Consider the following 57,450-nt stretch of genomic DNA (forward strand, 5'->3'; position numbering starts at 1 on the left):
GTGGGCCCGCGCCGAACGGGCATCCATGCCCTGACGGCGCTCTCGCGGCATCCCTGCCGCTCGACCCACTACGCGTCGTCTGCGTTTGGCCTGCACCCAAGTCGCGATTTGTGGTGTCTGGACTGTCGCGCATATAAACAGCGCGGGCTGGAGCTAACGCTCGTCGCTTTCTTGATGCATGCATCAATCGTCCGCGCTGCATTCTTAACTGTAGGAGCGTGGCTTGTCCCGCGATCTGGCGCGCAGCGGCAGCAAAATCAGGCAACCAGGTTATGCCTGACACTCCGCATGCACCGGGTTTGCTGCCGGTTCCCGGCAGATCGTCCGAGTGCGGCCCAGAGCAAGCGCGCTCCGGCCTCCAGCCAGAATCAAGAGCAACGGCATACCGTCGGATCGCGATCCTGGGTTTATCGAGACACTGCTTCTGCCTGTAGGGCAGGTTCGGTCAGGCACGGTCTTGCTTCTGCCCACCGGGCGTAGGAGCGCGCTTGCCCGCGATCTGGCGCGCAGCGGCAGCAAAACCAAACGACCCGGTTGTGCCTGACACTCCGCATGCACCGGATTTGCTGCCGGTTCCCGGCAGATCGTCTGAGTGCGGCCCAGAGCAAGCGCGCTCCTACAGGTTCGGTGCCTGGGTCGTCGAACGAGGCGTTTGCGATATCGCCCCGCTGGACGTCACTGCACCGGGGTCGCCGCCTCGGGCGTTGGCTCGCTGGCAGGCGCCAGATCCTGTGCAGGGGCAGGTGTCGATGTCGGCGCAGGCGCAGGTGTCGACGCAGGCACAGGTGTTTCAACGGGAGCGGTGGTTTCGGCCTTCAGCGGTTCAGGCTCAGCGGGGGCCGGCATGGGTTCACTGCTCTGCTCGGTAGCCGCCGCTGGCGTGGTAGACGGAGTGGCCAGCGGTGCAGGCACGGCGGCCGGCGCTGCAGAAGGTGTTACAGCAGGCGCCGCGGCAGGCTTCTGCTCGGTCAACGCCGCCGCTTTCGCGGCAGGCGCAGGTTCCGGCATGCCCATATCGGCCTTGGGTTTTTCTTCAATGTGTGCGGCTTTCTTCACTTCAGGTGGCAGGAAGTTTTCCACCAGCGCGAAGAAACGGTCATAGAACTTGGGGGACGCAACGGTTTCGCTGGCGACCTTGACCATCGAGTCGTCCGTCGAGCCAATCGGCATCGACACCGAACCCAGTACACCGACGCCCAGGCTCGCCGAGTTGTTCACCTTCTTCAGGGCATAACGGTCCTGAAGGGCGTTGGCGAACATGGTGGCCTTGGTGTCCGAGCTGCCATCCGCCGCGCAGACCACATTGAAGCTGATCTCCATGTGGGTCTCGCCAGTCTGCTGGAAGCTCTTGTGGCCGCTGATGATCTTCGGATCGCTGCTGGTGATGATGTAGCCCTGACTCAGCAGCGCACGACGGCCCGCCTCGCAACTGGCGGCATCGGATACCGGGTAACTGCGAGAAAACGTTCCGGCGTCATCGAAGTTTTCATGCTCGTAGATAGCCTGCTTCTTTGACGAGCAGCCTGCGGCGGCCAGCAGGGCAACCACCCAGCACGCGGTACGAAAGCTCAGTAATTTAGACATCAAACATCCCGGGGAAAAAGGTCGACAGAACAGTGGACCGGAGAAATCGCCGGTTAGTCTGCAACAAGCCTTGCATCGGATCAACGCAGAGTTTGCAACCAGGTGGATACATCCAGACTTGCATAAGCACGCGACAGAGCCTGCAACGGGCTTCGTGGAGGTTTTCCCAGCCGTCCGGCTCACCTGTCAGCACAAACGGAAAAACGTCCGGCGGGCATGAGAATCGACTGACGGTCGTCGTTCTCAGGCCCGCCCCGAGGCAACCGCCTTCAGATTTCGCCGTGCTCCATCCGCACGCCGAGGAATTCAAGGGCTCGCCAGTACCCCGGATAGGTCTTGCCCACGCAGTCAGGGTCCTGAATGCGCACGCCCGAGACTTTGAGCCCGGCCAGAGCAAAACACATGGCGATGCGGTGGTCTGAGTGCGTGTCGATCAACGCGTTGCTGGCGGTTCCGGCCAACCCCGGATCCGACGCTACCAGCAAGTCATCGCCTTCGACTGTCGCCAGGCCCGGGCGCACCTGATTCAGACCGTCGTGCAGGGCCTGAACCCGGTCGCACTCCTTCACCCGCAAGTTAGCCAGATCGACGAAACGCACCGGCGTTTCATTGAACGCGGCCAGCACCGCCAACGTCGGGATCGCATCCTGCATCTGCGAGCCGTTGATGACCGCCGGCATGTTCGGGAACTGTGCGATCACGTCCATTGCCTTGGCGTCGGGCTGGGTGAATGCCTCGGCAGCGACCCCCAGATCGATCTTGCCTGCGGTCAGTGCTTCGGCCGCCCACAGATAGGTTGCGGCTGAAGCATCCGGCTCGACCTGATAATCGCAAGCGGTGTAACCGGTTGGCGATACACGCCATAGCGCGTCGTCGACAACCTCCACCTCGGCACCGAACGCGCGCATGCAGGCAATGGTCAGGTCGATGTATCCGCGAGCGCCAATCTCCTTGCCAGTCAGCGCCACTTCAATGGGCGCATCGCCACAGGCGGCCACCATCAACAATGCCGAGACATACTGACTCGACAGACCGCCATCAATTTCAAAGCGCGAGGCCTTGATCGACCCGCTGCCGTGGATGATCACCGGCGGACACCCCGTGGCGCTCTCGGCGTTCAGACCGCCCTTGCGCAAAGACTCCAGCAGCGGACCGACAGGACGCTTCTGCATGTAATGGTCGCCATCCAGCGTCACGCTGCCGTTGACGGTACACACCGCGGCGGTGAGAAAGCGCACGGCCGTGCCGGCGTTACCCAGGAACAGCGTCCCTTCAGGCACCTGCAAACGGCCACTGCCGGTCACCACGAAACTGGTGTCGTCCGGTTCTTCGATGGTGACGCCCATCTGCCGCAGGGCATTGGACATGTGGCGGGTATCGTCGCTTTTCAGGGCGCCGCGCAGGTGGCTGGTGCCCTTGGCCAGCGCAGCCAGCAGCAACGCACGGTTAGTGATCGACTTGGAGCCAGGTGGCGCGACATGCCCCGTCAACGGAACACCCGGTGGAATCACAGTGATGGTTTGGTTCATGCCCATGGGTCCAGCTCTCCAAATTCGAAGTCAGTGCCGCTTTAGCGAGCCGGCAATGATGTCATTTATCCGTGCACTCTGCAGTATCGAGTGAGTGCTCACCGATAAAAGCTCGACCGACGCTATACCGTTTTTCTGGAATTCGCCCGGTATTGCCGACCAACTTCTCTCAGGGATCGCAGCGTATCGGGGTCAGGCTGATAGCCCAGCATCTCTCTGGCCTTGGAGCCGTCAATGATCAGCGAGCCGCACAACTGCGTAGACATATCCTGCTTGCCGACCCGTTTGAGCAACCAGGCCAACAGTCCGGGTGGAACCGGTATCGACCATTGTCGCTGCTGCATGCCTTGGGCAAGCGCACTGAGTATCTGCGGGGTAGAAACGTCAGTGCCGTCGCTGGCGAGGAAGAGATGCCCGGCGGCGTCAGGGTGTTGTGAAGCCAATGAGATCAGGCGTGCCAGGTTATCGACGGACACGATGCTCCGGGCATTGCGTACCGCGCCAAACGGGCTGGGAATGCCCTTGTCCACCACGTTCAGCAAGGTGCTGAAGTTGCCGGGCGCTTGCGCGCCATAGACCAGGGGCGGGCGAATAACCACCAGTTCCATGTCCCCTGACTGGACCAGCGCGTGCAGCCCCTGTTCGGCTTCCAGTTTTGAGCGGGCGTAAGGCGCGACCGGTCGCGGCACAGAGGTCTCGGTGAAACGCTCGTCCCCGGACTCGTTGCCGTTGACCCCGATCGAACTGATAAACACGAAGCGACGGACACCCGCGGCCATCGCCATGCGCGCCAACTGCAAGGTCGCATCGCAATTCACTGCCCGATATAGATCGGCAGCGTCACCCTGCTTGTTCAGCACATGCGCCCTGCCCGCGAGGTGCACGATGCAATCGACGGAAGCGAGACAATCCTCGACCGCGCTCGCGTCAGTAAAGTCGGCAGCACGGTAGTCGACACCCGGGACGCTTCCTTTTCCGGACCTGGACAGACCGATCACGGAATGCCTCTCGCCGACTAGCAACTCACACAACCGGGTGCCAATGAATCCGGTTGCGCCCGTAACAAGAATCCGCATGGTTCGAAACTCGATATCCCTAAATGGTGCGCATGATAAACGCAGAACGCGTTGCGATACGGCTGCCCGTTTTTCGCAGGCACAAAAAAGCGACCTGACACATGAAAGTCGTTCCGACGTGCAGGCCGCTCCTACAGCTCCGATGTTTGATGCGCAACGGGCCGGTGCCTCAAAGATGCCTCCGCCTGAACGTCAGCGGCGAGCGATGCCGATGCCGATGCCGCCAGTTCGGCGATCCACGTCAGGCACTGTTGCAGCAGCGCCGACTCATCCCCAGCCCGATAACTGACGATGATCGGCGAGGTCGCCAAAGGGTCCAGCAAGGGCGAGTAGCCAATATCGTCACGGTGCAAACGCTGCACCGAAGCCGGCACCAGGGTAATGCCGATACCCGCGGCCACCAGTCCGATGGCGGTCTGCAGTTCGTTGGTCATTTGCGCCACGCGGACCTTCAAGTCATGCCGGGCGAATAGTTGCAGCACATGGTCGGCATAGCTGGGGCGGATATTGCCGGGATAGAGCACAAAGGGTTCGAGGGCCAACTGCTCCATGCTTACCGCCGCGCCCAACAAGTGGTGCCCGGCGGGCAGCGCCACCACCAGCGGATCCTGATGTATCACTTTTTGCACCACGGCGGCGTCGTCGATGTGAATGCGCCCGAAACCGATATCGATACGCCCGCTTTTCAGGGCTTCGACCTGCTGCAACGTGACCATTTCCGAAAGACCCAGCTCGATACCGCCATCGCTGCGCAGGCGTCGGATAACTTCAGGCAGCGCACCGTACAGCGTTGACGGGGCAAACCCGATCCCCAACCAGCGTCGTTGACCCTGAGCAATACGCCGGGTGTCATCGCAGACCCGCTCCAACTGCTCCAGCAACTGCACCGAGTGCTCATAGAAAAACCGGCCCGCGTCGGTCAGGCGCAACGGCCGGCTGCGCTCAAGCAGCGCAACGCCCAGTTCTTCTTCCAACTGTTGAATCTGCCGACTCAATGGCGGCTGGGCCACGTGCAACTGCATCGCCGCACGCGTGAAATTGAGGGTCTGCGCGACCGCGCGAAAATAACGCAAATGACGCAGTTCCACGATACCTCCCAGGTATAAAACCAGACTCATTCAATATTGGACCCCAAGCCTGTCGCGATGCAATCTCTCAGCACTATAAATACAAACCCAAGGGATATTGGCTTGCGCAGCCTTTCCCGATCAGGATCCGCCTATGATCAGCATCATCAGCCTCGATACCTACATCGTTGACTTGCCCACCATCCGCCCTCACAAGCTGGCGATGCACACCATGCAAAACCAGACGCTGGTGATTTTGCGCCTGCGCTGCAGCGATGGCATCGAAGGGCTCGGTGAGGCCACAACCATTGGCGGCCTGTCCTACGGCAATGAAAGTCCGGAAAGCATCAAAACCAATATTGACAGCCACATTGCACCGCTGCTGATCGGCCAGGATGCGAGCAACCTCAACGCGGCCATGTTGCGCATCGAGAAAGCGGTACGTGGCAACACCTTTGCCAAATCGGCAGTGGAGACGGCCTTGCTGGACGCGCAAGGCAAACGTCTGGGCTTACCGATTGCCGAATTGCTCGGCGGTCGAGTTCGCGATGGCCTGGAGGTCGCCTGGACTCTGGCCAGCGGCCACACCGAAAAAGACATCGAGGAAGCCGAGCGGATGCTTGATATACGCCGCCACCGGATTTTCAAGCTGAAAATCGGGGCTGGCGAACCGGCCAAGGATATTGCCCATGTGGCGGCGATCAAGCGCGCCCTGGGTGACCGGGCCAGCGTGCGGGTCGATCTGAATCAGGCCTGGAGCGAAGCCACGGCGATTCGCGGCTGTCAGATGCTCGGCGACGCTGGCGTTGACCTGATTGAACAACCGATTCCACGCCAGGATCGCGAGGCCCAAGCGCGGGTCAGCGCACGCAGCCCGGTCCCCATCATGGCTGACGAAGCGATTGAAAGCGTGGAAGACAGCTTCGCTTTGGCCAAGGCAGGTGCCGCACCTGTGTTTGCCCTTAAAATCGCCAAAAATGGCGGGCCGCGTGCCGTGTTGCGCACCGCCGCCATCGCCGAGGCCGCCGGGATCGCACTGTACGGCGGGACCATGCTCGAAGGCGGTGTCGGCACGCTGGCATCGGCCCATGCCTTCGCCACACTGGGCCGCATTGAATGGCACACAGAGTTGTTCGGTCCTTTGCTACTGACCCACGACATTCTGGTCGAGCCGCTGATCTATCGAGATTTCCAGCTGATGATTCCCACTGCGCCCGGCCTTGGGATTGCGCTGGATGAAGAGCGCCTGAAACGCTTCCAGCGCGGCTGAACATCTGCTAGCCGCACCCGCCCACGGATCAAAAAAGAGAGCGTTGAACCATGCTGTTTCAAGTACGCATGACCGTAAAACTGCCCCATGACATGCCCGCCGATCAGGCGGCGCGACTCAAGGCTGACGAAAAAGAGCTGGCCCAACGCCTTCAACGCGAAGGCACCTGGCGGCATCTCTGGCGCATCGCCGGACTGTACGCCAACGTCAGCATCTTCGATGTGGCCGACAATCAGGCGCTGCACGACACCCTGATGCAACTGCCGCTTTACCCGTACATGGACATCGAAGTCACGGCGCTGTGCCGTCACCCGTCTTCGATACACAAAGACGACCGCTGAGGCTACGCGGTACAACTGCCATAAAAACAAGACGATGAGGAAACAATCATGAGCGTACGTATTGCGCAAACGGCCCCGGTGCAGCAGTTCTTTGAACAAGCCAGTGGTATCGATAACGACCGGGGCAACCAGCGGGTAAAAGCCGTGGTGCATCGGGTGTTGACCGACTCGATCAAGATCATCGAAGACCTGCAGATCAGCCCTGAAGAATTCTGGAAGGCGGTCAACTACTTCAATGAGCTGGGCAGCCGTCAGGAAGCCGGTCTGCTGGTGGCCGGCCTGGGTCTGGAACACTATCTGGACCTGCTGATGGACGCCGAAGATCAGGCAACAGGCCTGGTCGGCGGCACACCCCGGACCATCGAAGGCCCGCTGTATGTGGCCGGCGCACCGTTGAGCAAGCATGAGGCGCGCCTGGATGATGGTACGGACAACGGCACGGTGTTGTTCATGCAAGGACGGGTGCTGGACACCGATGGCCAGCCGCTGAGTGGCGCCATTGTCGATGTCTGGCATGCCAATACAGGCGGCACCTATTCGTACTTCGACGCCTCGCAATCTGAGTTCAACCTGCGTCGTCGCATCGAGACCGATGCCGAAGGCCGTTACCGTTTCCGCAGTATCGTGCCGTCAGGCTACGGCTGCCCACCGGACGGTCCGACCCAGCAGTTGCTCGATCAACTGGGCCGCCATGGCCAACGTCCCGCTCACGTGCATTTCTTCATCTCTGCGCCTGGATATCGGCACCTGACGACCCAGATCAACCTCGCGGGGGACAAGTACCTGCACGATGACTTCGCCTATGCAACGCGCGACGAACTGATTGCCAACATCAACTTCTTCGACGATCCGGCCAAAGCCCAGGCGAAGGGTATCAGCGGCCGCTTCGCTGAAATCGAATTCGACTTCACCCTGCAAACCGCCACAGATCCGAAGGCGCAACATCGCCACGAACGGGTCCGCGCGCTGGAAGACTGAGCTGCCCCAGGCACTGGATCTAACCCGCATCACAGCAGACCGCATCCACGTGGGCGCTGCCGAAAGCTGCGAAAAGCGCAGACCATCCTGCGCTTTCGCAGCAGTCGTATCCTCCATCTGTTGTGTGATGCCATTGGCCATGTTCAAGACATCGCCAAGTGCGTAGCACAACAGCGCATCCTGATCGGTGTTACTGATATTCCCGCTGATCTGCACGCTATCGCTCAGGTGCATTTCGGGGAGGCTGGAGCGATACACTTTTTCCACGCTCGCGGCCCCGTCACAACGATCTTGACCTGATTGCCTGTGCATTTCATAAGGCGGGAACGCCGTGCATTCGCGACACGTTCAGATTTCTGAACCTGTATCCCAACACCTTTAGCTGTCATTCCGATCCCGCCGACAGTACACGCGCGATGGTCATCTCGTCGTGAGGAAGCGGCGCGTAAATTGCTTGAATCCAGCCATACCGAGAGTTCGCCCCATGAGTCGTACTCCTTTTTTCGCCTGATGTGCCGTTCGTAGGTTTCCCACTATGGAATTGTCTAAATTTTCGACGTCCCTGGACTTTCAGGATCAACGCTTGAAATACCTCTTTCTCAGCTATCAGCTAGGATCGATGCGCGCCGCCGCAGACCAGCTTGGGATTGCCGCTTCTTCGGTCAGCCGGCAAATCAGTTTGTTGCAGTCAGAATTGAGCATCGATCTGATCGAGACCGGCACCCACCGTATCCGTCTCACAGAAGCTGGCATGGCCACGGTGGATTACTATCGTGCACGGGCGGGTCAACATGAGGCACTTATCAACCGCCTGAACGAATTGCGCGGGCAGCATCTCGGCAAAACCACCGTGGCCGTTGGTGAGGGATTGTTCGGCGCGCAGTTGATCGGCAAGCTACAGAGCTTTTTCAACGCCTACCCTGGCCTGCACACCGAGATCCTGATTGCGCCGACCCTGGAGGTCCAGCATCGGGTGATGGAGGATCAGGCGCAGATCGGCGTGCTGTTCGCGCCGCACCCCAACCCCGGCTTGCGCCGCCAATTCGGCATCAAACAGCCGCTAAGGGCTATCGTCCATCCCGATCATCCACTGGCCGGCCAGAAATCGATCACACTGGAACAACTGTCGAGCATGGAACTGGTGTTGCCCAGCCGAGGCTATCGGGTGCGTGAGCTCGTCACCTTATCCTGCAAAGGCAAGCCGTTTGTCATCGAGCCAACGATCACCGCAAACTCGCTGCAGGTGATCATCGACTTCGTCAAGGCGAACATGGCCAGCACCTTACTGGCCGAGGTCATGATCCAACCGGAACTCAAGGCCGGGACGCTTGTGGCACTGGAAGTGGAATGCCCGGAGATGAACAGCACTGAACTTCAAATCATTCGCCGCCAGTCACGCAAACTTCCGCCGGTGACCCAGGAACTGATTCGCCATCTGGCGCGATCGATCAGCAAGTTGAGCATGACTGACTGAGACCTGCCCATACAAAAAAGGCGGAGGGCATCTAGCCGTCCGCCTTCGTGGGCAGGTGACCTTAACGCGGTAGATCAGGTTGGCGGCGGATGCTGAATAGCGTGCCGGTGGTGATCAGGCCGAACACAATCAACATCACCGAAACCGGCCATGCCGAGTGGAAGGCGCCGAACAACGCTGTCGCCGCCAACGGTGCGAGCCCGCCGGAAAAGATAGACGCAATCTCATGCCCCAGCGCCATGCCGGAGTAGCGCACGTGGGCCGGAAACAGCTCGCCCATCAGCGCCGGCTGGGTGCCGATCATCGCGCCGTGGCAGAACGCGAGACCCACCAGCAGTGCCACGTAAACAAAGCCACTGACGTGGGTGTCGATCAGCCAGAAGAACGGAAACGCAAACAATACAAGGCTGATCGAGCCAATGGCGTAGACCGTGCGTCGACCGATGATGTCCGACAGCCAGCCCCAAAAAAGAATGGTAAAGGCCTCGACGATCATCGCGACCATCACCCCGCCCAGGACTGTCTGGGTGTTCAAGCCGGTGAGTTTCGCGTAAGCCATTACAAAGGCAAGGAAGATATAGGCGCAGCTGTTCTCCGCCATGCGCAGGCCCATGGCCTGGAACACCTCCTTGGGATGTTTGCGCAGCACTTCCATCGCCGGTGGGTGTTTGACCGTCGCCCGTTGCGCGGCGGCATCTTCGAAATCCCGGCTCTCCGGCAGGTTACGGCGAATATAGATACCGACGCCGAAGACCAGGACACTGGCCAGGAACGGCAGGCGCCAGCCCCAGCTCATGAAGTCTTCATGCGGCAACATCTGCACCAGGTAGAACGCTGCCGCAGAGAGTACGAAACCGCCGGAAACACCCAGTTGACTCCAGGCCGCGTAGAACCCGACGCGATTGGCCGGCGCATTTTCGCTGATCATCAGCACGCCACCGCCCCACTCTCCGCCAGAGGCAATCCCCTGGGCAATGCGTAACAACACCAGTGTGACGGGCGCCAGATAACCCGCTTGTTCGAAGGTTGGCAATAACCCCATCAGGAAGGTCGAGACGCCCATGATGCTCAGGGTCATGACCAGTGCTTTCTTGCGCCCGTTTCTATCGCCGATATGGCCGAAGATGATCCCGCCCAGCGGCCTGGCGAAAAACCCTACCGCAAAACCTGCGAACGCTCCCATGGTGCCGAGTACCGGGTCCGTGCCGGCCGGGAAGAACAAAGGGCCAAAGATCAGCGCCGCGGCCGTGCCGTACAGAAAGAAGTCATACCATTCCAGCGCGTTGCCGAATACTGAGGCGATAACGATTCGGCGCATGGTAGAAGAGCTGGGTGTATGGGTAACGCCTGTCTTGAAATTACTCATTTACTTCTCCAGACCGAGCCCGGCGGCTCACCAGATTTTCCAGGTGTATGAAGTGACGAAACGGTATTCGTCATAGTTGTTCCCGTACTTCTGCTTGATGTTGAAATTCTTCAAATCAAAGCTCAGGTTTTTCAGTGGGCCGTCCTGCACCACATAGGAAAGGAAAATATTGCGCTCGCTTTCCTGGTCGTGACTCAATCCTTCACCCCGATCGATATCGGTGCCCTTGATGTAACGCGTGAACAGCCGCAGGCCGGGTAACCCAAGGGGCGCGAAGTCATAGCCGTAGCGCACCGACCAGGAACGCTCGTCCGGACGGATAAACGGCAGTCCGGCCCAGTTCGGCAGGTACGGTTGCGGCACGTAGCCATTGAGCGTGGGGAACACCGTTTCACCCAGCATGCGTTGATAGCTGACACCCACCATGTGTGCGCCTTTATGCAGGGTCAGCAGGCCGCTGTAAGATCGGTTGTCGACATTGCCCGCCAGGGCGCTGCCATTTTCGCTATTGTTGAAATAACCCAGGTCGGTCTTCAGAACGTAGCCATCACCCAGGTCAAGCGAATGCTTCAGGCCGGCATAATGCTGTTGGTAAATATCGTTGAGCACTCCGTAAAAGTAAGTGACCCGAAGCGCTGGCGTGAGGGAATAAGTGGCGCCACCGAAGTCCAGCCCCTTACTGTCCAGATCATCGGTGGAGCCGTACTTGTACAACTGCTCATGATTGGACGATTGCCGGGTGACACTTGACCAGAAGCGCCCACCCGTCAATTCCAACCGGTCGATTTCACGACTGTTGACCACTGCACCTTGATAGATGGTATCGAGCTGACGACTGGGGTCATTGGAAGCGACCGGCAGATCAGGTTTCTGATCGCCGATCTTCAGTTCGGTTTTCGAGTAGCGTAACTTGAGCGTTCCCCCGGCTCGGCTGTAATCATTGGCCGTCTTCTGGTCTTGCACGCTGAAGGGTAATGACCCGTCATTGCCGGTGGCGTCCAGTCGCACTGCATATTGGGCGTTGGCATCAAAACCGATGGCCAGCGGGCTGTCGGTATAACCGGACCGGAATTGCAAATCGAATCCTTGAGACCAGTTCCCGACCTGGGAGGTGGGTGCATCGCTGTTTGTGAAGTTACGGTTTAAATAAAGGTTTCTGAAGTTCAGGGACAGTTGGCTCTCATCCAGCAGATCGGCATGTGCCGCCCACGGAAGCATGAACCCCAACAAACCCGCGTACTGAATTGCATGCACAGGCAAAGCCAGCTTTGACATGGTTACATCCGTTCTGAATAGCCACGATTGGGAGCAGAATTCCAAAGACATGGCAGTGAATGAACAGCGCGGATCTGACGCCCGCTGCTGTCAGCTTTTTTGTATTTATTATTTTTCAGATATCCAGAACCAGGCGCTTTGAGCGCGACCTGGAACAGCACAACAACATCTGGTCGTTAGCCGAACGTTCCTCCTCGGTCAGGTAGACATCGCGATGGTCAGGCTGCCCTTCAAGCACATCACACAGGCAGGTTCCGCACACGCCCTGTTCGCAGGACACTTCGATTTCGATACCTGTTTCGGCAAGGGCCTGTACGATGCTCTGCCCCGCCTGCACCTGGACGGTCTTGCCACTGCGGGCAGCGTGTACTTCAAAGGCTTCGCCCGAGTTGTCGACCTCGACTTGAAAGTATTCGCGATGTATCTGCTCATCCGGGTAGCCCGCCGCACGGGCGCCACCGATCACCCAATCCATGAAGCCGGACGGGCCGCAGGTATAGACATGAATGTCATTGACTGTGGTGCCGAGCACACTGATCAGGTCCAGCTTGCTGGCCGGCTCATCGTCGAAGTGAGTGGTCACTCGATGGGCAAAGGGCGCCGCAGCCAGCTCCTCCAGAAAGGCTGCGTGGCTGAGTGAGCGGCCGCAATAATGGAGTTCAAACTCAGCGTTTCGAGCATGAAGGGCATAGGCCATGGCGATCATCGGCGTGATGCCGATCCCACCCCCGATCAATAGCGAGTGCCGCGCGTTACGGGCGAGTGGAAACAAGTTGCGGGGTGCGCTGATCGTCAGGGTTGTGCCTTCACGCAGCGTCGCATGCACCGCTTGCGAACCGCCACGCGAAGCCGGGTCTTTGAGCACTCCCAAGCGATAGCGGCCGGTATCGGCCGGATCGCCACACAGCGAATACTGACGGATCAATCCACCGGGCAAATGCACGTCGACGTGCGCTCCGGCCTCGAACACCGGTAACCGCTCACCGCCGGATGAACATAAATCGAACACCAGCACTCCAGCCCCCTGCTGGTGAACGTTGCGCACCACGACATTCAATAGGACATCTTTCATCGGTTCATTCCCGACCATGATCAAAGGATGTAACCGATACCCGCGAGGGTATCGTCGGCGTTGATCAGACGGATCAGCTTGCGCTGAATCTTGAAGCCGTCACCGTCACGCTCCAGTTCGTAAACAATGTCAGCGCTGTAGTGCTTGAGTGACTCCTTGCGAAACTCGCGCACGTTTTGCGCGCAGCGCACGGTCACGTTTGCTCCACGCTCGGACAGCACGCGAAAGCGCGACAGTGTTCGCACCGTACGTGGCTGAGGGCTGGTGGAAATCGACTCACCACCGGTCAGGCGCTGGACGCGCAGTTCCCGCATGTGATGATCGTCATAGGCGTAATTCAGGCTGTTTTCGAAATCCTGTTCTTTTGGGTCGATAGGGATGACGTACGTGCCCTTGCCAGACCAGAGGCTCAACCAGTTTTCGAATTCGCCATGGTCAAGCATGTCGCCTTCCTGCCAGATGAAAGCGGTGACTTCGTTCAGCAATTTCAGATTCATCAGAGTCCTCCGCCGGTTATGCCGACATCATTTTTTGCCATTGTTTGTAGGCCGCGCGCATTCCGGTCTCGGCACTCACATCGCTGCGCAAGCCGTCTTGCGTAGGGGTTTCGCCTGGCAAACCACGGTTGAGCATGATCCACAGGTCCTCTCCGGCGCTGGCCCCCTTCTGTACGCGCTCCCAGGCCTCGGAATCGTCCGGCGTACCGAAACCCATGGGGCCCTGGAAGTGCTCATGCAGGCGCAGGCGATAGCGATTGGCGACTGCCGGGCCACCGTCCATGGTGATCACCGAGTGATGGATTTCGGTTTCGGTGACCGAGATCGGTTGCAGTACCCGAAAGAACGCCATGGAGCAGGCAACATTGGGAAACAGGTTGAGGTTGAAACCCGAACCGCCCACCGCACGCACGATGCGACGCACCTGTTGCTCTTCGATACCCTCGTCACGAAGCTCTGCGGCCAGTCCTTCGAAGCGTTCCGGGATGGGTTTGTCCAGATCGGCTTCAAGATCCACAAGGTCAGGGATCATCACCATCACGCTGTGACCATTGCCGAGGTCTTCCACATAGCCAGGCCCGGTGACAAAGTCGAAGAGCTTCAGGGTCTCTTCGTCCACCGATGACAGAAACGATTTGTGTACCAGCGGAAAGTGATAGGCGTCGGTGGTGTTTTCCAGCTGGATTTTCCAGTTGCCAGGGAAACGAAAACGATGCTCGCCCGGAACCTTGATCGGGTAACCCGCGCCCTGCTTCATGAACAGGTCCATCCACTTTTTCGCCGGGCCAAGGAAGTCCACCAACGGCTCGATATCGGCCTTGAACGTGGCGAATAACATGCCGGCATACTCTTCGACACGCAGGCTCACGAGGGGCAATTCAGCCTTGTCGAGGCAATCACCATAGCTTTCCGGATGTGGCACACCCCGCAACGAGCCATCCAGGGCGTAACTCCAGCCGTGGTAGGGACACACGAAACTGTTGGTCTTGCCCTTCTTGTGTTCACACACCGTGGCGCCGCGATGGCGGCAGCGGTTGAGGTGCACATGAACCTGTTTCTTGCGGTCGCGCACCACGATCACCGGCTGTTTGCCAATAAAGGTGCTTTTGTAACTGCCCGGTTCGGGGATCTCGCTGACATGCGCGACCCAGACCCACGTGCTGTAGAAAATCTTGTCCAGTTCTGCGTCGAACAACTTGGCGTCGGTGTACAGCGAGGTGTGAACACGGTCGGACTGGACCAGCCCGGCAGGGCTGACGTCCAGGTTCACAGCGTCAATACGGTTAGTCACGGTAATGTCCTGTTATTGATTTCAAGCGTCGGCGTTGTGATTCAGGGAGACCGCCGCAATGGCGCAGAGCCGTGCGTCGTCGCCCTTGCGCCCGATCAGTTGCAAGCTGGTTTTGATGGAAGAATCCGGATAAGCAATTGGCACGCTGAGGGCCGGATGGCCGCTCAAGTTGAATGGCCGCAGATAACGGGTCAGATCGATCACCGACTCGCCTTGTCGCACATCAGCCAAAAGCGGAGGCAGGCGCGGCAAACCTGGCAGGACAAGCGCGTCGAAATGTTCCAGCAACTGGTCGACTTGCTGGCTGAACGCCAGGCGTATTGAATCTGCTGCAAGCAGTGCTTCTGTGTCGGTTGTCGCTGCTTTCAGCAGACGCGCTTCAACGTCCGCACCCAACAGGCCCTGGCCGGTGTATTGGCCGAAAGCCGCCCAGGTTTCGGCATTGATGACCGTCAGTGCAGCGTCGAATGCCGGGTCAAGAAGCGGCATCGAGACGGGTTCCCACGTCCAGCCTCGATGCGTCATCGCATCACGTATGGCTGTATCAATGGCTGGATCACAGGCCACGCCGACCAGACCAACGCGCACGTGCTCAGGCGGGCTCTGCGCAACGAACGTGCCGTCCATTGCAGACATGGCAGCCACAAGCGTGTCCAGGTCCCGAGCCATGGGGCCAACGCAATCGAGAGAACTGGATGCCGGATACACGCCTGCACGGCTCAAACGGTTGAAGGTCGGCTTGAGTCCAAACACACCGCAACAGGCCGCGGGCATCCGCACAGAGCCGCCTGTGTCAGTACCCACCGCCACATCCACAGCACCCTGAGCGACAATTACCGCCGAGCCGCTGGAAGAACCACCCGGTATCCGTTCGGGTGCCTGCGGATTGATCGGCGTCCCTGCCCACTCGTTGATGCCGGATACGCCGAAGGCCAACTCATGCAGAACAGTCTTGCCAATGACCTGCCAACCACTGTCGAGCAGTGCCTGCACGACCGTTGCGTGTTTCTGCGCCGGCGCCGCCGTTTCAAAGGCGCGACTGCCACAGCGGGTTGGCCAGCCTGCAACATCCAGCGTGTCCTTGATGGCGACGGTCAGTCCCTGACCTCCCAGGCAGCCTTCGATGATCAGCGGGCTCATGCTTGCGCCCCCTGAACATTCTCGAGACTGCATGCCTCAAGGCGTTCGGTGGTAAAAGACGAGATGAGCCAGGCGCCTGCCTCCCGGATAAACTCCAGGTTGAGTGCGGCAACGATTAATTCGGCCTGGCCCGAGTCATAGCGGCTGATTTGCTGCATCAACCAGCGGCCCTTGGCCTGATGACCGTCAACCGTGATCTGTTCGCCGGAAAGAAAATGCGCATTGAACTGAAAATGACGATTGGGCGGTAGGTACCCCATCAGCATCGCAACGATTGCCTCACGCCCTACCCTTCGCCCGAACTTGGCGGCATATCCCGATCCAAGTCCCTGCCATACCGCGTCGTCACAGAACAGCTGAGCCAGTGCATCGGCGCGCTCGTCGGGGCCAGGAACGTCGCACAACGCCATATACCGATTCAGTAAAAGACGAATCGCCGACTCAGCCTCAAGCACCCGAATGCGCTCGACTAACACCGTGATGTCGGAAGTGGGAGGGTTCATGGGTGGGCTCCTGTCAACGTTTCAAAGCGATGACAGGAAATTAGCGTCAGGCAGACAGGGCAACAATCACAGGGATTGACGGACATGTTGCGTTTTACGCAACAACTTTATCTCCACTTGCCCCGCGTGAAGCGCCGCAGCAGGCTCAACAGGCCTTCGACGCTTGTCCCAGACGATGGTAGGCCCGGTTGAAATACACCAACCCCTCATCAGCACCGCTCTGGCGAATAGTCTGGATCTCACAGTAGAAAATACTGTGGGATCCCACTTCGTGGACCTGCGCGATACGGCAATCGAAATTCACCAGCGCATCGAGCATCACCGGCGCACCGCTTTCCAGCGTGGTCCACTCGGTCACGGCGAAGCGTTCATCCATCGTCAACGTACGGTCGGCGAAGGCGCCGGACAGTTGTTGATGATCACCACACAAGGTGTTCACGCAAATCGAGCCATTGCGCTTGAAATGCGCGTTGGAGTGGGAGGAACGGTTCATACACACCAACAGCGTGGGCGGTGAGTCGGTCACGCTGCACACCGCCGAGGCGGTAAAGCCGAACCGTCCCGCCACGCCATCAGTGGTGATGACCGACACGGCACCGCCCAGCATGGCCATTGCATTGCGAAAGCTGCTTACGTCTACCATGGTCGTTCCCCTTAGATATCCAGTACGAGTTTTTTAGATTTGGCTCGTGAACAGCACACTAGAATTTGATCGTTGCCGGCCTTCTCATCGTCCGTCAGGTACACGTCACGATGATCCGGCTCACCTTCGAGCACATCGCACAGGCAGGTGCCGCACACACCCTGTTCGCAGGAAATCTCGATCTTGATTCCGACCTGTGCCAGCGCGGCGAGAATGCTCTGCCCTTCTGCCACTTCAACGGTCTTGCCACTGCGTGCGGCAACCACTTCGAAGCTGCCACCCGAGCTGTCCACTTCCGCCTGGAAATATTCCTTGTGGATGTGCGCCTCGCTGTAGCCCTGGTCGCGGGCGCCCTGAATGACCCAATCCATGAAACCCGCGGGACCGCAGGTATACATGTGTACACCGGCCATGCCCTTGCCCAGCACCTTGGGCAGGTCGAGCTTCTGTTCGGTCCCCTCATCATCGAAGTGAGTGAACACGTGCGCGGCGAACGGTGCGCTTGCCAGCTCCGCCAGAAACGCACTGCGACCGCGCTCACGTCCGCAGTAGTGCAGTTCGAAAGTCTGGCCGGCCGCGTGCAACGCATAGGCCATGGCGATCATCGGCGTGACACCGATGCCGCCACCCAGCAACACGGAACGCGTCGCCCCGGCGGCCAGTGGAAACAGGTTGCGCGGCACGCTGATCTGCAACTCGCGGCCTTCGAGCAGGGTTTCATGCACGCCCACCGAACCTCCCCGCGAGGCCGGGTCCCTGAGGACACCCAGGCGATACAGGCTCGGGTCGGCAGGATCGCTGCACAGTGAGTACTGGCGCACCAACCCCGGAGCGATATGAATATCGACGTGCGCACCGGCATCGAACATCGGCAGGGGCGCGCCGTCACGACGGCTCAGGTCCAGGACGACAACGCCGTCCCCTTGCAGTTGGCGCTTGCGCACAACTACATCCAGCAGTTCTTCAGTCATGGTCGTTATTCCATGGAATTTGCAAAGGCCGCCGTAACAGCCGCTATCCGTCAGCGCATCAACAGGCCGCCATTCACGTCCCAGGTCGCCCCAGTGGTGAAATAAGCTTCGGGCCGTGCCAATTGCACAATCAGGTCACCCAGAAAATCCGCATCGCCCAGACGATGCACCGGGATATTGGCCAACAGGCCTGGCAGGCGTTCGGCCGGAATCGCCGCTCGCACGGCCGCCGACTCGATAGGGCCTGGCGCAATGGCGTTAACCGTCACCCCGCGTGCGGCAAATTCCTTGGCGAATATCTTGGTCAGCGTCACGATGCCGCCCTTGCTCGCCGCGTAATGTGCGCCGGTCGCGGTGCCGCCGTTCTGCCCCGCCAGGGACGCCATGTTGATGATGCGCCCGTATCCCGCTTCAGCCATGTACGCGCCCAGCACCTGACAGCCGAGAAACACGCTACGCAGGTTCAGGCCCACCACGGCGTCGAACTCCTCGGGACTGATCTCCATCAGCGGCGTGGTCCTGGTCACGGCCGCGTTATTGACCACCACGTGCAGCGCGCCGAAACGCGCCAGCACCTGTTCCAGCCCCGCTTCGAAATCGGCCTTGCTGCCGACGTCCAGTTGCAGCGCAAGCGTTTGCTCCCCGGACGGGTCCAACTGTCTGGCGCAGGCTTTTGCGGCTTCAAGGTTGACGTCGGTGACGACCACCACGTACCCGGCCCGCAGCAGGCTGGCGCAGAAATGCTGCCCAAGGCCCTGCCCCGCGCCCGTTACCAATGCGATCTGGCTCATGTCAGCGCGCCTTAAAGGATGTAGCCGATACCGGCAAGGGCATCGTCACTGTTGATCAGGCTGACCACTTTGCGCTGGATCTTGAAGCTCCCCTCGCTGCGGATCAGTTGGTAGGTAAGGTCGGCGCTGTAGAACTTCAGGCTTTCCTTGCGGAACTCACGGATGTTCTGCGCGCAGCGCACCGTCACCTGCACGCCGTCATCGGCCAACACGCGGAACCGCGACTGCGTACGCACCGTGCGCGGTTGCGGGCTGGTGGAGATCGATTCGCCGCCGGTCAGGCGCTGCACCCGCAGTTCACGCATATGATGGTCGTCGTAGGCGTAGTTCAGGGTGTTCTCGAAATCGGTTTCCTCGGGGTTGATGGGAATGATGTAGGTGCCCTTCCCGGTCCACATCTTCAACCAGCCGTCGTACTCTCCGTGGTCGAGCATGTCGCCTTCCTGCCAGATGAAAGCGGTCACTTCTTGCAGTAATTGCAGGTTCATAAGGTTCTCCAGGGATCAGGCCGACATCATCTTTTTCCACTGCTGGTAGGCGGCGCGCATACCGGTTTCGGCACTCACGTCGGATACCAGCCCGTCTGCACTGGCTTGCTCACCGGGCAAGCCGCGGTTGAGCATGATCCACAGATCCTCACCGGCGCTGGCGCCCTTCTGTACCCGTTCCCAGGCTTCGGAATCGTCCGGCGTGCCGAAACCCATCGGCCCCTGGAAGTGTTCATGCAGACGCAGGCGATAACGGTTGGCCACGGCCGGACCGCCGTCCATGGTGATCACCGAATGGTGGATTTCGGTCTCGGTCACCGAGATCGGTTGCAGCACCCGGAAGAACGCCATCGAGCAGGCGACGTTGGGGAACAGGTTGAGATTGAAGCCAGTGCCGCCGACCGCACGCACGATCCGGCGCACCTGCTGCTCTTCGATGCCTTCGTCACGCAGCTCGGCCGCCAGCCCTTCGAAGCGCTCGGGGATGGGCTTGTCCAGGTCGGCTTCAAGGTCGATCAGGTCGGGAATCATCACCATCACGCTGTGGCCGTTGCCCAAGTCCTCGACGTAACCGGGCCCCTTGACGAAGTCGAACAGCTCAAGGGTCTGCTCATCCACCGATGACAGAAAGCTCTTGTGTACCAGCGGGAAGTGGTAGGCGTCGGTGGTGTTTTCCAGCTGGATCTTCCAGTTGCCGGGGAAGCGGAAACGGTGCTCGCCCGGCACCTTGATGCCATAACCGGCGCCCTGCTTCATGAACAGGTCCATCCATTTCTTCGCCGGGCCGAGGTAATCCTCCAGCGGTTCGATGTCGTCCTTGAAGGTGGCGAAAATCATGCCGGCATAGCTTTCGGTGCGCAGGCTGACCAGCGGCAGCTCGGCCTTGTCGATGCAGTCGCCGTAGCTTTCCGGGTGCGGAATGCCGCGCAGCGAGCCATCGAGCGCATAGCCCCAGCCGTGATAGGGGCAGACGAAGCTGTTGGTCTTGCCTTTCTTGTGTTCGCACACGGTGGCGCCACGGTGGCGACAGCGGTTGAGCAGCACATGCACGTCTTTCTTGCGGTCACGCACCACGATCACCGGCTGCTTGCCGATATAGGTGGTCTTGTAGCTGCCGTTGTCGGGGATCTCGCTTGCGTGGGCGACCCAGATCCAGGTGCTGTAGAAAATCTTTTCCAGCTCGGCGTCGAACAATTGCGGGTCGGTGTACATCGAGGTGTGGACGCGGTCGGCCTGCACCAGGTCGGCGGGGTCGACGTCAAGGTTTACAGCGGGAATCAGCTTGCTCATGGAAGTGTCCTCGTCGGCATCAAGTACGCTGAATAATCAGTTCGCGCCCAACCCGGGCTTCAACCTTGGTGTAGCGCCACAGCTTGTACGGGCCATCGCCCACCTGCGTTGTGCGAAACAGGTTGCAGGCGGCATGCACCGTCTCGACATCCGGCACATCGGCCAGCAGGTAGGTGGTCCAGGGGAAGCCATCGGACGGCCCGACCATGCTCTGGTCGTCATCCATATTGCCCAGCACCTTGACCCCGGCCAGGTCGTGGATGCCGTTCCACATTGCGCTGAACGCTGCCCACACCTGCAATTGTTCGTCGCGCGGGGCATCGAAAAAATTCTGGTTGATGCCCATGCAAAACAGCACGCGCAAGATCTTCTTATCGCTCATTCGGGTTTTCTCGACGGTTAGAGGTAGCCAGGCAAAGGCTGTTTGCCGAAGAACATGGCTCCGGCATTTTGATAGGTGATGTCGCCCATGAAAGCGTGCTGGGTCACCACCTGGGCGTCGTTGACGCAACGGGCCAGCGGGCTGTCGTTGTACACGCCGCTCATGCCCGAGAGCATCTGCGCGGTGCGCGCCACATCGGCAGCGACGCGGGTGGCATGGGTCGACGACAGGCGCAGCAGGTTGGTGGCGTCCACTGGCACCGCATCGCCGGCCAGTACGTAGTTCCAGGCGCGGTCGATGGATTCGTAGAAAAACGCCCGCGCGGCGCGCAGCTCCGCTTCCGCCCGGGCAATGTCGACCTGGGCCAGTGGCCGGTCGGCAATCGCCGGGGCGCCGGTAACCGAGACGCGCCCGCTGGCCATGTCCGACAGGACATCCAGTGCCGCGCGGGCGACCCCAAGGCCTACGACCGAAAGCACTTGGGTGGCGAATGACAGCGACGGGTAACGAAAGAACGGCTCGTCCAGGTTCGGCAGGCCGCCGCGCACGAAGGTCCACTCCTCGCCCACGCGCACGTTTTCCACCACCAGGTCATGGCTGCCGGTGCCGAGCAGGCCGACGGTGTCCCAGGTTTCGTCGACGCGTATCTCACTGCGCGGCATCACCGCAATGCGTGGCAGGCCGAAGGTGTCGCCACTCTTCGGGGCGATGCCGACGCCGACGATATCGGCGCCCAGGGAGCCGCTGGAGTATTTCCAACGACCATTGACCACAAAGCCGCCTTCGACCACTTGCGCCGGTTGCGGCGGAAAGATGCCACCGGCGAATACCCGGTCAGGGCCATCGGCATACACCTTGGCGATGCTGTCCAGCGGCAGCGCAGCAAGGTACACCGGGCTCATGCCGAAGCTGGCAACCCAGCCGGCGGAGCCATCGGCCTGGGCAATACGCTCAATCAATTGGCAGAACTCGGCTGGCGAGCACTCCAGGCCACCGAAGCGCCTGGGCACCAGCGCCCGGTAAACGCCGTGCTGTTTGAAGGACTCGATCACATCCGGCGAGATGTGGCGCTGGCGGTCGAATTCACCGGCCCTGGCACGCTCACGCACATCGACAAGCAAGGCGTCGAAGGCCGGGCCGCTGGCCAGCGAGCTCACGGTATCAACCGCTGGTTTTTTTAGCGAATGCATACATTTACTCCGTTGTCAGGAACGGTATGGGGCAGAGCGGGAAAGTCGTGCCGAGCCGGGACGGAACGGGAGACGGAACGAGGGCGATGGATCGGCATGGGGTTACCTTTGTTTTTGTGGGTGCCGTTGAGGGAAATTTGAGCGTCAATACGTGAATTGTCAATTGATTTATCACGATTAAAAACAACACTAATCACGTAATTTAGCAGGGTAAAACTCAGGAAAAACAACGACAACACCTTGTATTTACTGGAATAAATACATTAATCGAGGGAAGCTTCCCTCAGGATTTATTAAAAAATATTCGTCCGATTATCGAACAATAAAAATAGTTTTTATCAGCGAGGTTTCAGCGCAAAGGCGAAAACGGCGCCGGCGGGTAAACCGTGGAATGCATCTGTTTGCGCTGCGGCGCCGAATCTTCAGGTGGTCAGGTGCGGTCGACCACGGGGCGGGGATGTGCTTCGAGGCGCTACTCCATCGAGCGGCAGGGGCAGACAGGCGGATAACGCGGAATCGGCCCGCTGGTGGCACAGAAGGCGGCGGTCTCCAGGAGCTACGCGCACGGCGCGACCGCCCTTGTCGGGCAGTCGCTAAAGCATGCAAAACGGGTGGGGGGAGTGAGTGCTATTGCCGAGGCACCGGTAACTCGGCGTCGCTGTTCCAGGCCTGTACCGGGCGGCTGAAGAGGTTTTCGGTCTGAAAATGCGCCATGCGCCACTGCCCGTCTTCCTCGGCAAAGCGCACGCTCAGGCGCGCGGCGTTGAGGTGGGAGGCGCCGCTGGCGAAGGTGGACGTCTGCAACATCACCCAACTGCCGAGCACGGCATCGTCCTGCACCTCGATCAGCTCACTGGTGAGGAAGTGTACGTTGAGGGCAAAGTGCGCCGGGGTTTTCATGTATCCGGCGAACATGGCGGCAATCGCTTCGCGGCCACGATAACCACCGAAGCTCTGGGCGTACTTCGCGCCTTTGCCTTCCCACACCGCATCAAGGGTGAACAGACCGGCCAGTTCGTGGAGTGGCGTGTGTTCATCGAGCGCATCACACAGCACCATGTAGCGGTTCATGCAGGCACGGGCGCTGGCTTCGATTTCAAAACGGCGCAGGCGTTGCTCCAGGTCTGCTCGCGGAAGGGTTGTGTTCATTTCAGGCCTCTCCTCCGGCATACAGACGTTCGAGCACGCGGCCGGCAATGGCCAGCACTTGCTCATCGGCACCCTTGGCCCCCACCAGTTGCAGGCCGACCGGAAGTCCTTCGGCGCTGGCCAGCGGAATGCTCAGCGCCGGATGCCCCGACAGGTTGAAGGGGCGCACGAAGGCAGTCATTCCGAGCACGGCCTGGGTGTCAGTTGCCTCGGCCAGGGTCAAGGGGAAGTGCGGCATGGTCGGCAGTACCAGCACATCGACGTGCTGCAAGGCGGCGTCGACTTCGGCGGTGAACTGTCTGCGCACCCGCTCGGCTTCGGCCAGCGCGGCCGCCGTGGTATTACCGGCGGCGGACAGGCGCGCAGCGATGTCGGCGCCCACCTTGCCGGTTTCCAGCAAGTGGCCGCAGGCATCGAAGGTTTCGCGGTTGATGACCACCATGCCGGCGTCATACGCCGCTTCAAGGCTGGGCAGCGTAAGGGGCTCGCTGGGCAACCGGCTGCCGGCGATGGCCGCGTCGATCACACGCTGTACCGCTGCGCTCGCCTGCACCATGACGATGCCCAGGCGTGGCGAATCCGGCGCCGACACCGGTTTGAAGGTGGCGTCGATCGCCTGCATGGCCGTGACCAGCATCGGCAGGCTCGCGGCAAACGGGCCGACGCAATCGAGGCTGCTGTGCGCCGGCATGACGCCACGGCGGCTGACTCGCCCGAAGGTCGGCTTGAAGCCGAACACCCCACAGCAACACGCCGGGATGCGCACAGAGCCGCCGGTGTCGGTGCCCAGGGAAAAATCCGCCAGCCCGGCCGCCACGGCCGCTGCCGAACCGCTGGAGGAACCGCCCGGAATACGCCCGGGGAAACGCGGGTTGGGCGCGGTGCCGGTCCAGCGATTGATGCCCGTGGTGCCGAACGCCAGTTCGTGCAGGCTGGTCTTCGCCACCAGGCGGCAGCCTCTGTCCAGCAGGGCCTGTACCACATCGGCGTGGGCCGTGGCCGGCGCGGCATCGGCCAGGGCCTGACTGGAAGCACGGGTCGGCAGGCCAGCGACATCGATGGTGTCCTTGACCATCACGGTCGGCCCATCGCCGCCAAGGGAAAGCTGTTCAATCACCAGGGTCATGTCACGTCTCCTTCAGTGCGAATGCGGAATCGGGACGCCCGATGCGCCCTTGTCTTTTTTTCACACTCACCGAATATTACGTGAATTGTCAACTATATTTCAGCGCACAACCCTGCCTGTGACGCGGTCAAAAACCGTGCCGAATTCACGAGAAAAGTCTATGATTGCTCGCCTCCTTCGACACGAGCACACCATGAGCGCACCCAAAAAACACGCAGGCCGCTACGACCCCGGCAGCGAAGACTTTCACAAAGAGGATTTTCCGTTTTACTGGTTGGCCATGGTGCATGGTCGCTACAGCCAGTACATGGAAAAGGCGCTGAAGAAAATCGGCCTGGATATCCCGCGCTGGCGGGTGCTGTTCATTCTCAAGGAGAACGGCCAATCGAGCATTTCCGAAATTTCCACCCACGCCATCGCCAAGCTCTCGACCATCACCAAGACGGTGTATCGCATGAAGGAAGACGGTCTGGTGGACACCGCGCCCTGCGAGGACGACGGCCGCGTGACGCAGGTGCGCATCACCGAACAAGGGCGCGAGGCGATCGAACGTATCCAGGTTGCCACGGGCGACGTGTTCAAGCGCAGTTTCACCGGCATGACCGAAGCGCAGATCCAGCGCCTGAACCGCATGCTCGAAACGGTGTTCGATAACCTCGGCGAACCCTAGGTCAGCGGCGACCCGATCTGTCAGGCATATCCAACTTCCTGGCAGGCTCGAACAAGCCGCCATGCGTGCGTCGGTTTCTAATGCAAAGGTCTTTCGAGCCCCCCCGGGGCGCGACGAATCCTTCATTGGAGCGCCACCATGCACATTGCCCTGCTGCCCTCGGTCGTTGCCTTCCTGGCTCGCGACCACTCCAACTTCATCGATGGCGCCGCGCACACCAGCGCCTCCACCCGGCGCATCGGCGTGGTCGATCCCGGAACCGGCGAGACCGTCGCCCAGTTGCGTGACGCTCAAGCCGAGGATGTGAACCTGGCCGTCGACAGCGCCAGAACTGCCTTCAAGGGCGCCTGGGCGCAAGTCACCCCCTACCAGCGCGGCGTTCTGCTTAACCGCCTGGCCGATCTGATAGAGGCCAACGGCGAAGAACTGGCGCAACTGGAAACCCTGAGTTCCGGCAAATCGATCAACCTGTCACGGCATATCGAAGTGGGCCAGAGCGCCGTATTCCTGCGGTACTTCGCCGGCTGGGCGACCAAGATCGGCGGCCAGACGATGACCCCGTCGTTCCCTTCCACGGCCGGTGAGCAGTACAGCGCCTACACCCTGCGCGAGCCGGTGGGCGTGGTGGCGGCCATCGTGCCGTGGAATTTCTCGCTGATGATCGGCGTGTGGAAGCTCGGCGCCGCGCTGACCACCGGCTGCACCGTCGTGCTCAAACCCAGCGAATACACGCCGCTGTCCCTGCTGCGCCTGGCGGAGCTGGCGATCGAGGCCGGAATTCCGCCAGGCGTGGTCAACGTGGTCAACGGGCGCGGCCAGGTGGGCCAGCAGTTGATCGAACACGAGGCCGTGCGCAAGGTGTCATTCACGGGTTCGGTGCCCACCGGCATCGCAGTGGGCAAGGCGGCCATGGCCGCCGACCTGACACGCGTCACCCTGGAGCTGGGCGGCAAGAATGCTGCCGCGCTGATGGCCGATGCCAATATCGATGACGCCGTCGCGCGCTTCGTGCAATCGGCCTATGTTCACCAGGGCCAGGTGTGTGCGGCACCCGAGCGTTTGTTCGTGCACCGCTCCATCGTCGAGCAGGTGACGCAGAAGATGGCGGCGATGTTGTCGCAGATGGTCATCGGCTCGCCTCTGGATGAACGAGCTCAGCTAGGCCCGCTGTCGAACAAGCCACACTTCGACAAAATCCTCGGTTTTTTCGACCGCGCCCTGCAGAGCAACCAGGTGGTATGCGGTGCGCGCGCCGTGGACCGTGCCGGTTACTACGTGGAGCCGACGCTGATCATCGCCAACGGCAAGGATGATCCGCTGCTGCACGAGGAAACCTTCGGCCCGGTGGTATGCGTGCTGGCGTTCGACGATGAAGCAGAACTGCTCACCTTGATGAACGACAGCCCGTTTGGCCTCACGGCCAGTATCTGGACCAACGACTTGTCCAAGGCCTTGCGCCTGATCCCACGAATCGAGGCGGGTACGGTATGGGTCAACATGCACACGTTTGTCGACCCGAGCGTGCCGTTTGGGGGAATGAAGGCGTCGGGCATGGGGCGTGAATTCGGCAGTGCGTTTATCGATGGCTACACCGAGCTGAAGTCGGTGATTCTCCGCTATTGACTACCCCGTACTTGTGGCGAGAGAGCGGGTTCCCGCGCCGCGACCAGACTCAGTGGCCGCGGCTGCGATAATGGCTCGGAGTCAGCCCCGTCTGCGCCTTGAACGTCTTGGAAAAATGCGCCGAATCGGCAAAACCCCAATAGCTGGCGATGTCGGTGATCGAGCGATGCGCGTAAACCGGATCGCGAAGGTCCTGCGCAGCCTTCAACAGCCGCTCACGCAGAATATAGCGGCAGACACTGTCGCCGCTGGCTTCAAACAGCCTGTAGAGCTGGCGGCTGGAAATGCCCAGCTCTTCGGCCAGCGATGCCGGTGAAAGCCTCGCTGAGCCGAGCCGCTGCCGGATGATGGATTGCACTTCATGCAGCTGCCACCCGGGGCAATGGTCGTTCGCGCGATACTCCAGTACCGAGGCCAGCAAGGCAACCAACGCCCTTTGCACACCATCACCATCCTGCGGGCAAGACCACTGGGCCAGCTCGCCCGCAGCCACCTGCCGTACCAGCATGCCAAGCAGTTGGCCACACACACCGGTGGTGGACAGCTTGCCGAAGCGGCTACGGTCCAGGCCCTTGAGCAATTCACCCGGCAACGGGATCGACACATGGGTGAACAATCCACCGGGAGTCATTTTCACCGCGCCGGAAAAGTCCAGCAAAGCCAGGTCGCCTGCGTGCAGCTCAAGCGCCTCGTCGCCCAGTTCAATGACCATCGAGCCCTGCTGCTGTAACACAAGAAAACACCGACCCGATGAGTCACGCCCGCTTGCGCGAGCGGCCTTGGCAATCACACTGGCATTGCTGCGAATGTGGGCGACCGCCGTGGTGCCCACCAGCGTCTGGTGCATATCCCCGATGAAAAGGCTCTGGCAATGGTCGTAGTGCGTGTCGAAGCGACCGCAAGCCGCATGTACACGTTCGTTCCAGGCTGTCAACGCTAGACCGCGCATGGGTATGTCCCCTCGTCACTCGCTCACAAACCGGACATAACGACCGTGCCTGAAACGCGGATGCGCTGGAACGTCAGTTGGGCTCGCATCACCGCCGCACCGTAGATGGCCAGCACCGCCACCGAACAAACGCCCGAGAACCACAGCACCGACGAATAGCCGAACGCCTCGATCAGGACGCCACCGATGGCCGGCCCGAACGCCGCACCCAGGGACAGGCACAGCGCGCCCAGCGCGACAAGCTCGCCCGACAGGTCGAACTCAGCCATGACGCCGAAGGTATACGCCAGCACGAAGCCGATCGAGAAGAGAAAGCAGATGACGCCTGCGACGTAGGTCACCAGGGAAGAAAATTGCGCCAGTGCCACCAGGCCCAGCAACTCTGCGAGGATAATCACCGCCACCGGCATGAAGCGCCCCACCTTCAGGCCGATTGCCGACGCGATGAAGCCGCCGCCGGCATTGATCAAAAAACCCAGCGCCAGCACCATGCCGATGGTGTCGGAGGCCAGGCCGGTCTTTTTCCCCATCAGTTCAAGGAACGCCCACACCGACATGATGCCGGTCAGGAAGACCAGGCTGGCCACCAGGCTCAACCACACGATGATGCGACTCTCGGTGCTGGCAATCCGCACGGCGGTACCGGACACCTCCAGACGCCGCTCGCTGCGGCGCGGCACCCAGGGCAGCGGCAGGATTCCCATCACCACCATGGCAATCGCAATGGTGATCAGCATGCCGTCAAAGCCCCACACCGGTGCTACCGCCACGGGTAACACGATGAGCAGGAAGGCGCCCGGCACTGTCTCGATACCCAGCTTGAAACCAAACGCACGTTCAGGCTGCGAACTGTCACCGAAGATCGTCATCGCCAGGGCATACAAGGCACCTGTACCGGCGCCCGCCAGGGCCATGATCGCCAGCAGTGCTTCATAGGAAGGATCGCGCAGCACAAACATGATCGCACCCGCCACCAGCGCCGACGACAGTGCCGAAATGACCCGCCAACTGAGCCGGTGAATCCACAGCAGCGACGCTAGCCCGAATGCGCCAAAGCCCAGGTTCATGGCCATGGCGAGGTTGCCCAATTGTTGCTCACCGAGCCCGAAACGCTCGGCAAACGCACCAAACAGCACGGGCAGCACGTTCAATAACAAGGCACCTGCGCCCGAAACCAGGCCTGCACACACATAAACGGAGGGTGTATCGATCGGATTTGTTTTTGGAGTTTTCATTCGAATTTCCTGGTTTTTACACTGCGGCTCACGCTTGCTTGACGACGGCCGTCACGGCACCAGGCCGGGCAGGCGTGCGAAGGGCCACGCCATAAGCGACCAACGAGCCCAGCCCGCAACACCCCACCACCACGCACATCGGCCAGGCGCTGCCATCCGCCAGATGACTGACCCACATGCTGGCCAACGCCCCGGTGGCAAACTGCACCGAAACCCCCAGCGCCACGCTCGCGCCGGCCTGGCGGGGAAACAGCATCATCAGGCTGGCCATGCAGTTGGCGCCAATCAAACCGGTCACCCCCATGTACAGCACCATGCAGCACACGATGCTCGCCAGCCCACCCCATTCGGTATACCCGACCAGCATCAGCGCCAGCCCTGCCCCGCTCACCAGCACCGCCCCCACGCCGAGCATGCGCTGCGGCCCGTAACGGCCCACCCAGCGCGCGTTGATGAAGGTCACCAGGATGATGCCGAGGATGTTCAGGGCGAACAGTGCGCTGAACACCCGTGGCGAGACACCGAAATACACGACGTACACAAACGGCGAAGCGGTGATAAAGGCGAACATGCCGCCAAACCCCAGGGACATGCACAGAATCAACGCCACTGCCCTGGGTTGCCGGGCGATGCTCAGGTAGGCCGCGAAGGCGGCCCCAACGGACGCGCCGCGATCCTGCACCGGCAAGCTTTCCTTCAGGGTCAGGGCCACCAGCAACAGGCACAGACTGGACAGGATGAACAAGGTGGCAAAGATCGTGCGCCACCCGTCGATCAGCACCAGCCAGGTGCCGATCATCGGCGCGACCAGTGTCGCCATCATCGTCAGCACGTGCATCCACGACAGCACTTTGGCGGCCTCCACCAGGCCCACCCTGTCCCTGGCGACGGCGCGCGCCAGCACCAGCGCGCCCGCGCCACCCAGCGCCTGGAAAAAGCGCCAGGCAATCAGTTGTTCGACGCTGGCGGCAAACAGGCACCCCAGGGTCGCTGCCGCGTACAGCACCAGGCTGCCCAGCAGCAACGGGCGACGGCCGTAGCGGTCAGACAACGGGCCGTAGCACAACATGCCCACGCAGAGTCCCGCGAGAAACGCGCTGATGGTGTGTTGCACCTGCGCGGTAGTGGTCGACAGGTCCTCGGCGATCTGCGGAAAACTGGGCAGGTAGGTATCAATCGAAAACGGCCCGAAGGCCGTCAGCGACGAAAGCAATACAATCAGGCGTGCCCGCGCTTTCATCGGCCGGGGATCGCGAGGCTGTCGAGAAACGCGATGACGAGCCGGTTGAACGTCTCGCCCTGGTCGTCATGCACATAGTGGCTGGCGTCCGCGACTTCAGCGGTGCGCACGTACGCATTGCTGTCGCGCATGGCTTGCAGCGTCGCCGCCGGCAGGAAGTCCGAGCGCATACCGCGAATGAACAACGTCGGACAATCCAGGGCGCGTACCGCCGGCCACAGATCGGTCGGCTCAATGCTCAGCCGTGCCTCGGCGATGCCTTGTTGATCGTGGCGCCAGGTGATCGCGCCCGCGCTTTCCTGCATCGAGTGCGCCAGCCGCGACGCCAGGCCCTGGGGCGACAAGCCTGGACGCGATGCCTGCCAGAACGCGCGGGCGGCGTCCCAATTGTCGAACCGCAGCGGCGTCTGGTTCATCTCGCGACGAATGCGCGCCGCACCGTCGCCCTGGCTGGAGGAACCAGGCCCGATGTCTTCGATGATCAGGCCGATCAAGCGCCCCGGTTGCTGCCGTGCGTACTCCAGCGCATTGGCGCCACCCAGCGAGTGTCCCAGCAACACGAACCGCTGCACGCCGACACAGGCGACAAAGTCCTGCAAATCTTCCACATACGACTGCGTGTGGTAGCTGGCGGCCGGTGCCCAGTCACTCAGCCCGCGTCCGCGCTGGTCCAGGGCATAGATGCAATAACCATCGCCCAACGCCTCGACCAGCGACTCCCAGGTCTGGGCATAAGCGCGCAAGCCATGCAGCAGCACCAGCGGTACACCGCTCGGCTTGCCCCAGCGTAGAAAATGCAGACGCAACCCTGCGCGATTGGTAAAAAAAAGGCTGTCTGGGGTCATTGTCTGGCTCCGCCGCTCAGTAAAGGAGAAACACCGCTTTTCTGGGACCGTTGCGGTGCATGCGACCTAGAAACGATCAAATCGATAAGGGCTCGGGTCGATGATCGGGGTATGCCCGCTGACCATATCGGCGGCCAGGTGGCCCGCCGCCGGCGAGGTGCCAAAGCCGTGTCCGGAGAAACCGGTGGCCACGGTCAGACCGGGGATTTGCGCGACCGGCCCGATCACCGGGTTCGAATCCGGCGTCACATCGATCGTGCCTGCCCAGGCCTGGGCAATCCTGGCTTGTTCGAACACGGGCCAGGCCGCCTTGAGGTTGTTCATCGCGTCGTTATTGAGCCGAGGGTTGGCCGCCGGGTCCTGTACGCGCACGCGTTCGAACGGGCTGACACTGTCGGCCGACCAGCGTCGCGAAAGCGCCAGGTCCTTGAAGAAATACTTGCCCAGTGACACGTTCAACACGCTGCGCTGCGCACGAAATTGCGGCATGTACTGCTTGGCCAGCAACAGGTGATCAAGGGTCAGGAAAGCGTCCAGTTTGCCGCGCTGGGTAATGATGAAACCGCCGTCCTTGTGCTTGCGAAACGAAAAGTCCGGCGCACCGACGGCTATTTCGGTGGGGCCTTCCATCGGATGGGTGCGCATCACCGAACAGGTCAAGGCCAGCGTCGGCAACGACACACCGAGGTTGCCCAGAAAACGCCGCGACCACATGCCGCCAGCCAGTAACACCTGGTCGCAACGAATCTCGCCATTTTCGGTGACCACACCACTGACCTTGCCGGCGGACATCTGCAGCGTACGCACCGCGCACTGCTCGATGATCACCACGCCCAGGGCCATGGCGGCCTTGGCGATCGCGCTGCTGGCCAGGGTCGGCTCCGCACGCGCATCTGACGGCGTATAGATGCCGCCGGCCCAGTCACCCTTGCCGCCCGGCACCAGCGCCTCGATCTCGCGCTTGCTCAGCAATCGCGAGTCAAGCGACAACCGCTCGACCGATCTGAGCCAGCCTTCATGCATCGCCATTTGCGCCTCGTTGCGGGCGACGAACATGATGCCTTCCTGGCGGTAACCCACATCCGCACCGACGCGCTCGGGCATTTGCGCCCACAAGCGGTCAGCGGCGAGCGCCAGCGGAATATCGTGGGCGTGGCGACTGGTCTTGCGTACCCAGCCCAGGTTGCGTGATGACTGCTCGCCGGCAATACGGCCTTTTTCCAGGACCACCACCGGGATATTGCGTTCGGCCAGTGTCAGCGCAGCGGTCAAGCCGATGATGCCGCCGCCGATGATGACGACGGCGGTCGAGGAGGGAAATTCGGTGGACGTATTCACGGGCGCAATAGTCGGGGCCATGATCAAGACTCGCAAAACAATGGAGATCGGCCGCGCGAGCGCGCGGCCGCATAACGGGTCACTGCGACAGACGAATCACTTCGACCTGAGCCTTGGAGGCGTTGCGATACGCCGTCACTTCCAGCTCCACCTTGTACACCGTCGAACCCAGCGGCGGGCAGGTGACGGTACTGGCCGGGTCGACACCCCGGAATTTCTCGCCGATCAGGCCCATCACCGCTGGCACGTCCTTGGGGTCCTGAATGAACACCCGCGAGCACACCACATCGGCCAGGCTTGCATCCACGGCCGCCAGTGCGCTTTCAATGTTGGCGAACACCTGGTGCGTCTGCTCGAGGATGTCCTCCGGGATCAGTTTGGTCTGCGGGTTGCGCCCGGCGGTATTGGACACATAGATCCAGTTGTCCACCACCACCAGGCGCGAATAGCTGGCCTGATCTTCAAAGGGTGAGCCGGTCTTGAGCTTGATGATTCTGGTCATGTCGTGAGTCTCGTCAGTGGGTTAAAGGATGGCTTAGCGCAGGACGGGGGTTTCCCACAGGTTGAGCTTCACGCCGATGCCCTTTTCCACGGCATTGCGATACACCACGGTGCCCCAGGCCACGTCTTCCACAGGCATGCCGCCCACCGACATGATGATGATCTCTTCATCGTTGCGGCGGCCCTGGGCATCACCGGCGACGATCTTGCCGATGTCTTCCAGCTCTTCGGGCTGCATCGTGCCTTCGGCGATCATGTCCATGAATCGCACGCCGATCACCGGCACGCAGTGGTGCGCGGGCTTGGGCAATTCTTCGAACCAGGCTTCGTAGAGACCGGTGTTGTCCAGCACCTTGCGCACGTCGGCGCGCTCCATCCCCGCGTCCAGCGAGCAGGATGCCGGCATGGCCATGAAGCAACCCGGCTTGACCCACTCACGCTTCACAATTGGGTAGTTCGAGGGGTCGCCTGTCTCACCGGAGCTACAATAAGTAACAAGGTCGGAATCACGGACCACCTCTTCGAGGCTGTCGACCACCTTGATCGTGGTCACCTGTGGGTAGGTTTCCTTCACCCAGCCAATAAAATCATTCAGGCTTTTCTCGCCACGGCCCTTGATCTTCAAGGTATCGATATGCGGACAAACGGCGATGAAGGCGGCAAGCGTGGTCTTGCCCATCACGCCTGGGCCGAGCAGGCCGACGACTTTGGAGTCCTTGCGCGCCAGGTGGCGTGCGCCCACGCCGGGGATCGCACCGGTGCGATACGCCGACAGCAGGTTGGCGGACATATGCGCCAGCGGGGCGCCGGTGTCGGGGTCGTTGAGGGTGAACATCAGGATCGAACGTGGCAGGCCTTTTTCGCGGTTGGCGATATTGGAGCCGTACCATTTGACGCCTGCGGTGCAGAAGCTGCCCCCCAGGTAGGCCGGCATCGCCATCATGCGGCGGTCAGCGGTGGGCTTGGGCATGTTCGGGAACGGCGAATCCTTCGGAAACACCACCATCGCGCCGTGGGAATCGTTGTTTGGCCCCGCCATGCGGTAGTCGCCGCTATAGAGCAGGCCGAACATCTCCTCCATGGTATTCACACAGGCAAGCATGTCGGTTACGCCCGCGCGGATCATGTCCTGCTCGGAGAGATAGATGAAGTCAATTTTTGTGCTAGTGGACATTATTGTTCTCGACTGAAAATGAAGTCGCTGCGGTAGGCGCTGCTCCCACGCTATCGAGGTCGAGTATCAGTGAGTGTTTGAAGGCGGTATTGTAAATTTCGGACATCAAGGTTCGTCCCCACCCGCGGAGTTGGCGCGAGAAATGCTTGAATATTCCCGCATATTCCACTCCAAGGTCCGGCCATGCCCAACCTGTGTTCATCGCCGTTGCGGCAGACTGCTTACGAACAACCCTGGTTCGTACTCAACTCCTCACAGTATTCGGTCATGCCTTCCGAGCACCCGGCGATTTCGCATTTCTACGCCTTCGATGTCGCTCACTCGGCTGATCTGCTGGCGGTGCCGGATGGCTGCGTGGATATCGTGTTCGACTGTGACGCAACGCGCCCAAGCGTGAGGATTTGTGGTACGCCGCTGGAGGCGCAGCAGGTCGAACTGCTGGAGGGTCACCACTACTTCGGCGTGCGCTTTGCGCCGGGGGTCATTCCAGGTTTCATCAACGTCGTGGCCGAGGACCTGACCGAACAGGAATGGAACCTGCTGGAAGTATCGACCTTTGCCCAGCGCATTTTCGAGAGCATCGTCCAGGCCCCGCTGCTGCAGGAGCAGATCAAGCTGTTCAGCGATTACCTGGCCCCGCGCCTCATCGGCCGAAGCTCGAAGCTCACGACCATGGTCATCCAGCACGCGCTTGCGCATCGCGGGGACCTGCGTATTCAGCAGCTCGAAGAACTCAGCGGGTACACCAGCCGCACCATTCATCGCCAGTTCAGCCAGGACACCGGCCTGTCGCCCAAGACGTTCTGCCGGATCATTCGCTGCCAGGCGGCGCTGGAAACCCTGAACACCCGGCAGGACGTATCGTTCTCAGACCTGGCCCTGGACCTGGGCTTTTCCGATCAATCGCATTTCCTGCGCGACTTCAAGAAGCTAGTCAGTACGACGCCCTGCGATTACCAGCGAAAAATGCTGCAGAGCGCCTACGCCGAGCGCATCCGCTTCGCTTGAATGCTTCGACCGGCCGTTGATGCGGCGACCTACGAAAGCGCATGGCGCGCTTCGCTTTTGATCTTGATCTTCATACCGCAGCAGGCCAGACACCACAAAGCGCGACTTGGGTGCAGGCCAAACGCAGACGACGCGCAGTGGGCCGAGCGGCATGGATGCCGCGAGAGCGCCGTCAGGACATGGATGTCCGTTCGACGCGGGTCCACGGAGCGTCGTCGGAGTGCGGGTACCCGACGAAGTCGGGCCTAACCAGGAGCCGGACCCTTGGCTGCCTCTTGAAACAAAGAGGGGGTCTTTTCAAGTAACCCGCCGAAGGCGGAACGCTTCTGCCGTTAGGCAGAACCAAAAATAAGCGTCACCCCAAATAGTGGAAATACGCACCTACAAGCCTGGCCAGTTCCCGCTTTGGCGCGCTTCGTCGTATCAGGACGACGCCCGGCGCGTTTCGGACGGCGACTCACCGAACAGCTCGCGGTAATGCGTGGCGAAATGGCTCAGGTGAAAAAAGCCCATCGCCACGGCGATCTCACCGATGTTCTTCTCGCTCGCAGGGGTTGCGATCAACTGTCGCCTGACGGCGTTGAGGCGCAAGTTGCGCAAGTACTCGACCGGTCGCATATCGGTGACGGCCTGAAAACTGTTCTGCAGGGTCCTGCGGCTGACGCGTAGCTGTTCACACAGATCGAGAATGCTCAACGGCGTATCGCCACTGGCAATGATCAACTCCTGGCTGCGCCGGACCAGGTAGGCGCTGACGGCGAAATTGCCACGCCGGCAACGCACCTCGTCGCCGGCATGGCTGAACAGATCGAGAAACGCACCCAGCAATTCGTCTTCCAGCATCTTTTCCGAGACTGGGGTTATAGCACCCGCATGTTCCAGAAAGTGACGAAACAGCGGGTGGATGCGCTGGCGAATGCGCAACAGTAACGTTTCATCCACGCTGAGCGCAGACACGCTGGTCAAGCGTTTGAGCTGGTCGCCAGAGAGTTCGAAGGCGGCCAGTTTGGCAAAGCGCAAGGCGTCGACGTTGAGTGCAAAAAAATGCGTGCCTTGCGGCGCATGCAACACGAACTCTTCGCCGTCACGCAACAACACCACGCTTTGCGCGCTCACCTGCTGGCCTTGAACCACCGGCGGGCTGCCCAATGACATGGCCGCACACAAGCGGCCTTTGGGCGAGCGGCCATGCTGCACAACACGTTTATCCAGCACCTCCTGGAAGATCTGGAAACGATCGCCGGACAACTGCCACAGTTCGCTGTTCAGGCAACCACGACCGAGTTGGTCATACACCTGCTGCCAGCCCTGGATCGAGCCGGCGTGCTGTTGAGAGTCATTGAAGGTACGGACTTCGGCGAGCATATACGTCATTCCTCGGCGGCCAGCTTATTGTTCTTGGCCTGCAGGCGGGCTCAGTCATCCATAACAGTCGCGGGTGATTGCGCAGGCCCGAGGCCTGCGTGGAAATCCAAAGCCAGTTCCGTGCCAAGCATGCGCAAGCGATAGGCGCCCGGTTGTATGTCCAGCGGTGCCAGCAATGCACCGGTCAGCACCACCTGCCCGGCGTCCACGCAATGACCGTCTGCCAACAGGCGCCGCACCAGCCAGCACAGGTTGAACAGAGGGCTGTCTTCGCGCGCCAGGGTATCACCGCCACCGAGCAGCGCGCCCTCATGCTCCAGGCGATAGTCCACGCAGGCATGCCGCACCGCATCGAACGGCACACGCGGCCCGACGCAGTAAAGCCCTGCGGCGGCGTTATCGGCCAGGAACGCGCCAAGCCCGAAAGCCCAGCCCTGCCAGCGGCAGTCTGCGATTTCGAAGGCCGGGGCCACCTCGGCAATGGCCGCCAGAATCTCCATGTCAGGGTAATCGCCCGGCGCCAGGGTCCGCCCGAACACCAGCGCCAGTTCAACCTCAAGCTTGGGCTGTATCAGCCGCTCGAACGGCACCGCGCTGCCCGGCTCGACCGCCATGGCAGACGTGAGCGCGCCATACACCGGTTCGTCGAGGCCAAAACGCGCCTGCGCCGCCCGGCCGGCGAACGCCACCTTCCAGCCGCTCAGGCGTTCGCCATCCGCCAGGCGCTGAGCCAGGCCCTGGCGCAACAGCGCATACCCTTGCTGTTTGTCCAGCGCCTCGGGCGGCAACGGTGCAATGGCCCGGGCCCCGTGCCGGGCCTCGTGCAGTCGGTCGAGCAACGCGTCAGCGCCACTCATGACAGTTGCTCCGCCAGCTTGCGCAGCACGCCGTCAAGCCGCTCAGGCGTGGTGATGGCGGCAACGAAGCGGTCCGGACGCACTACAACGATGCAGTCACGCACCTTGGAGAACCATTCGCCCAGGCGGTTATCCACGTCTTCCACACTCCGGGCACCATTGGCGGTCAACGGCTGGTTACGCCCCACGCCGCTGCGCGAGCGATTGACCTGGATGAAACGTGTATCCCACCGCGTCCAGTACTCGGCCATCGGTTCGCTGAGGTGCTCGCGTGGGTTCACGCGATAACCCAGCACGGCATACCCCTTGCCGAGCACCTCGTCCAGGCGCCGACGCTGACCCTGGTCGTCTTCGATATTCGGCTGGATGAACAACTGCCCGACCAGGTCATCCTCACGCAACTCGGCACGCTCGTGATGCACCAGCCCCTTGGTGATGGTGGCCTTGGGTTTGAACTTGAATTCCAGCAAGTGGGAGCGCAGGTTATCCACGCTGTTGACCGCCTGGAACAGCCAGTCGCGCACGCCGGCCATCAGCGGGTTGGTCAAGCCCAGTACCGCACCCATGTTGTCGGCCAGCGCCACCAGTTCGGTCGCGTGGCCACGCCGCTCCTGATCGTAGGTCGCGAGGATCGACGGCGCCGCGCGGCCCTGAATGATCGCTGCCAGTTTCCAGGCCACGTTGGCCACGTCGCGCAGGCCCGAGTTGAGACCCTGCCCGGCCCACGGCGGGGAGATATGCGCGGCGTCGCCCACCAGTGCCACACGCCCCTCGACAAAGCGCGCCGCGACCCGCGAGTGGTGGGTATAGGCTCGGATACGGATGATGTTGAGGTTGTCCACGGCATCGCCGATATGCCCGTGGATCAGTTTGCGAATCGTCGCCTCTTCGCACATCTTCGATTCGTCTTCGCCCTCCATCAGCATGAACTCCCAACGTCGCTGCTGGTAAGGGAGGTAGATGCACACGAAGGGCCGCTGCGGGTCGGCATGCAGCGCCGTGTAGGGCGCATCCAGTGTGTCGTTGGCGGTGTCGACCACCACCCATTTGCGCGGGTGGGTCAGCCCGAGCAGTTCGATGCCGAGCTTTTTGCGCACGGTGGAGCGTCCGCCGTCGGCCCCGATCACATAGTCGGCCTGCAGCTGGTAGATTTCACCGTCGGCATCGCGCACCCGCAGGGTCACGCAGTGCTCGTCCTGCTCCAGTTCGAGCAGTTCATGGCCTTGGCGCAACGCCACGCTGGCATGCTGCCCGAGGTGTTCACGCAGCGTACCTTCAAGCAACTGCTGCATGAAGATGTTGCGCATCGGCCAGCCGTAATGCGCGGTGCTTGGCTTGACCTCGGCGAAGCACACCCCACGCGCGTTGTAATAGCGCAGCGGTACGTCGCAGATCATGTCGCGCACTGCCAGCTCGGCGATGCCGATGCCCTGCAGCACACGCAACGCCTCATCGTCCATGCCCACTGCACGGGGATAAGGCAGGATGCCGTCGGCCAGCTCAAGGACGACGCAGTCGACACCGTACATTCCCATGTAGTGCGCGGCCGTAATGCCGTTGGGGCCACCGCCCACGATGACAACCTGGGTCTTCTCCTGCTTCATCACTGTCCACCGCTTTTTTGTTGTGATTTGAGTCCGGCACCGCTTGAGCCTGCGCGTTTGTCAGTGCAGACCGTCCAGGCCTTTTACGTCTTCGGCTTTCAGCCCGCCCAACCGCGCATGCAGGCGTCCGCGTGTGGCGAAGGCCCAGATCACGACGATCTCGTCCGGCGAAGGGCCGTCGCCGAAGGTCAACGAGAAACTGTCGTAATGCGAGCGCACGTACAAGGCGTCCTTGTGTGCCAGCGGCACGTCGATGGTCGAGCCTGGACCGCCCCGCTTGCCGGTGGACGGCACCCACGATTTGCCACCGCCCAGGGCGACGCGGATCGGGTCGGCGGCCGGGTTGGTCAGCAACGCATTACCGTGCTCGTACTCGCCTGCGCTGCCCACCAGGATGGCCTTGCCGTAGCTTTGAATCTGGCGCGAACCGGCCAGGGCCTGGATGCGCCGGCCGAACTCTTCGCCCAACAGCGGCGAAGGCTCGATCAATTGCGAAAGGTCTTCGCTGTAGCCGCCGGCATACGGGTTGGCGATCACCGCGGCGACGGCGTATTTGAACACCGGTTCACCATCGGCCAACCGGCCGGTTTCATTGGCCAGGGTCTCTTCAACGAAGGTGTACCATTTGCGGATGTGATAGCTGGCGAAATTTGCGGTTTTCATCAGGTCTGCCTCTGTTCAAAGGGGGTCGAGCGGGTCGAGCGTGATGTTGCGACTCGGCGCACCGGCGGCCTTGAAGCGGGCCTTGCCGCACGCGTCGTCATGCTCGGTTTCGAGAAAAAACTCCATGCGATTGCAATCGGGATCGTTGAAATACAGGCCGTTGCCGATTTCATGATCGGTAATTTTCACCACCTCGACGCCCTTCTTCAGCAACATGCCGTAGAGCTGGCGCAAGGTGTTCATGTCACCGGCGATTTCCAATCCGTAGTGCTGCAGGCCCAGCCCGCCCTGATGGGCGCCGGGCTCTGCGCGAATCAACGCGATGTCGTGATGCTTGGTGCCAAACGCCATCATCACCCAGCTCTCGCCGCGGGCACTTTCGTGCATGCCCAGAATGTCGGCGTACCAGCGCGCCGACACATCAGGATCACTCACCCAGAGCGATAAGTGAGTTCGAAGGATTTCGACTTTCATCACCGTTTACCTCAGTTTTTCTTGACGATGGATTGATGCCCGGCCTTGATTTGCGCCACGGCGGGCGTCCACAGCACATCGGCGATCTCGCTGAATTCGCGCCAGTGCTTCTGCCAGCCATCACCGCCGTTGTCGGACGTAAACAGGTGCCCATACTTGGTGCCCGCCACAATCTGGCGCGGGTTGGCCGGGTTGAAGGCAATCGCCCATACACAGGAATTAGGCTGCTGTGGCAGCGGCAACACGTTCCAGCTGAGCGCGGCATCACGGGAGACGAGGATCTTGCTGGTGGTGCCCGGCGTACCATCGGAAATGCTCAGGTACAGCTCGTTTTGCGTACCCAGCGGCGCATTCATGGCGCGCACGTAGTACAGGCCGAAGGCTTCGCGACCGATAATGCCGGTCCAGGTCAGTCCTTCGTCCAGGCTGCGGTAGACCGCATTGACGCAGACCACCACGATGACTTTATCACCGTGATTGGGCAGTACCAGGATGTTGTGGATGTCCGAGTTGTAGTCCCACAGCAGCCGGTCGTCGATGCGGGTCCAACTGTCGCCGCCGTCACGGGAGTGGAACAACCCGCCCTCCTCCAGGCCGAACCAGAGCTGGTTGCGGTCGGTGGGGTCATACGCGAAGGCCAGCAGGCGAGGACGACTGACACCGTCGCAGAACTCGGGGATCTCCACCGGCGCGCGGTCCCAATTCAGACCGCCGTCCAGGGTGCGCCACAACACGGCACGCGAAGGCGCGCCGGTGCCGACGAAAATCCGCTGTGCATCCTGCGGGTCAACCGCCACTTTCCACACGGTCTGCCCGTTGAAAGGCGAATCGATGCGCTGCCAACGCCCGCCGGTGTCGTGGCTCACACACAAGCCCACATCGGTACCGGCGTAGATCCGCTCGGGCGTGTCGGGGTGCAGGCTCAGGGATCGGGTGATGGCATCGAACTCAAGGTCCTGCCCCAGGCCCAGGCGATGCCAGGTACGGCCATCGTCGGCACTGCGGATCACCGCTTGCCCGACGGTGGCGACCAAAAGGGTTCCGTTACTCATCTGTGACACTCCTCAGATATAGATGCCACGGGTCAAACCGCCGTCGATGCCGATCGACTCACCCGTCACCGCCGCCGCTTTGGGCGACGCCAGGAAACCGATCAGCCAGCCCATCTCAATCGGTGCGAGGGTGCGGCGAATCGGCGTCGCATCGATGTAGGCCTGCTCGACCTGTTCCGCGGACTTGCCTTGCTTGACCGCTTCACGGTCGTACAGCTCCTGGATGTGCGGGGTGTCGACGACGCCGGGGTGAATCAGGTTGACCGTGATACCCGACGGGCCAAGCTGGTCGGACAGGGTCTTGGTCATGTGCGCAATCGCCAGGTTGCGCATACCCGAGAGCACTTTGCTGCTGCGCCCGGTGAGGCCGCCGATGTTGATGATGCGACCGAAGCCGCCCGCCTTCATGTGCGGGGTCACGGCCTTGGCGCAACGGAAGTAGCCGATCACCTTGGTGTTGAGGTCCGACAGCAGCTCATCATCGCCGGCGTGTTCGATGTCATTGCGCACCACACCCGATGGCGCCGCCGCACCGTTGACCAGGATGTCGATGCGGCCGAAATGCTTGTGCGCAGCCTCGACCATCTCCGACACGGCATTCATGTCGTTGGTGTCACAGAACAGCGGCAGCACTTCATTGCCGGTCTGCGCGCTGATCTCTTCGGCCGCCGTTTGCAGGAACGCCATGCGCCGCGCGCAGATCACCACCTTGCAGCCTTCCTCGGAGAGAAAACGTGCGACTTCCTTGCCGATGCCCATGCCGCCGCCGGTGACGATGGCCACGCGGCCTTTCAATTCCAGATCCATAGCTATTACCTCTTGTGATTATTCAGTTCAGGCCAGATCGACAAACACGCTTTTGGTCTCTGTGTAGGCGTCGATCACGTTCTTGCCCATTTCCCGGCCCCAGCCGGATTGTTTGTAGCCACCGAACGGTGAAGACGGATCGACGACGTTCCAACAGTTGATCCAGACCGAACCGGCCTTTAGCTGCGCCGCCACGCGGTGCGCCGAGCGCAGGTCGCGGGTCCACAGGCCGGCGGCGAGGCCATACGGCGAATCGTTGGCGCGCACTACCAGTTCGTCGATTTCGGTCCAGCTCATGACAGTGAGTACCGGCCCGAAGATCTCTTCGCGGGCCACGCAGGCGCGCTCGGCACGGTCGAGGAACACGCTCGGCTCGATGAAGTGCCCACGCTCCAGGTGCTCGGGACGGCCGCCGCCGCAGATCAGTTCGGCGCCTTCTTCCAGGCCCCGTTGCAGGTAGCCCTGGACGGTGCTCAACTGACGCGCGGACACCAGCGGGCCCATGCTGGTGGCGGGGTCCAGGCCATTGCCAAGGACATGGGCGGCGGCATGGCGCTGGAGTTCTTCAAGCACCTGGTCAAGCACGCTGGCATGCACATACAGGCGCGAGCCAGCCGTACACACTTGGCCCTGGTTGTAGAAAATCCCGTCGGCGGCGCCCTTGGCGGCGCGCGCGATGTCGGCGTCGGGCAGGATGATGTTCGGCGATTTGCCGCCCAACTCCAGCGAGACCTTTTTCATGTTGCGGGTGGACGCCTGAGCGATCAGCCGCCCGACCTGGGTCGAGCCGGTAAAGGCGATCTTGTCCACGTCAGGGTGCTGCGCCAGCGGCGCGCCAGTGTCGATGCCCAGGCCGGTGATCAGGTTGACCACGCCCGCGGGGAAGCCGGCAGCCTCGATCAACTGCACCAGACGGATCGCGATCAGCGGCGTCTGTTCGGCGGGCTTGAGCACCGCCACGCAACCGGTGGCCAGCGCCGGGCCGAGCTTCCACACGCACATGGTCAGCGGGAAGTTCCACGGCACGATCAGCGCGCAGACACCGACCGGCTCGCGCAAGGTGTAGTTGAGCATGGGCGCGCCGCTGGCCGGCGATACAGGCAGCGTGCTGCCTTCGATCTTGGTGGGCCAGCCGGCGAAGTAGCGAATGATGTTCGCCGCGCTGGCCGCTTCTCCGCGGGCGTTGGCGATCGGCTTGCCGTTCTCCAGGGTGATCAGTTGCGCCAGCTCCTCGCGATGCTGGTCCAACAGATCGGCCAGGCGAAACAGCAACAGGCCGCGCTGCGCAGGTGACTGCAAGGCCCAAGTGCCGGTGAAGGCTGCGCGGGCGGCGGCAACGGCGGCATTCACATCGCGTTCATCGCCTTGGGCGACTTCGGTCAGGGCCTGTTCAGTGGCCGGGTTTTCCACGACAAAGCGGCGACCGCTGGCGGCGTCCTGCCAGCTACCGCCGATGAACAGGCGGCCGGGCTGCGCCAGGAACGCCTGGACGGCAGGTAACAATTCAAGCTGTTGCATCGTCGACTCCCTCACAGCGCCATTTCGATCAGGCAAGGACCACGGTCGGCCTTGGCATTGGCCAGTGCCCGTTGCAGTTCGGCGTTGGTCTGTACCGTGCAGGCCGGGACCCCGTAGCCTTTGGCCAGGGCCTTCCAGTCGATACGTGGGCTGTCGAGCATGGTCAGGCGCAGGGCTTGCGGGTCCATTTCGGTCATGCCGAAACGGCGCAGCTCGTTCTGCAAAATCGCGTAGCGATGGTTGGCGGCAATCAGGATCACCACCGGCAACTGCTCGCGGGCGATGCTCCACAGGGTCTGGATGGTGTACTGGGCACTGCCGTCCGATTGCAGGCAGAACACGCTGTTGCCGCGCTCCGCCAAGGCGGCACCGAATCCCACCGGAATACCCTGACCAATCGCGCCGCCGGTGTTGGTCAATACCCGATGCCGCGCGGCGCGGGCCGAAGCGGTGAAGAAGGGATAGCCACAGGTGCCGCCTTCAACCGAGACAATGCTGTCGTGGGGCAGTGACGCGGCCAGCACCTGGCCGACGGATTGTGCCGTCAGCTCGGCATGGCCGGGCGGCAGTTCGATACCCTCCGGGGTCGGCACATAAGCCGGTGCGTTCAGGGCATCGGCCAACGCCGTCAGCGCGCTGGCGACATCGTCACCGACTTCGGCCAGCGTCAGCAGGCGTTCACGTTCGGCGAGGCGCGACGGGATGCCTTCGTAACCGAAGTAACTGATGGGCTCGGGCACACCTGCACAAATGACCAGGTCGTACTGCTCAAGAATTTCAATCGCCACTTCCGGGAAATACGGCAAGCGATCCAGATCCGGCAGACCACCGCCACGGTAGCTCAGGCGCGGAAAGGTCTCGGCAAACAGGCGCACGCCGGGCAGTTGCGCCAGGCGCCCCGCCGCTTCCAGGCCCGCAACCGACAACCCCTCATCGCCGACGATAAACACCAGCCGCTTGCCGTCACGCACGGCCTGCGCCACGGTTTCGACCCGGTCTCCGGCGAATCGGCGCACCGGCGCGCGCAACGGGGCGAACACACCGTCATGCGTCACGGCGTGGGCTTGCAGGTCCATGGGCAATATCAGACTGGCGATCTGACCTTTGGCCTGCCATGCCGCGCGAACGGCTTCCTGCAAATCCTCACCGATACCCGACGCCGTGCGCGAGGTGCGCACCCAGCCGGAGACGGCACCGGCCAGGGCCTGGATGTCGCTGGCCAGGGGCGGATCGTAGTTGACATGCCAGGAGGCGTGATCGCCGATGACGTTGACGATGGGGGTATTGGCCCGACGCGCGTTATGCAGGTTGGCGATGCCATTGGCAAACCCCGGTCCCAGGTGCGTCAGGGTCATCGCCGGTTTGCCGGCGATGCGGCCGTAGCCGTCCGCCGCACCGGTACATACCCCTTCGAATAACGACAACACCGGCTTGAGGGCAGGTGCGCTGGCCATGGCCGCCACCAGCGGAATCTCGGTGGTGCCCGGGTTGGCAAAGCAGTACTCGATACCGCTTGCCGCTGCAGCATTCACTATCAGTTGCGCGCCATTCATTGTCAGCCCTCTCGCTTGAGCGTTTTCTTTGGTGAGATTTATCACACAAAATAAATAACCAAACAAGAATTATCTGAATTAAATCTCTTATTTTGAGATTTATGTGACTTTTACCTGCCAATGATTTAGCGTGTCGACGTAGGACGGCCGGGCTTGCTTGCGACTGAGGTTTGTCAGTAACGTCCCTCGCTGGCTTTCGCGAGCAGGCCCGCTTGTGGGGTGTGCATTTCCACTATTTAGGGTGCGCTGAGGGTGGTTTGTCCTGACGGCCAAACTGTTCCGCCTTCGGCGGGTTACTTGAAAAGACACCAAGTAACCAAGTGTCTGGCTCCTAGCTTGGCCCTCCTGCGTCGGGTACCCGCACTCCGACGACGCTCCGTGGACCCGCGCCGAACGGACATCCATGTCCTGACGGCGCTCTCGCGGCATCCATGCCGCTCGGCCCACTGCGCGTCGTCTGCGTTTGGCCTGCACCCAAGTCGCGCTTTGTGGTGTCTGGCCTGCTGCGGTATGAAGAACAAAAGCCATAGCGCGCTTTGCGCTATTTAGATTCAACGCCTCAATCGTTGAATAAACATAAAACCTGTGGGAGTTAGCTTGCTGACGAATGCGGTGTGCCATTCACCCTTGATGGAACTGACTTACTCCCATCGCGAGCAACCTGATTGTTCCCCCGCTCCGCGTTTCAATGACGCTCTGCGTCATCCGGGATGTGGCGCATGCTTTCCGGCTTTGCACCCCTCAAGAAACGGACTGACACCACGGGTTCGAGAACCCTAGAATCTCCCACATTGGATCTGCGCTGTTTTCGCCTATAGTGCGTACCCGCGTGCCATCCCTTCGCTAGGAACGAAATGAGCAGCCTGAGTAAATTGCTGAATGTCCTGGACCTGTTCGGTCCAGCGACGTTGAAGATCGACCCGGACACCATCGCCGAGCGCATGGGTCTGTCGCGCGCCACCGCGTATCGTTATGTCAAGGAATTGTGCGACGCCGGCCTGCTGACACGCGTGGATGCCGGCCACTACGGGCTGGGGCCGCGGGTGATCGAGCTGGACTGGATGATGCGTCAGTACGACCCCATCCTTCTGGCGGGGCGCGAGCTGATGCACGAGCTGTCGGCGCAGACCGGCCTGGCCGTGTTCGCCAGCGTTTTCTACGACGGGCGCATCATCAACACCTACATCGCCGAACCCACCGACACGTATCACTTCTCCTTCGGGCGCGGGCATCCGCTGCCCTTTTTTCGTGGCGCGCAGTCCAAGGTATTGATCGCCTTCCAGAAAGGTCGTCGCCTGCAGCGCCTGTTCGAGGAGCATATGGCCAACGACCCGGACAGCCCCTACGACTGGGCCAGCTTCGCCAAGGCCACAAAGAAGATTCGCAAGGACGGGTACTGCATGACCCATGATGAACTCAACCTCGGCCTGACCGGCATCGCCGCGCCCATCATTCAGCCGGATATCGACGAGGTGATCGGCAGCCTGTCCGCTGTCGGCAGCACCCAGAGCTTCAAGCTGCTGCGACAGGAAACCGTGATTGAAATGGTCATGGACACCACCCGCCGGATTGCCGAGAACCTGCGCAATCCAGCAGGCGCCGCCGCATCCTGAAGTTCAGGCGCGACCGCTGCAGTGATGGGTTAAAACGGCACGGCGACGGTCAACTGGCTGTAAACGTTGGTGCCGTTGCCAGCGACCTGGTTGCCGCCGGTGGTGGCGTCCTGCTTGGGCTTGTAGAGGCCGAACAGCGGCGTGACGATCAGGTGCGGACTGACAGCCCACTCGGCGTATACGTCCAGCTCCCGAGCATTGAGGTTCAGCGCATTGCTCTTGCGCACCGTGTCGAAGTCGAAGTACAGCGCCCCCAGGGTCAGGTTTTCCAGAGGCGTGGCCTTGAGGGCCACGTGCTGGATGCTGGTGTTGCTGTTGAACGGCCCGGCATAGTTGCCCGCGACTTCGCCTTGCAGCCACGTGCCATAGCCTGCGCTCAAGCCAGTGAACAGCGGATCCCACTTCTGTGAGTAGCGGGTGTAGCGATAGCTGACCTTTGGCGCCCAGGCGACATCGGCAAAGGTGTAGCCGGCTTCGCCGTACCAGGCTTTTTCGGGACCGGTGTCCTTGTCCTGCCAGGCGTATTCGAACGCCAGATTGACATTCGGCAGGCCTGCGTCGCCTTCACCGCGCACGCTGTAGACATTCATGCCCTGGCGCTGACGCTGGAAATCACTGGCCCAGCGATCGTTCACATCGATGCCATGCACCCAGGTCAAGCCCAGCGTGCCGGGTGTGGTGGTGTAATCCAGGGTACCGGCGGCCATTTCGGTTTCAGCCTGGGCGCGGTTATCGGACTTGAGCCACAGCAGGCTGCCGTGCAGGCCATCCTTGCCGCCCAGGCGCAGGAACGCGGTTTGATCGAAGGCGTGCCGCGCGGCCAGGTAATACGCACCGCCGCGGTTCATCGTGCCATCGGCCGGGCCCTTGCCCAGGTTCGGCCCGTCATCGTTGATCAGGAAGCCACTGCCGAGCTTGACCACCTGGCGACCGCCGGAAATGTCCACGCCGTCCTTGCCCAGGGTCGGAAACAGATCGCCCGAGCGCCAACCCAGGTAAGCATCTTCGATCTTGGTGGTGCGTTCGCTGCCCAGCGTATTGCCGCCCGGGTCGCCGTCACCCCAGGTCGCGGAACTGACCAGCGCGAAGGCGCCATAGGCGGTGCCATTGCCGGCCAAGGACTGGTCGCCGCTCAAGCCATACTTGATGAAACCTTCGCGCCAGGTCGAACCGCCCGGCTCCCCGTCATAGTTCTTGCGGCTGTTGAACATGCCGAACACGGCAGTCATGTCGGCATTGAGATGCCGGCTCTCATCGCTATACAGCTCATAGGCCCGGGCCTGGCCGACGGCGCAAAGTGTCAACGTACAGGCCAACGTGCCGCTGAGAAATGACGCGCAGGGATAGCGCATGATCGAAGCTCCTTGGGGTGCGCCTTTGAGAGGCTGTCTTAGTGGTTGAGGCATTATTCGGCTGCGCGTTTGTTGACGAACAACAACTGCTGGCCGGTGAATTCCAGTAATCCTTCCAGGCCGAACTCGACGCCGAAGCCAGACATCTTGCTGCCGCCGAACGGCGTGTTGGGCTGAATGCGCGCGTGGCAGTTGACCCAGGCCACGCCACTCTCCAGACGGCTGGCCAGTGCCTGCGCCTGCTCCACATCCGGCCCCCAGACCGAGCCGCCCAGGCCCATGTCGCCGGCATTGGCGCGGCGCAGCACATCCTCGACATCCTGATAAGCAATCAGCGGCAATACCGGCCCGAACTGCTCCTCGTCGACCAGACGCTGGCCATCGGTCACATCCGCCACCAGCGTGGGCGGATAGAAGAAACCGGGGTGATCCAGGCGTGCGCCGCCACACAGCACCCGCGCACCCTGTGCCCGCGCGTCGGCAATCAGGTCATCCACCAGTTGCAGTTGATCAAGGTTCTGCACCGGGCCGAAGTTGACGCCGGGCTCCAGGCCATCACCGACCACCTGGCGCTCGGCAATCCGCGTCAGGGCCTCGGCAAACGCCTGGTACTGGGATTCGTGAATGTACAGGCGCTTGAGTGCAGCGCAGGTCTGGCCCATGTTGAGGAAGGCGGCCTGGAAAATCTCTTCGGCCACCTCGTCCACCGCCGTACCGGGCAATACAATCGCCGCGTCGTTGCCGCCCAGTTCCAGGGTCAGGCGCTTGAGGTTGCTGGCGGCACCGCGCATCACGCTCTGGCCGGTGGCGGTGGAGCCGGTGAACACAATCTTCTGGATCCCCGGGTGCGACGTGATTGCGCTGCCGAAACCCTGCTCGCCGGTCACGCAGTTGATCACACCGTGGGGCACATGACGCCCGATGATTTCGACCAGGCGCAACGTGCTCAGCGGCGTCAGGCTCGAAGGCTTGCTGATCACACAGTTACCAGCGCGCAGTGCCGGCATGATGTGCCACACGGCGATCATGAACGGCCAGTTCCACGGCGTGATGGACGCCACCACACCCAAGGGCTTGCGGTGCAGTTCGATGCGCTGGGTCGGGGTTTCTTCCACCAGCTCCACGGCGATCTCCTGCCCGGCGGCGTAGCGGGTCCAGGCGGCGGCGCCCATGACCTCGGAAAACGCCAGCTCAAGCGGTTTGCCTTGTTCCTGCACGATCAGCCGGGCCAGTGCATCTGCGTCCTTTTCGATCGCATCGGCAATCGCATTGAGGTGCTCACAGCGCTGCCCATGGGTACTGTGGCGCCAGGTCTTGAAAGCGGCCTGAGCGGCGGCCACCGCCTCGTCCAGTTGGGACAGCGAGCCGGCCGGGCAGTGTGCGAATGCGGCGCCGGTCGCCGGATTGATCACGTCGAACTGGCCGTTTTCACCGGCAACCGAAACGCCGTTGATGAACATCGTGTAATGGTGCATATGCAATTTCCTTTAACGCAGACAAGCCCTGCCGCACACCGGCAGCGAACGATTCACGGAAGAGAGGTTTGGTGGAACCAGGCTTTAGAGCTTGTGACTGCCCAGGGCCAGGAACCGCTGTGGCGACACCTTGCGCAGGCGCGCGGCGAGATACAGGCCGCCCAGCAGGGCTGCGGGAATCACCGCGCACAAGCTGTAGGACAAGAGCTTGCTGGCCCCCGTAAGCACATCGAAATGTGCCACCGCCAGTACCAGCACGCTCAGCAAGGCGAGGCTCGACAACACCGGCAGGATGCGCCCACGCAGCAGGCCGACCTTGAGCTCGGGATGCCGATGGAAATACACGCAGATCGCGATTGAGGTCATCGCCATCAGCAGGATCACGCACAGGGTTGCCAGGTTAGAGAACCAGGCGAACAGTTGCAGGATCGGGTCGGCATCCATCGCGGCGAAGATCAATACCACCACGGCCGCGATCAGGCTCTGCAAGGCAGACCCCATGTGCGGGCTCTGGTGTACGCGGTGGGTGGTGCCGAGCACGCTGTGCAGCAAGCCGTCACGGCCGATGGCGTAGAAGTAGCGCGCTGCCGCGTTATGGAATGCCAACAGTCCGGCGTAGATGCTGACCATGAACAGCACGCGGATGACCTGGGTCAGGTATGGGCTGACGAAGTGATCGGACATGCCGTAGATAAAGGTGGTGGGGTCTTGCATGGCTTGCAGCATCGGCACGATCTTGTCCGCGCCCACCCCCACGATCATCGACCACACCGACAGCGCATAGAACCCACCGATCAACAGCACCGAACTGTAGGTCGCGATCGGGATGGAGCGCTTCGGGTCTTTCGCTTCTTCACCGTAGATGGTGGTGGCCTCGAAGCCGATGAAGGCGGCGAAGCAGAACAGCAGGCCAATGGACGGGGTGCCGCTGAACACATGCTGGCGGGAGAACGAGTCAAGGTTGACGCCGCTGTCACCCCCGGTTTTCAGAATGGCAAAGTCGAGGATCAGGATCGCCAGGTATTCAGCGATCACCACCAACGACAGGACCCGCGCCGAGAGGTCGATCTTGCGATAGCCGAAAAACGCGATACTGGCCATGGCCAGCAGCGAATAGGACCACCAGGGCCATATCACACCCGCCACGCTCTCCATGGTACCGGCGACCACACCACCGAACATGCCATACAGGGCGATCTGCAAGATGTTGTAGGCGAACATCGCCAGCACGCCCGCCGAGCCGCCGGCCAGGCCGCCCAGGCCACGGGAGGTGAAGGCGTAGAAACCGCCGGCGTTGGTGACGTGGCGGGACATGGTGGTGTAACCCACCGAGAACGCCAACAGCACCAGCAAGGCCAGCAGCAATAACGCTGGGGTGCCGGCACCGTTGCCCAGCATGATGCCGATCGGGAAACCACCGGCAATCACACTGAGCGGGCTTGCCGCCGAAATCACGAAGAAGATGATGAAGCCGACACCCAGGGCGCCACGCTTGAGCTCCGTAGAGCTGTTGACCGGGAGAGTTACGCTCATGTTATTGACCTTATTCTATGAGGCAGTCGCTGTGGGGGGCCCGATCCAGCCGCTATCGGAGCCGGGTAGCGCTTTTATTCTTGAGGTTGCACGCTGGATTCGATCCTATGCCCGCCCATGTAACCCTCGCTATCCCAAATCGGTAACATCGCGGCCAGCGCCCCAAAACAGGTCAGAGCCGACTTATTCCCCCGCCGATTTGGGATAACGGCGCGGGTGCGCGCTCGTGCATGCTAGGTTCCCCGTCCTGTGCCTGCCTTCAAAGTGCCGGGGCAGGCCATCCAATTATCGAGCCGACCCTATGCCCTCCAAGCGCCGCTGGCTGATCCTGGCCATTATTTCCAGCGCATTGCTGCTCATCGTCATTGATATGACCGTGCTGTACACCGCCTTGCCCACCCTGACCCGCGAGCTTGGCGCCACGGCCTCGCAAAAGCTCTGGGTTATCAATATCTACGCGCTGACCGCCGCCGGCCTGCTGCTGGGCATGGGCACGCTCGGTGATCGCCTGGGGCATAAACGGCTGTTCCTCGGCGGGCTGAGCGTGTTCGGCCTGTTCTCGCTCATCGCTGCATTCTCGCCCTCGGCCAATGTATTGATCGGCGCCCGTGGTGGCCTGGCGGTCGGTGCGGCAATGATGATGCCCGCCACCCTGGCCCTGATCCGGCTGACGTTCAGCGACGAGCGCGAACAAGGCATGGCATTGGGTATCTGGGCGTCGGTGGCCTCCGGCGGTGCGGCGCTCGGCCCGGTCGTGGGCGGCTGGCTGCTGGAGCATTTCTGGTGGGGCTCGGTGTTTCTGATCAACGTTCCGATTGTGCTGGCGGCGCTGCTGCTCGGGGCAATGCTGATCCACGACCATCCGGGCAATGCCCAGCGGCACTGGGACTGGCTGGGGTCGCTGCAGGTCATGATCGGGTTGATCAGCCTGGCCTATGCCGTCAAGGAACTCGGCAAACGGTCGCCCTCCTTCGCTGCCATGCTGGTGGCGCTGCTCCTGGGGGCGTTGTTCATGACGCTGTTCATTCGACGTCAGCGCCGCGTCGCGCAGCCGATGCTGGAGCTATCGCTGTTCGGCACGCCGCTGTTCAGAAATGCCGTGATTGCAGCGCTTGCCTCAGCCGCCGCATTTATTGGCATGGAGCTGGTGTTCAGCCAGCGCCTGCAATTGGTGCTGGGGATGTCCCCCCTTCAGGCGGCCCTGTTTATCCTGCCGCTGCCACTGGGTTCCTTCGTTGCCGGGCCACTGGCCGGCTACTACCTGTCACGCCTGGGCAATCGACGCATGTTGTTCTGGACACTGCTGCTGTCGGCCGCCGGCATGCTGGCGTACGTGTTGCTGTGCAACGCGGCGGTGCCGCTGCAGGTTGCCAGCCTCGCGCTACTGGGCATGGCCATGGGCGCGGCGCTGACGGCAGCGTCCAGCACCATCATGCTCAGCGTTCCCACCGATAAGGCAGGTATGGCCGCCTCCATCGAGGAGGTCTCCTTCGAGCTGGGCGGTGCCGCCGGAGTGACGCTGGCAGGCAGCCTGTTGTCGGCGATTTATGCCAGATGCGCCAGCCTGACGATCCCGCCGCGACTGGGCGTGCCCCCCTTGACGTTCGAGAGCCTGGACGACGCGATGCTGGTCTCGGCAACGTTATCGACCGATGACGCGGCGCTGCTGACGGGGCTGGCCCGTGCGGCGTTCGATGCCGGCTTCGTGGCGGTGCTCGCCGTGCTGACAGCCCTGTTGTTGGGCGCGGCGGTGCTGGTCAAGTTCAGCCGGCAGACGCCCGTCCTGACGCGATAACGACAGAATTACCGAACCGGCCTCGCTAACCTCCGAGACCGGCCGATATATCAAGTACCCAATAAGAAGTCAGTGGCCCTGGCCAACTGATGCTCAACCAGCACGCTGTTCACCTGCGAGATACTCCGATGCTCGACGCCCTCTCCATCCGCTTGAAAATCATCCTGCTGTCCGGCTTGTGCCTTCTGGGCGTGATCGGCCTGATCGTCAGCCTGAACCTCTATCAGGGCAACCAGAACAACCGGCTGATCAGTTCCTCCAGCAACAAGATGCTGACCGAGAGTGGCCAGGCCCTGCTGCTGGCCAAGGCCGCCGAGCAGACGGACAACCTGCAGCGGATCTTCGGCAACAGCCTGCTGCTCATTAACGCGCTGTCCGACCAGGCGAACCATTTGCGTAACATGGCCGCCCAGCGCGGGTGGCCGGCCGCGACGTTGCGTGAGGAACTGAACCAGAGTCTCAAGACGACCTTCGAGCGCAATCCGCAGATACTCGGGCTGTGGCTGGTTTTCGAGCCGAATGCGCTGGCCGGTCAAGACAGCGTATTCGCCAACGACGCCGCGCGCGCCTCCAACGAAACCGGCCGCTTTGCCAGTGCGTGGAACCGGGGTGCCGGCGAGTCGGTGAACATCCTGATTCCCGAAAGCGATTTGCAGAAGACCGAGCTCAGCATCAGCGGCACCCCCTACAACAGTTGGTACACCTGCCCGCGAGACACCCGGCGCACCTGCCTGATGGCGCCCTACGCCGACACCCAGGCCGGGCAGGTACAACTGATGACCACGCTGTCGATACCGTTGATTGTCGATGGCAAGGTGATCGGCGCCCTGGGCGTGGACCTCGCACTCGGCGCCCTGCAAGCGGCCGCAAGCGATGCCCAGCGCGCGCTGTTCAATGGCTCGGGAAGCATGCTGATCGTGTCCGACAGCGGCGTACTGGCGGCCTCCAGCAAGGATGCCGGCCAAATCGCCAAACCGCTCAGCGCCGCATTGGGCGAGGACGGCAAGGCGATACTCGCAGCGTTGACACAAAACAAACCGCTCGTGCTGGCCCGGAATGATTTGATCCGCGCGGTCTACCCCGTCGCGCCAATCCCCGACGCGCCGGCCTGGGGGGTCGTCATTGATTTGCCCAAGCACGTATTACTGGCCGACTCGGTCGCGCTTCAGACCTTGCTGGATCAGACCCAGACCCGCGACACGCTCAAGTCATTACTGGTGGCCATCGGTGCCGGGCTGCTGGGCCTGCTGCTCATGTGGTTCACAGCCTCCGGCGTGACGCGCCCGATCAACAGTGTCGCGCAGATGCTCAAGGCGATTGCCAGCGGCGACGGTGACCTGACCCAACGCCTGGACTACCGCAAGAAAGATGAACTGGGCGAACTGGTGAACGGGTTCAACCGTTTCCTCGACAAACTGCAGCCGACCGTGGCGCAGATCAAGCAAAGCATTACCGATGCGCGTGGCACCGCCGACCAGTCTTCGGAAATTGCGCGGCTGACCAGTGAAGGGATGCAGGTGCAGTTCCGCGAGATCGATCAACTGGCGACCGCGTCCAACGAAATGAGCGCCACCGCCCATGAAGTCGCCCACAGCGCCTCGAGTGCCGCGCAGGCAGCGCGCGGTGCCGACCAGGCGTCCAGGGAGGGCATCACCCTCATCGAGCGTAGCACCCAGGACATCCATGCGCTGGCCCGCGAGGTCAGCAAGGCCGTGACGGAAGTCGAAGCCCTGGCGGTCAACAGCGAGCAGATCGGTTCGGTGCTGGAAGTGATCCGCAGCATTGCCGAGCAAACCAACCTGCTGGCACTCAACGCCGCGATCGAAGCGGCGCGCGCCGGGGAAAGCGGCCGAGGTTTTGCGGTGGTGGCTGATGAGGTACGCAATCTGGCCAAGCGCACCCAGGACTCCGTCGAGGAAATCCGCATCGTCATCGAACGCATCCAGACCGGCACGCGGGGCGTGGTGGCGACCATGCATTCCAGCCAGACGCTCGCCCAGGACAACGCCGGGCAGATCCATCAGGCCGTGCAGGCCCTTGGCAAGATCAGTGACGCGGTAACGGTGATCAGCGACATGAACCTGCAGATTGCAAGTGCGGCGGAGGAGCAAAGTGCGGTGGCCGAAGAGGTCAATCGCAACGTCTCGACCATCCGGGGTGTGACCGAAACCCTGACTGAACAGGCCGCCGAGTCGGCGCAGATCAGCAGTCAGCTCAACGCACGGGCCAATCAACAGATGAAGCTGATGGACCAGTTCCGCGTATGACCTGCGGCGGCAGGGCGGCGCGTGATGTCTGGGAGGGTAATTCGGCGAACAGCGCCTGGTACTCCGCCGCGAAATGGCTGAGATGGAAGAAGCCCCACTGGGCCGCGGCATCGCCAATCGAGAGATGCGCGGCCTGGGTGGACATCAAGGTGCGGCGTACGCCATTGAGCCGGACACAGCGCAGGTAGTTCAGCGGCGTGGTCTCGGCCACGGCGCGAAAGCTGTTCTGCACGGTGCGCCGGCTGACCTGGAGGCGTTCGCACAGTTCGAACACACTGGGCACGTCGAACTGCCCGGTGGTCGCCATGCGGTGGCATTTCTCGACGATAAAACTGCGCGTGGAACTGCTGGTGCGCTGCTGCTTGTCGCAGGCCGGATCGGTCATGAGCTGCACCAACTCACCGAGCATGGCCTGCTCCAGCGCCTCGTCGTGCTGCCGAGCCTGCACGCTGTCGTGAGTATCGCTGGCCATCGCATGGGCGAACACCGCGAGCAAGCGCCGACGGGCATCGGCGAAACGCTGGCTGGAAACCCTGATCACCGGCTGACGCAGCAGCAGGCTGACATCCTTCGCCGAGGCCGTTTGCGCCAGCGCCTGCTCGAACAATTCTCGCTCGAACGTGATGGACAGCAGTTGCATGCCCATCGGCATATGAAACATGAACTCCTCGCCACCGTGCAGGAAGAACAGGCTGCTGTCGTCCACCTCCCGCCCCTGCATCCGCATTGAACCGGGCACATTGATTGGCACCGCGAAGCACATCTTGCCGCGCGGCGCGACGCCGTGCTGCACGACACGCTGGTTGATCTGCTCAAGGAAAACATGGCAACCGCCGGTGAGCAGCTGCACCAGCGAACTCTCGGTCGAGCCGGCGGTTAACTGGCTGTAGTCCTGGTTCCACTGCTGCACGTTGGCCGCATGAACGTGTACATCCTTAAAATGACCGACACTGTTATTTCTCATAATGAGCGATATCCTCCGGTATTTTTTTATTTTAAGGCCGCTTTATTAGCCAATATTCTCACATAACGAAATTAATGCAAATTTCGTGACAGTCTTTGAACATGCACACTCACCTGGGTCGGCGCACCCATGTGCCGATTCGGGCTACCGATCTGACCCACGTCACGCAGATGATCAGGCCACATCAATCAACATCGCAGAGATCCGTCATGAGTGAAGCCAAGCTTGCAGCCCTGCATTTCGCCGATGCACCGCACATCGTCTCCAGCACGCTCCCCGGCCCCAAAACACGCGAGGCCCTGGCGCTTTCGGCGCGTACCGAGTCGATGGCGCGCGGCGGCGGACGCATGCCGATCGCCATGGACAGAGCCTTCGGCGCAACCTTCAAGGACCCCGACGGCAACACCTACATCGACCTGTCCGCCGGCGTCGGTGTCAGCAGCGTAGGCCGCTGCCACCCCAAAGTGGTGCAGGCGATTCGCGAACAGTCCGAAGTGCTGATGCACGCCCTGGAAATCAACAGCACCCGGCGCACCGAACTGGCCGCCAAGCTGTCCGACATCGCGCCCGAGGGATTGCGTGGCGACTGCATCACCTTCTTCACGCAAAGCGGCAGTGATGCACTGGAAGCCGCGATCAAGTTCGCCAAGCGCATCACCGGGCGGCACCAGATCATCGCCTTCCACGGCGGCTACCACGGTGTGTGGAACGCTTCGGGTTCGCTGACCACCGGCACGGCCTACCGCAAGGGTTTTGGCGCGCAGATGGGTGGCGTGATTCACGCCCCCTACCCTTACGCCTACCGCTTCCCCTTCGACACCGCCCACAAAAGCGCCGAGCAGATCGCCGGTGAGTACGTCGACTACCTGTTGAACACCCCGTACACCGCTGCCGATGACGTGGCTGCCGTGATCGTGGAACCGGTACAGGGCGAAGGCGGCTATGTGCCGCCGTCGCCGGAATTCCTGCAATTGCTGCGCCAGGCCTGCGACCGCAGCGGCACATTGCTGATCGTCGATGAAGTGCAGTCCGGCGCCGGTCGCACCGGCAAGATGTGGGCGGTCGAACACTCCGGCGTGAAGCCCGACATGCTCACCTTCGGCAAAGGCATCGGCAGCGACCTGCCCATGGCTGGCCTGATCATGCGCTCGGACCTGGCGGCGCAGATCCCCGACGGCTCCATGCCCAACACCTTCGCCGCCAACTCGTTGTCGGCTGCCGTCGCACTGACCAACATCAGCATCCTCCAGGACCCTGAACTCGACCTGCTCAACCGTGCCCACACCCTGGGGCTGGAAGCACAGGCGAAGATTCGCGGCTTCAACAACCCGCTGGTCGGCGAGGTGCGCGGGCGCGGCCTGATGATCGGTATCGAACTGGTCGAAGACCCGCTCACCAAGGCGCCCCTGGCGGGCGACAAGATCGGCCGACTGATGGGCTATCTGCTCAACCACGGCGTGCTGATGATTCCCTGTGGCCGCT

Annotated in this window: 51 protein-coding genes and 1 pseudogene (1 of these 52 only partly in view); 12 read left to right on the top strand and 40 right to left on the bottom strand. The window is 61.6% G+C overall.

Annotated features, from left to right (window positions below; genetic code table 11):
• Window positions 1-675 precede the first annotated feature (675 nt).
• The 4 genes from BMY73_RS10170 to BMY73_RS10185 all read right to left on the bottom strand — a co-directional run bounded on the left by BMY73_RS10170 (window position 676) and on the right by BMY73_RS10185 (window position 5,277).
• A complete protein-coding gene (locus BMY73_RS10170) occupies window positions 676-1,584 on the bottom strand; it encodes a DUF2242 domain-containing protein (RefSeq protein ID WP_092406855.1) in 909 nt (302 codons plus the stop codon).
• 269 nt (window positions 1,585-1,853) lie between these two features.
• Complete coding sequence (gene aroA, locus BMY73_RS10175; protein WP_092406857.1) at window positions 1,854-3,119, bottom strand: 3-phosphoshikimate 1-carboxyvinyltransferase; 1,266 nt, start codon at window positions 3,117-3,119, stop codon at window positions 1,854-1,856.
• Window positions 3,120-3,235: 116 nt separating this feature from the next.
• Entirely contained in the window at window positions 3,236-4,189 is a 954-nt protein-coding gene (locus BMY73_RS10180) for an NAD-dependent epimerase/dehydratase family protein (protein WP_092406859.1), read from the bottom strand.
• Window positions 4,190-4,320: 131 nt separating this feature from the next.
• Window positions 4,321-5,277: a LysR family transcriptional regulator gene (locus tag BMY73_RS10185; protein ID WP_305882046.1), complete on the bottom strand. Its 957-nt coding sequence runs from the start codon at window positions 5,275-5,277 to the stop codon at window positions 4,321-4,323.
• 133 nt (window positions 5,278-5,410) lie between these two features.
• Between BMY73_RS10185 and BMY73_RS10190 the strand changes: the two genes are divergently transcribed.
• From BMY73_RS10190 to BMY73_RS10205, 4 genes are all read left to right on the top strand, one after another.
• Window positions 5,411-6,526, top strand: a complete 1,116-nt coding sequence (locus BMY73_RS10190) for a muconate/chloromuconate family cycloisomerase (protein WP_092406861.1) — start codon at window positions 5,411-5,413, stop codon at window positions 6,524-6,526.
• A 50-nt stretch (window positions 6,527-6,576) separates the two neighbouring features.
• A complete protein-coding gene (gene catC / locus BMY73_RS10195) occupies window positions 6,577-6,867 on the top strand; it encodes a muconolactone Delta-isomerase (RefSeq protein WP_092406863.1) in 291 nt (96 codons plus the stop codon).
• 48 nt (window positions 6,868-6,915) lie between these two features.
• Window positions 6,916-7,845 carry a catechol 1,2-dioxygenase gene (gene catA, locus BMY73_RS10200; RefSeq protein ID WP_062380646.1) on the top strand — a complete coding sequence of 310 codons (930 nt, stop codon included), beginning with the start codon at window positions 6,916-6,918 and terminating at the stop codon, window positions 7,843-7,845.
• Between the two features lie 535 nt (window positions 7,846-8,380).
• Window positions 8,381-9,319 carry a LysR family transcriptional regulator gene (locus tag BMY73_RS10205; RefSeq protein ID WP_238591850.1) on the top strand — a complete coding sequence of 313 codons (939 nt, stop codon included), beginning with the start codon at window positions 8,381-8,383 and terminating at the stop codon, window positions 9,317-9,319.
• Window positions 9,320-9,380: 61 nt separating this feature from the next.
• Here BMY73_RS10205 and BMY73_RS10210 read toward each other — a convergent pair whose 3' ends face one another.
• From BMY73_RS10210 to BMY73_RS10285, 16 genes are all read right to left on the bottom strand, one after another.
• A complete protein-coding gene (locus BMY73_RS10210; RefSeq protein ID WP_256571165.1) occupies window positions 9,381-10,685 on the bottom strand; it encodes an MFS transporter in 1,305 nt (434 codons plus the stop codon).
• Between the two features lie 27 nt (window positions 10,686-10,712).
• Window positions 10,713-11,960 carry an OprD family outer membrane porin gene (locus tag BMY73_RS10215; protein WP_062380643.1) on the bottom strand — a complete coding sequence of 416 codons (1,248 nt, stop codon included), beginning with the start codon at window positions 11,958-11,960 and terminating at the stop codon, window positions 10,713-10,715.
• 115 nt (window positions 11,961-12,075) lie between these two features.
• Window positions 12,076-13,032 (bottom strand): PDR/VanB family oxidoreductase, encoded by a 957-nt coding sequence (locus BMY73_RS10220; RefSeq protein ID WP_092406867.1) that lies wholly within the window; start codon window positions 13,030-13,032, stop codon window positions 12,076-12,078.
• A 20-nt stretch (window positions 13,033-13,052) separates the two neighbouring features.
• Window positions 13,053-13,529, bottom strand: a complete 477-nt coding sequence (locus tag BMY73_RS10225) for an aromatic-ring-hydroxylating dioxygenase subunit beta (protein WP_092406869.1) — start codon at window positions 13,527-13,529, stop codon at window positions 13,053-13,055.
• Window positions 13,530-13,545: 16 nt separating this feature from the next.
• Complete coding sequence (locus BMY73_RS10230) at window positions 13,546-14,820, bottom strand: aromatic ring-hydroxylating oxygenase subunit alpha (RefSeq protein ID WP_092406871.1); 1,275 nt, start codon at window positions 14,818-14,820, stop codon at window positions 13,546-13,548.
• A 21-nt stretch (window positions 14,821-14,841) separates the two neighbouring features.
• The gene (locus BMY73_RS10235; RefSeq protein WP_092406873.1) at window positions 14,842-15,960 is read right to left on the bottom strand and encodes an amidase; all 1,119 of its coding nucleotides are present in this window, start codon (window positions 15,958-15,960) and stop codon (window positions 14,842-14,844) included.
• On the bottom strand, window positions 15,957-16,463 hold the full coding sequence (locus tag BMY73_RS10240) for a nuclear transport factor 2 family protein (protein WP_092406875.1): 507 nt from the start codon (window positions 16,461-16,463) through the stop codon (window positions 15,957-15,959). The genes BMY73_RS10235 and BMY73_RS10240 overlap by 4 nt, the downstream gene beginning before the upstream one ends.
• Window positions 16,464-16,608: 145 nt before the next feature.
• On the bottom strand, window positions 16,609-17,106 hold the full coding sequence (locus tag BMY73_RS10245) for a flavin reductase (RefSeq protein ID WP_062380631.1): 498 nt from the start codon (window positions 17,104-17,106) through the stop codon (window positions 16,609-16,611).
• 11 nt (window positions 17,107-17,117) lie between these two features.
• A complete protein-coding gene (locus BMY73_RS10250) occupies window positions 17,118-18,077 on the bottom strand; it encodes a PDR/VanB family oxidoreductase (RefSeq protein WP_092406877.1) in 960 nt (319 codons plus the stop codon).
• 50 nt (window positions 18,078-18,127) lie between these two features.
• Window positions 18,128-18,868: an SDR family NAD(P)-dependent oxidoreductase gene (locus BMY73_RS10255; RefSeq protein WP_092406879.1), complete on the bottom strand. Its 741-nt coding sequence runs from the start codon at window positions 18,866-18,868 to the stop codon at window positions 18,128-18,130.
• An 11-nt stretch (window positions 18,869-18,879) separates the two neighbouring features.
• Entirely contained in the window at window positions 18,880-19,356 is a 477-nt protein-coding gene (locus tag BMY73_RS10260; RefSeq protein WP_092406881.1) for an aromatic-ring-hydroxylating dioxygenase subunit beta, read from the bottom strand.
• Window positions 19,357-19,371: 15 nt separating this feature from the next.
• Window positions 19,372-20,646, bottom strand: a complete 1,275-nt coding sequence (locus BMY73_RS10265; protein ID WP_062380622.1) for an aromatic ring-hydroxylating oxygenase subunit alpha — start codon at window positions 20,644-20,646, stop codon at window positions 19,372-19,374.
• A gap of 19 nt (window positions 20,647-20,665) precedes the next feature.
• Window positions 20,666-21,028, bottom strand: a complete 363-nt coding sequence (locus BMY73_RS10270; protein WP_092406883.1) for an IacB protein — start codon at window positions 21,026-21,028, stop codon at window positions 20,666-20,668.
• Window positions 21,029-21,045: 17 nt separating this feature from the next.
• Complete coding sequence (gene iacA / locus BMY73_RS10275) at window positions 21,046-22,218, bottom strand: indole-3-acetate monooxygenase (protein ID WP_062380619.1); 1,173 nt, start codon at window positions 22,216-22,218, stop codon at window positions 21,046-21,048.
• Window positions 22,219-22,845: 627 nt separating this feature from the next.
• The gene (locus BMY73_RS10280) at window positions 22,846-23,367 is read right to left on the bottom strand and encodes a nuclear transport factor 2 family protein (protein WP_062380618.1); all 522 of its coding nucleotides are present in this window, start codon (window positions 23,365-23,367) and stop codon (window positions 22,846-22,848) included.
• Window position 23,368: 1 nt separating this feature from the next.
• Window positions 23,369-24,493, bottom strand: coding sequence for an amidase (locus BMY73_RS10285; RefSeq protein ID WP_092406885.1), 1,125 nt, complete (start codon window positions 24,491-24,493; stop codon window positions 23,369-23,371).
• Between the two features lie 193 nt (window positions 24,494-24,686).
• On the opposite strand from BMY73_RS10285, the gene BMY73_RS10290 reads away from it, so the two are divergent.
• Both BMY73_RS10290 and BMY73_RS10295 read left to right on the top strand, forming a co-directional pair.
• Complete coding sequence (locus BMY73_RS10290; RefSeq protein ID WP_062380616.1) at window positions 24,687-25,163, top strand: MarR family winged helix-turn-helix transcriptional regulator; 477 nt, start codon at window positions 24,687-24,689, stop codon at window positions 25,161-25,163.
• A gap of 138 nt (window positions 25,164-25,301) precedes the next feature.
• Window positions 25,302-26,786 carry an aldehyde dehydrogenase family protein gene (locus BMY73_RS10295; RefSeq protein ID WP_092406887.1) on the top strand — a complete coding sequence of 495 codons (1,485 nt, stop codon included), beginning with the start codon at window positions 25,302-25,304 and terminating at the stop codon, window positions 26,784-26,786.
• Between the two features lie 49 nt (window positions 26,787-26,835).
• On the opposite strand, the gene feaR is transcribed toward BMY73_RS10295, so the two are convergent.
• From feaR to BMY73_RS10330, 7 genes are all read right to left on the bottom strand, one after another.
• Entirely contained in the window at window positions 26,836-27,735 is a 900-nt protein-coding gene (gene feaR, locus BMY73_RS10300; protein WP_092406889.1) for a transcriptional regulator FeaR, read from the bottom strand.
• A 23-nt stretch (window positions 27,736-27,758) separates the two neighbouring features.
• Entirely contained in the window at window positions 27,759-28,970 is a 1,212-nt protein-coding gene (locus tag BMY73_RS10305; RefSeq protein WP_256571166.1) for an MFS transporter, read from the bottom strand.
• Window positions 28,971-28,998: 28 nt separating this feature from the next.
• A complete protein-coding gene (locus tag BMY73_RS10310) occupies window positions 28,999-30,210 on the bottom strand; it encodes a multidrug effflux MFS transporter (protein WP_092406891.1) in 1,212 nt (403 codons plus the stop codon).
• Window positions 30,207-31,055, bottom strand: a complete 849-nt coding sequence (locus BMY73_RS10315; RefSeq protein WP_092406893.1) for an alpha/beta fold hydrolase — start codon at window positions 31,053-31,055, stop codon at window positions 30,207-30,209. Before BMY73_RS10315 ends, BMY73_RS10310 begins: the two co-directional genes overlap by 4 nt.
• Window positions 31,056-31,121: 66 nt before the next feature.
• Window positions 31,122-32,414 carry an NAD(P)/FAD-dependent oxidoreductase gene (locus BMY73_RS10320; protein WP_092406895.1) on the bottom strand — a complete coding sequence of 431 codons (1,293 nt, stop codon included), beginning with the start codon at window positions 32,412-32,414 and terminating at the stop codon, window positions 31,122-31,124.
• A 58-nt stretch (window positions 32,415-32,472) separates the two neighbouring features.
• Window positions 32,473-32,895, bottom strand: coding sequence for a RidA family protein (locus tag BMY73_RS10325; RefSeq protein WP_092406897.1), 423 nt, complete (start codon window positions 32,893-32,895; stop codon window positions 32,473-32,475).
• 33 nt (window positions 32,896-32,928) lie between these two features.
• Complete coding sequence (locus BMY73_RS10330) at window positions 32,929-34,068, bottom strand: ornithine cyclodeaminase family protein (RefSeq protein WP_062380603.1); 1,140 nt, start codon at window positions 34,066-34,068, stop codon at window positions 32,929-32,931.
• A 183-nt stretch (window positions 34,069-34,251) separates the two neighbouring features.
• On the opposite strand from BMY73_RS10330, the gene BMY73_RS10335 reads away from it, so the two are divergent.
• A complete protein-coding gene (locus BMY73_RS10335; RefSeq protein ID WP_062380601.1) occupies window positions 34,252-35,076 on the top strand; it encodes an AraC family transcriptional regulator in 825 nt (274 codons plus the stop codon).
• Between the two features lie 423 nt (window positions 35,077-35,499).
• Here the strand turns inward: BMY73_RS10335 and BMY73_RS10340 are convergent, their stop codons facing one another.
• From BMY73_RS10340 to BMY73_RS10380, 9 genes are read right to left on the bottom strand one after another with little or no spacing between them, the layout of a single operon-like run.
• On the bottom strand, window positions 35,500-36,441 hold the full coding sequence (locus BMY73_RS10340) for a helix-turn-helix domain-containing protein (RefSeq protein WP_062380582.1): 942 nt from the start codon (window positions 36,439-36,441) through the stop codon (window positions 35,500-35,502).
• Between the two features lie 50 nt (window positions 36,442-36,491).
• Entirely contained in the window at window positions 36,492-37,298 is an 807-nt protein-coding gene (locus BMY73_RS10345; protein ID WP_092406899.1) for a 2-keto-4-pentenoate hydratase, read from the bottom strand.
• Window positions 37,295-38,902, bottom strand: coding sequence for a bifunctional 3-(3-hydroxy-phenyl)propionate/3-hydroxycinnamic acid hydroxylase (locus tag BMY73_RS10350; RefSeq protein WP_092406901.1), 1,608 nt, complete (start codon window positions 38,900-38,902; stop codon window positions 37,295-37,297). Before BMY73_RS10350 ends, BMY73_RS10345 begins: the two co-directional genes overlap by 4 nt.
• Before the next feature lie 60 nt (window positions 38,903-38,962).
• Window positions 38,963-39,565, bottom strand: coding sequence for an amino acid synthesis family protein (locus BMY73_RS10355; protein WP_062380576.1), 603 nt, complete (start codon window positions 39,563-39,565; stop codon window positions 38,963-38,965).
• Between the two features lie 15 nt (window positions 39,566-39,580).
• Window positions 39,581-40,039: a VOC family protein gene (locus BMY73_RS10360; RefSeq protein WP_062380574.1), complete on the bottom strand. Its 459-nt coding sequence runs from the start codon at window positions 40,037-40,039 to the stop codon at window positions 39,581-39,583.
• Window positions 40,040-40,050: 11 nt separating this feature from the next.
• Window positions 40,051-41,091 carry a VPS10 domain-containing protein gene (locus BMY73_RS10365; RefSeq protein WP_092406902.1) on the bottom strand — a complete coding sequence of 347 codons (1,041 nt, stop codon included), beginning with the start codon at window positions 41,089-41,091 and terminating at the stop codon, window positions 40,051-40,053.
• Between the two features lie 12 nt (window positions 41,092-41,103).
• Window positions 41,104-41,898 (bottom strand): SDR family NAD(P)-dependent oxidoreductase, encoded by a 795-nt coding sequence (locus tag BMY73_RS10370; protein ID WP_092406904.1) that lies wholly within the window; start codon window positions 41,896-41,898, stop codon window positions 41,104-41,106.
• A 27-nt stretch (window positions 41,899-41,925) separates the two neighbouring features.
• Window positions 41,926-43,416, bottom strand: coding sequence for an aldehyde dehydrogenase family protein (locus BMY73_RS10375; RefSeq protein WP_092406906.1), 1,491 nt, complete (start codon window positions 43,414-43,416; stop codon window positions 41,926-41,928).
• An 11-nt stretch (window positions 43,417-43,427) separates the two neighbouring features.
• Window positions 43,428-44,969: an acetolactate synthase large subunit gene (locus BMY73_RS10380; RefSeq protein ID WP_092406908.1), complete on the bottom strand. Its 1,542-nt coding sequence runs from the start codon at window positions 44,967-44,969 to the stop codon at window positions 43,428-43,430.
• A gap of 854 nt (window positions 44,970-45,823) precedes the next feature.
• Here BMY73_RS10380 and BMY73_RS10385 point away from each other — a divergent pair.
• On the top strand, window positions 45,824-46,582 hold the full coding sequence (locus tag BMY73_RS10385) for an IclR family transcriptional regulator (RefSeq protein ID WP_062380565.1): 759 nt from the start codon (window positions 45,824-45,826) through the stop codon (window positions 46,580-46,582).
• A gap of 29 nt (window positions 46,583-46,611) precedes the next feature.
• On the opposite strand, the gene BMY73_RS10390 is transcribed toward BMY73_RS10385, so the two are convergent.
• The 3 genes from BMY73_RS10390 to BMY73_RS10400 form a co-directional block, all read right to left on the bottom strand.
• Window positions 46,612-47,934 carry an alginate export family protein gene (locus BMY73_RS10390; protein ID WP_175500167.1) on the bottom strand — a complete coding sequence of 441 codons (1,323 nt, stop codon included), beginning with the start codon at window positions 47,932-47,934 and terminating at the stop codon, window positions 46,612-46,614.
• A 53-nt stretch (window positions 47,935-47,987) separates the two neighbouring features.
• Window positions 47,988-49,409, bottom strand: coding sequence for an aldehyde dehydrogenase family protein (locus BMY73_RS10395; protein WP_092406910.1), 1,422 nt, complete (start codon window positions 49,407-49,409; stop codon window positions 47,988-47,990).
• A gap of 84 nt (window positions 49,410-49,493) precedes the next feature.
• On the bottom strand, window positions 49,494-50,942 hold the full coding sequence (locus BMY73_RS10400) for an APC family permease (protein ID WP_092406912.1): 1,449 nt from the start codon (window positions 50,940-50,942) through the stop codon (window positions 49,494-49,496).
• Window positions 50,943-51,243: 301 nt separating this feature from the next.
• On the opposite strand from BMY73_RS10400, the gene BMY73_RS10405 reads away from it, so the two are divergent.
• From BMY73_RS10405 to BMY73_RS28845, 3 genes and pseudogenes are all read left to right on the top strand, one after another.
• The gene (locus BMY73_RS10405) at window positions 51,244-52,737 is read left to right on the top strand and encodes an MFS transporter (protein WP_092406914.1); all 1,494 of its coding nucleotides are present in this window, start codon (window positions 51,244-51,246) and stop codon (window positions 52,735-52,737) included.
• Window positions 52,738-53,138: 401 nt separating this feature from the next.
• Window positions 53,139-54,146, top strand: a pseudogene (locus BMY73_RS28840) (HAMP domain-containing protein); the annotation flags it as partial.
• A gap of 102 nt (window positions 54,147-54,248) precedes the next feature.
• On the top strand, window positions 54,249-55,004 hold the full coding sequence (locus BMY73_RS28845) for a methyl-accepting chemotaxis protein (RefSeq protein WP_370588126.1): 756 nt from the start codon (window positions 54,249-54,251) through the stop codon (window positions 55,002-55,004).
• On the opposite strand, the gene BMY73_RS10415 is transcribed toward BMY73_RS28845, so the two are convergent.
• Window positions 54,952-55,968, bottom strand: a complete 1,017-nt coding sequence (locus BMY73_RS10415; RefSeq protein WP_092406918.1) for a helix-turn-helix domain-containing protein — start codon at window positions 55,966-55,968, stop codon at window positions 54,952-54,954. The two genes, BMY73_RS28845 and BMY73_RS10415, sit on opposite strands and share 53 nt — an antisense overlap.
• Window positions 55,969-56,177: 209 nt before the next feature.
• Here BMY73_RS10415 and BMY73_RS10420 point away from each other — a divergent pair, with 209 nt between their 5' ends.
• A protein-coding gene (locus tag BMY73_RS10420) for an aspartate aminotransferase family protein (RefSeq protein WP_092406920.1) crosses the window boundary here: on the top strand, window positions 56,178-57,450 show its 5' portion. It continues 104 nt past the right edge of the window; 1,273 of the gene's 1,377 nt are visible here — the first part of the coding sequence; its start codon is at window positions 56,178-56,180; its stop codon lies beyond the right edge, outside the window.

The organism is Pseudomonas sp. NFACC02, assembly GCF_900110765.1.
Taxonomy (GTDB): domain Bacteria; phylum Pseudomonadota; class Gammaproteobacteria; order Pseudomonadales; family Pseudomonadaceae; genus Aquipseudomonas.

Bases quoted from the DNA above. Each gene is read 5' to 3' on its own strand.
- BMY73_RS10380 (WP_092406908.1), bottom strand. From the start codon at position 44,969: ATGAATGGCGCGCAACTGATAGTGAATGCTGCAGCGGCAAGCGGTATC.
- BMY73_RS10400 (WP_092406912.1), bottom strand. From the start codon at position 50,942: ATGAGCGTAACTCTCCCGGTCAACAGCTCTACGGAGCTCAAGCGTGGC.
- BMY73_RS10295 (WP_092406887.1), top strand. From the start codon at position 25,302: ATGCACATTGCCCTGCTGCCCTCGGTCGTTGCCTTCCTGGCTCGCGAC.
- BMY73_RS10370 (WP_092406904.1), bottom strand. From the start codon at position 41,898: ATGGATCTGGAATTGAAAGGCCGCGTGGCCATCGTCACCGGCGGCGGC.
- BMY73_RS10395 (WP_092406910.1), bottom strand. From the start codon at position 49,409: ATGCACCATTACACGATGTTCATCAACGGCGTTTCGGTTGCCGGTGAA.
- BMY73_RS10305 (WP_256571166.1), bottom strand. From the start codon at position 28,970: ATGAAAACTCCAAAAACAAATCCGATCGATACACCCTCCGTTTATGTG.
- BMY73_RS10220 (WP_092406867.1), bottom strand. From the start codon at position 13,032: ATGAAAGATGTCCTATTGAATGTCGTGGTGCGCAACGTTCACCAGCAG.
- BMY73_RS10335 (WP_062380601.1), top strand. From the start codon at position 34,252: ATGCCCAACCTGTGTTCATCGCCGTTGCGGCAGACTGCTTACGAACAA.
- BMY73_RS10360 (WP_062380574.1), bottom strand. From the start codon at position 40,039: ATGAAAGTCGAAATCCTTCGAACTCACTTATCGCTCTGGGTGAGTGAT.
- BMY73_RS10290 (WP_062380616.1), top strand. From the start codon at position 24,687: ATGAGCGCACCCAAAAAACACGCAGGCCGCTACGACCCCGGCAGCGAA.
- BMY73_RS10315 (WP_092406893.1), bottom strand. From the start codon at position 31,055: ATGACCCCAGACAGCCTTTTTTTTACCAATCGCGCAGGGTTGCGTCTG.
- BMY73_RS10245 (WP_062380631.1), bottom strand. From the start codon at position 17,106: ATGGTAGACGTAAGCAGCTTTCGCAATGCAATGGCCATGCTGGGCGGT.
- BMY73_RS10250 (WP_092406877.1), bottom strand. From the start codon at position 18,077: ATGACTGAAGAACTGCTGGATGTAGTTGTGCGCAAGCGCCAACTGCAA.
- BMY73_RS10225 (WP_092406869.1), bottom strand. From the start codon at position 13,529: ATGAATCTGAAATTGCTGAACGAAGTCACCGCTTTCATCTGGCAGGAA.
- BMY73_RS10310 (WP_092406891.1), bottom strand. From the start codon at position 30,210: ATGAAAGCGCGGGCACGCCTGATTGTATTGCTTTCGTCGCTGACGGCC.
- BMY73_RS10270 (WP_092406883.1), bottom strand. From the start codon at position 21,028: ATGAGCGATAAGAAGATCTTGCGCGTGCTGTTTTGCATGGGCATCAAC.
- BMY73_RS10350 (WP_092406901.1), bottom strand. From the start codon at position 38,902: ATGAAGCAGGAGAAGACCCAGGTTGTCATCGTGGGCGGTGGCCCCAAC.
- BMY73_RS10390 (WP_175500167.1), bottom strand. From the start codon at position 47,934: ATGCGCTATCCCTGCGCGTCATTTCTCAGCGGCACGTTGGCCTGTACG.
- iacA (WP_062380619.1), bottom strand. From the start codon at position 22,218: ATGCATTCGCTAAAAAAACCAGCGGTTGATACCGTGAGCTCGCTGGCC.
- BMY73_RS10415 (WP_092406918.1), bottom strand. From the start codon at position 55,968: ATGAGAAATAACAGTGTCGGTCATTTTAAGGATGTACACGTTCATGCG.
- BMY73_RS10345 (WP_092406899.1), bottom strand. From the start codon at position 37,298: ATGAGTGGCGCTGACGCGTTGCTCGACCGACTGCACGAGGCCCGGCAC.
- feaR (WP_092406889.1), bottom strand. From the start codon at position 27,735: ATGCGCGGTCTAGCGTTGACAGCCTGGAACGAACGTGTACATGCGGCT.
- BMY73_RS10210 (WP_256571165.1), bottom strand. From the start codon at position 10,685: ATGAGTAATTTCAAGACAGGCGTTACCCATACACCCAGCTCTTCTACC.
- BMY73_RS10190 (WP_092406861.1), top strand. From the start codon at position 5,411: ATGATCAGCATCATCAGCCTCGATACCTACATCGTTGACTTGCCCACC.
- BMY73_RS10385 (WP_062380565.1), top strand. From the start codon at position 45,824: ATGAGCAGCCTGAGTAAATTGCTGAATGTCCTGGACCTGTTCGGTCCA.
- BMY73_RS10265 (WP_062380622.1), bottom strand. From the start codon at position 20,646: ATGAGCAAGCTGATTCCCGCTGTAAACCTTGACGTCGACCCCGCCGAC.
- catA (WP_062380646.1), top strand. From the start codon at position 6,916: ATGAGCGTACGTATTGCGCAAACGGCCCCGGTGCAGCAGTTCTTTGAA.
- BMY73_RS10405 (WP_092406914.1), top strand. From the start codon at position 51,244: ATGCCCTCCAAGCGCCGCTGGCTGATCCTGGCCATTATTTCCAGCGCA.
- BMY73_RS10285 (WP_092406885.1), bottom strand. From the start codon at position 24,493: ATGACCCTGGTGATTGAACAGCTTTCCCTTGGCGGCGATGGGCCGACC.
- BMY73_RS28845 (WP_370588126.1), top strand. From the start codon at position 54,249: ATGCAGGTGCAGTTCCGCGAGATCGATCAACTGGCGACCGCGTCCAAC.
- BMY73_RS10375 (WP_092406906.1), bottom strand. From the start codon at position 43,416: ATGCAACAGCTTGAATTGTTACCTGCCGTCCAGGCGTTCCTGGCGCAG.
- BMY73_RS10325 (WP_092406897.1), bottom strand. From the start codon at position 32,895: ATGACCAGAATCATCAAGCTCAAGACCGGCTCACCCTTTGAAGATCAG.
- BMY73_RS10260 (WP_092406881.1), bottom strand. From the start codon at position 19,356: ATGAACCTGCAATTACTGCAAGAAGTGACCGCTTTCATCTGGCAGGAA.
- BMY73_RS10365 (WP_092406902.1), bottom strand. From the start codon at position 41,091: ATGAGTAACGGAACCCTTTTGGTCGCCACCGTCGGGCAAGCGGTGATC.
- BMY73_RS10330 (WP_062380603.1), bottom strand. From the start codon at position 34,068: ATGTCCACTAGCACAAAAATTGACTTCATCTATCTCTCCGAGCAGGAC.
- BMY73_RS10320 (WP_092406895.1), bottom strand. From the start codon at position 32,414: ATGGCCCCGACTATTGCGCCCGTGAATACGTCCACCGAATTTCCCTCC.
- BMY73_RS10215 (WP_062380643.1), bottom strand. From the start codon at position 11,960: ATGTCAAAGCTGGCTTTGCCTGTGCATGCAATTCAGTACGCGGGTTTG.
- BMY73_RS10355 (WP_062380576.1), bottom strand. From the start codon at position 39,565: ATGAAAACCGCAAATTTCGCCAGCTATCACATCCGCAAATGGTACACC.
- BMY73_RS10240 (WP_092406875.1), bottom strand. From the start codon at position 16,463: ATGAACCCTCCCACTTCCGACATCACGGTGTTAGTCGAGCGCATTCGG.
- BMY73_RS10235 (WP_092406873.1), bottom strand. From the start codon at position 15,960: ATGAGCCCGCTGATCATCGAAGGCTGCCTGGGAGGTCAGGGACTGACC.
- BMY73_RS10340 (WP_062380582.1), bottom strand. From the start codon at position 36,441: ATGCTCGCCGAAGTCCGTACCTTCAATGACTCTCAACAGCACGCCGGC.
- BMY73_RS10255 (WP_092406879.1), bottom strand. From the start codon at position 18,868: ATGAGCCAGATCGCATTGGTAACGGGCGCGGGGCAGGGCCTTGGGCAG.
- aroA (WP_092406857.1), bottom strand. From the start codon at position 3,119: ATGGGCATGAACCAAACCATCACTGTGATTCCACCGGGTGTTCCGTTG.
- catC (WP_092406863.1), top strand. From the start codon at position 6,577: ATGCTGTTTCAAGTACGCATGACCGTAAAACTGCCCCATGACATGCCC.
- BMY73_RS10180 (WP_092406859.1), bottom strand. From the start codon at position 4,189: ATGCGGATTCTTGTTACGGGCGCAACCGGATTCATTGGCACCCGGTTG.
- BMY73_RS10170 (WP_092406855.1), bottom strand. From the start codon at position 1,584: ATGTCTAAATTACTGAGCTTTCGTACCGCGTGCTGGGTGGTTGCCCTG.
- BMY73_RS10280 (WP_062380618.1), bottom strand. From the start codon at position 23,367: ATGAACACAACCCTTCCGCGAGCAGACCTGGAGCAACGCCTGCGCCGT.
- BMY73_RS10205 (WP_238591850.1), top strand. From the start codon at position 8,381: ATGGAATTGTCTAAATTTTCGACGTCCCTGGACTTTCAGGATCAACGC.